The sequence below is a fragment of the Enterovibrio coralii genome, from assembly GCF_001559595.1.
Taxonomy (GTDB): Bacteria; Pseudomonadota; Gammaproteobacteria; order Enterobacterales; family Vibrionaceae; genus Enterovibrio; species Enterovibrio coralii.
In genome coordinates, this window is sequence record NZ_LNTY01000021.1 from 1 (window position 1) to 46,493 (window position 46,493).

Sequence of the window (46,493 nt, forward strand, 5' to 3'; positions counted from 1 at the left end):
CAAAGTGATTTTTCCCTCAACGAGAAACCTCAGACTGCGCGTCCCGGCAGAAATGCTGAGTTTCTTCTATCTGCGCCCCAGAAAAGCGCGGGACTCCAGCGATGTATCAATCAAAAAGCCCAGCGATTATCGCTGGGCTTTTGGTGTTTTAAATTCCTGTCGACTTACGATTGCGTGGCTAAGATCTGCTGCTTTTTAATCTCTTCCTGCTTTAGCAAGAATAGGCTCACCGCAATAATCAGCGTGATTGACTCAGCGAGAGGCAGTGCTAGCAAGAAGTGGTTCTCTTTGAAAAAGAACGCGAAGCACAAGAGCAATGCGACAGGGAGCACTAAGCCGCGGCTTAATGCGATGATCAGAGACTGAACGGGTTTCTGTAAGGCGGTGAAATAAGCCGAAATCAGAACATTGAAGCCACTGAACAACAGACATGGCCAAATCACGCTGATATAAAAGAGTGCCTGCTTTGAAGACGCAGTCACTGCATCAGTAAAGAAAAGCTGGGTGATGGCACTTGCCCCGTTTTGTGCGACATAAACGAACCCGAGACTGATTGTGAGAACCGAACTCCCTGCCATCATCATAAACTGTCGGATCCGTTGCCAGTTTCCCGCTCCAAAGTTTTGACTGATCAGTATGTGGATGGCATCCACAATGCCGTAGTAGGCCATCATGCTAAAAAACAGCATGTAGTTGGCAACAGAGAACCCTGCAACAGCAGCTTGCCCGCCTTCAAACACCAATAACCAATGAATGATTAAGATGACGATACCGACGGAAATCTCATTGATAAACTCCGAAGAGCCATTGATAAGAGAAGAGAACAAATCGCTCAACTTCATGTTGGAAATCGAAAAACACAGATTACGTCTCTTTTCGAAAAAGAAGGTCGATAGCGTCAATAGCTGAAAGGTCTGTGCGATTACCGTTGCCCAGGCCGCCCATTCAATGCCTAAACCCAAATAGCCTAAAAATACGATATCAAGGACAACGTTGGTCGCTGCGCCGACGGATAACGCCACTGTTGCCAATACAGGAAAGCCATCCGCACGAACAAAGTAGTAGAGCACAAGGGAGCTTAGCTGAATGATGAGACACAAAGAGATCACGCTAAAGTACTTCAGCATCAAAGGATGGACCTCAGTCGGTGCACCTAGCAATCCAAATAGCGTCTCACTGAAAAGCCCAGTGATAAGTGCCATGACCACAGCGAAGCCAAACACCGTTATGAGAGACTGAGTGAATACGGCATTTGCTTTGTCGTAATCATCTTCTCCAATGTATTTTCCCGCTTTAACCGTGCCGCCTATCGCAATCATCAATGAAGTGGCGAACATAAACGTCAGAAAAGGCACCAGTAGGTTGATGGCGGCAAGCGCATCCGCCCCCAGATACCGACCGACAAAGATGCCATCGACAATGCTGGCACTGGAAATAGCTAACAACCCGAGTAAAGAAGGCACAGCAAAATAGAAGAATGTAGGGATGATTGGCGACTGGGTGACGCGATTTTCAGAGCTCATAATTCAAACAGACACAATTTCAGATGGTTTCATCTTGCGGTATACAAAACGACCTTTCCAGTGCACAACTTGGATTCTGAGACCCAGCCTTGCTGGTTATGTAACAATGGTAACTTTTAGTGAAATGATAATTAATATCAATTAGGATCCTCAGCCTTGTCCGTAAAAGCGCATGGAATGCTGCGCTTGCAAAGAGTTAGGCGAGGGTATCGTGAATCTAAATGCGCAAAAAATCGCTGAAAAAGCGTCTTTCCAAGCCTTCTTTAATGGCTATCTCAAAGAGGTGGATGTTGGAGAGTGGAGAAGTACACGCCATGTGGATACTCTGATAACTGGGCATGCACTCGCCGCAAATACCACAACCGTTGAGGTTTCACTTCGCCATATTCCTCAACCTCTCGTCGCTATCGTGGATTACCGCACTCAGGTGGGTTGTCATGTTTTTAGCGAGGTTTACCTAAAGCATGAAAGCCATCTAAAGCCTCTTTCTTTTCTCGACGCTCAGTTGATGCTTATTGAATCCCTGTATTTTGAATGCAGCGACAACGCGTCTCATCACAAACATGAACTGACCGTCCGCGTACTTGAAAGTCATGCTGTGATGACCAGATACATTAATGAAAGATTGGACGATCCTTCCCGCTGCAGCATGTGCTTTATCGGTGCCGAGCAATCACTGCTGTTCGGACACTGGCAACATCCAACGCCGAAAAGCAGACAGGGGATGCTCGACTACCATCACCTGCATTATGCCCCTGAACTACAAGGACAATTCAAGCTTCATTATTTCAGTGTGGCGCAAAGCCTTGTTCGACAGCGCTCGGCATTAACGGAATCCGCCGAAGACATTATTCGCACGTCTCTGCCAGTGATCGGGCAGATACCAAATAATCATGCCGTTTTACCTATGCACCCTGTTCAGGCTCAATGGCTACTTCATCAACCGCATGTTGAAGCATTGATAGAGCGTGGAGAGATCCTGGATTTAGGCGTGCAGGGAGTGCGATTTACCGCGACATCTTCGGTACGTTCACTCTATAACCCTGACTTGGAATGGATGTACAAATTCTCTCTACCCGTAAAAATCACGAATTCACTGAGGGTGAACAAGCGGGCAGAGCTTGATGCGGGGGTGGTGATGGCAACCCTTTATAAAAAGACGGGGTTTGCAGCCTTGTATCCGTCTTTTCGGGTTATCACTGATCCTGCCTACATCACCTTATCCTTGCCCGAACTGAGCGAAAGCGGCTTTGAGGTAATCATTCGTGAGAACCCGTTCACCCCAACGGAAAGCGATAATGTTGTTACGATCGCCGCGTTGACACAGGCACCTTTGCCCGGCGAAACCTCAATGCTTGCCAAGGTGATTGGCCAACTTGCGGCATCCGATAACGCGAACATGACACGCATTGCGATCAAATGGTTTGCCAAGTATTGGGAATGTGCGATTGAACCCATGCTTCGCCTTTATGATGAGCACGGCATCGCGCTGGAAGCCCATCAGCAAAACAGTGTTATCCGACTCGAAGACGGTTATCCGTCGATATACTACTTCAGGGATAACCAAGGCTTCTACCTGTCTAAATCCTATCGCAGTTACCTTGCCGACATGGAACCAGAATCGGTGACGGTGGATTCACTCTACTTTGACGATGACATCATCTGTGACCGCTTTGCGTATTACCTGATGATCAATCACCTGTTCTCGATCGTGGGCCGCATGGGCGCAGATGGTCTGGTTGATGAAGGGATATTGATCAGTTTTGTCCAACAGCGCCTCTCTGCGATGCAACACTCTTTGTCAGGTGCCGGGAAACTGTTTGTCGACAGATTACTCAGTCGCGCGACGATTCCTGCCAAAGCAAATTTGCTCACCCGTGTTCATGATGTGGATGAACTCCTTGCTGACAACGAGCAAGCCATATATTGCGAGCTACCCAACCCGCTGATGATGACCTGTCTTGAAGAAGCTGCGGAGGTGAAATATGCCGTTGCCTAATACCCAATGTCATGAATCTCGCGTCATCAAGCAACTGCTCGAAGCGTTGCTCTTCGAAGGTATTGTGACCTCTGAGCCACAAGACACCTCAGACAGGTTTGTCTGGCGTTTGGAGAAAAATCGTTATGAGGCGAGGGGGAAAATAGGGGCGTTTGGCCGTTATCGTTTGGACATGGCGACGCTATTGATAAATGGTGCCGAGGTGAATTTTTCCCATGACTGGCAAGGCATTATTGACGACCTTCCCGCCCACATTGCGGTTAAACAGGCGTTGCTGGAGGAGCTCTCCCAAACGATCTCGTTGTGCCGTTGGAACGATCAAAACTTACTGCCTCTACCTTCGAGACGCTTGTCGTCCTACGAAGAGTTGGAAGGCTTGCTGGATGAAGGACATCCCTATCATCCTTCCTTTAAGGCGCGCACGGGATTTGATTTTTCCGATCACAGAACATTTGGCCCCGAAGCTGGCAACGCTTTCAATCTTTACTGGGTCGCAATAAAGCGCGAATTCCTTGAAGAAAACCTTCCTTGCGAACACAACACATTTTGGCAAGAAGAGCTTGGGCAAACCCAGTGGAACCGATTAAGCGGGGCGCTTCGTGCCAACGGGGCTGAGTGGGGTGAATATGGCTTGTTGCTATCCACCCTTGGCAATGGAAAAAACTTAAATCCAAGTGGATAGCCGACGAGTTGGCAAGTCAAAACCTCCTCTTTCTTGGGATTGGTTCAGACCGTTATGCCGCGACGCAATCGGTACGTACCTTACTGAATTGCTCTGACGCTCGTCGCGCAAACGTAAAGTTGCCGATGAATATGGTTAACACTTCATCTCATCGAAATCTCGCCGCTTACTCAGTGTGTCTTGCACCCATGGTGTCTTCATGGCTTGACCGCGTTATTGCCAGTGATTCAGCACTTTCTGGTCTGGGTGTTCTCAATGAATATGCTGGTGCGAGATTTCAAGCGCCGTATATGGATGTTGAAACCTCCCCAGAGGCTGGACAGCTTGCGGTGATCTTTCGAGAAAGCGTCGCCAGTCAGTTGAAAGCGGGGGAGTCTGCCGTACCTTTCAATGCGCTCATGATGGTAGAACAAGACGGGCTTCCCTTTATCGCCGGCTGGGTTGAGCAGTACGGTTTGGAGGACTGGCTAGACAGATTAATCACGGTCGCAGTGCTTCCCGTTTGGCATCTGCTAGCTAAGCATGGCATTGGGATCGAGCCCCATGGCCAGAACATGGTCTTGATCCATAAAAACGGCTGGCCGGAGCGGATCCTCATCAGAGACTTTCACGAAAGTGTGGAGTATGTGCCGAGCTTTGTTCGCGAGCCGTCATGGGTGCCAGACTTCGCGTCTTTAGAGCCTCATCTTGCTGAAGCACCGCTTGATGATTACTACGCCATGAGCTCTGTGGAACTGTTGCGTGAACTGGTGATGGACACCTTGTTTATCTACAACCTTGCAGAAGTTTCCCATCTCATTGCCAGTTTCTATTCGATGTCCGAGGCAGCGTTTTGGCAACGTGTCGCCAAACATCTGGATGACTACGCAAAACAGCATCCAGAACTCGAAAGTCGGCTAGAGGAATTGGGTTATACCCAAGCAAGTATATCTACCGAGTCCTTGATGACACGAAAACTCACGCAGAGCAAAGCCGAATGTCATCACCGTATTCCCAACCCTTTGCACGCAGGATCGCGCGGGATTAGATCCTCTCAATCAGATCTTCAACAATAAGGACGTTATGTTTTACGTAAATGACGCATTTTTCAGCAAGGAATATCTGGCTGAACAATATGAGAAATTTGAGTCAATCGCAGCACTGAGCCAGCCAGAGGGAAAGCGGTTTGCGGTTTGCTGTGATGAACCCGCTATCGTTATCGCTTTGTGCCTTTTCCTTAAGGAGAAAGGTGGGTCTTTCTATCCTATCTGGCAACGACACCTAAGTTGGCTGCGAAAAGGCTAGCGGTCAAAGCGAAATGTCATACCCTGCTTTACGGTGTAGAACTCTCTGCAATGGACTTGAAAAGAGAGGATGAAGACCAAACTGCCGTGCTTGTGCAAACAAGCTCAGGGACAACAGGTGACCCAAAGGTCATTTGCCGCGATTGGGATTCGATTGATGAAGAGCTAGAAAGCTACACCAAAAGCTTCACCTTGCCGCAAGAGATGACACCCATTATTGCCTGTCCAGTGACGCATTCATACGGTTTGATTGCCGGTGTATTGGTGGCCATGAGGCGGGGTCAGCATCCTATTATCGTCAGCAATATCAATCCCAAGTATTTGCTGAAAAAGCTCCTTACGACACCGTCTCATTTGCTGTATTCCTCACCGGCACTATTGAATTCGGTGGTTCAGCTTTATCCCAACGGACAAAAGCTTCACGCCGTGATGACCTCCGGGACGGTATTGCCACAAAGCTGGTTTGATGCGCTGAAAGCGAAAGCCCAGTTTGTGTTCCAGCAATATGGCTGCTCTGAAGCCGGTTGCATTGCCATCAACCCGCAAACAGAATCGGCCAATCAAATTGGCAAGCCACTGCCTCATCTCATGGTGACCGCAGGAGAAAACATCGATGCGCCGGCTGAGATTGTGGTGACCAAAGGTGAGTTGGTCATTTACACCCAAGACATCGGGTATGTTGACCCATCTGGACAGCTTTGTTTCGTTTCCCGCAGCGACGACATGATCAATGTGTCGGGACTTAACGTTTACCCGCAAGACGTTGAAAACGTGGTGATGGAAATTCCTGAAGTATCGGACGCCGTGGTCTTTAAGCGTGCGGATAGCCTCTCGGGAGAGCGTGTGTGTCTCCAGTTTGTCGCCGATATCAACATAGAGCCTAGCCGTATCCGTCATTGGTGCAGTACGCGTTTGGCGTCTTTCCAACTGCCTATTGATGTTGAGCAGCGAGATGCCATCGAAAAAATGCCGAATGGAAAAGTTAACCGCAAGGCACTCTCACAAAGCAAAATTTCCCTACCAGCATTGGGCTAGGAGGCCAAATGAAACAAGAAACCATGATAGAAGCCATCCGTCAGGTGCTGGAAGGCAACATGCAAAACCCGCATATGCATGCATTCAATGCGTCGGCAAGGCTCAATGAGGATCTCTATTTAGATTCCGTGCTGGTATTGCAGCTTATCCTGCATCTGGAGCTCGATTTGGGCTTGAATGTTCCAGAGCAAAATATCACGGCTGCGGATTATGCGACGGTATCGAGCTTGGCAGACTTTCTTTGCCAGATAGACAGTGATACGCCCAAGACAAGCGTTCAGCAAGATGAAGAGTTTGAGGATGTAAAAGTACACTGCTTTGTTAGCTGTGTCTGCGAGTCGCTCAAACGAAAGCACATCGACCATCGCCCGTTTTATTTCGGTGTGTGGGATGCCACGTTTTCTATCAGTGATGACTATCGGCTTCAGTACCATTCAGATGATATCGACCATAGCGATTTCAAAACCTGGTACCAGACACTTTTTGGTGTGGAGCTTGAGTCTTGGTATGACGAATCAGAATCCAAAGAAGACAATCTTTTGGCGATGACGCGCATTCTCGAGAGCAAACCGTCAGATCAGCATTTGATGGTGATGTTGGATATGTACCACTTGCCTGAGCGTGAGAATAAGTTTAACCAAAATCCTTTTCCTCACTATGTGATGCTGGAGAACACGAACGACCCAGCAACACTGATGATGTACGACCCGGACTTTCGTTGGGAAGGGGAGATGGAAGCGTCGAAGATCTATCACGCTATCTCTCAGCCCAGTGTTGCGGGTGGTTATTTGATTAATGAAGCCAAGCTAAAACATGCCGATGACCGCGATATTCAAGCGTACTTTGAGGCTTGTTTTATCCGTGAAGACAATCCCCTGACCAGTGCTATTCGCACTATCTTGAATGCACACCTTCGTAGCGTGGATGCGTTATCGATTTCTGCGCTGAATATTGCGTTAAGAGAAATTCGCGTTATTGCGGTACGCAAATATGCCTACGAACATGGCTTTGCCTTTTTCTGGCGCGCATTAGGCTTGCCGGATGATGACTTTGAGTACTGGTGTGATGTGATTGAAGATCTCATCCAAACCTACACCAAAATCCAGTATCAGGTAATGAAGCTTGCGGAAACCGGTGATGTAGAACTTCAAGTGGACATCTACGCGCTGCTTAATAAGCAAGATCAGACCGAAAACCGCATTAAGAAACGACTGTTTGAGGTTTACCGTGATTGGTGTGAACTGAACGACTTAGCACTTCCCATGCTGGCTGAGGCGGTGTGATATGCAGCTTTCGATCTGCACCATTTCTTTTCGTCATCAACTGGTCTCATTGGAAAATCTGGCTGAATGGCAAGAAGCCATGCGTTTAATGGGATAGAGCTTTGGGGCGCGCACGCGTTCGGTTTAGAGCATCAACCACAATATGATGCCAAATGGTTAAAGGAGATGGGACTCTCCATTTCGATGCTCAGCGACTATCTGCCGATTGCGGGTGATGAGCATTATGCCGACCAAAAATGCCAGCATATTTTCCGCTTGGCAAAGCATTGGGAGACCCAAAAAGTCCGCACATTTGCGGGGCATCAAGCAAGCGCAGCTGTGGGTTCAAATGAACGCGCTCGGATGACTTGTCGTCTGCGGAACATCTGTGCGTATGCCGAACAGCAAGGATTGAGTGTGCTGGTGGAAACGCATCCTGGCACCTTGGCAGACACGCCGCAATCCATTATGCAGTTGTTGGATGAGGTCAATCACCCGGCATTAAAGCTTAACTTCGACACCTTGCATGTTTGGGAAGCCGGTGAAGATCCTGTCGCGTTCCATCATGAGGTGGCGGAGCATGTCGGTCACTATCACCTTAAAAATGTGCTTTCACGCGAATTACTCAGCGTCTTCTCTCCAGACAATGTCTATTCACCTGCAGGTAGCCGCTTTGGGATGGTTCCCCTGTTTCAGGGCGTGTTGGATTACCACCGCTTTGTGCCAGAACTTCTGAAACGCAACGACGTATCTGCATCACTGGAATGGTTTGGTAATGACGTAAAACAAACCTTGCTTGCAGATAAAGCGGAACTGGACATTTTTAGGCATCGCGCGTATGCCGATGTATCGCCTTTGTAGTTGTGGTCAGTCTAGAAAAATGGACTTTTTTTTTGTGATCTGAGTCTTGTGAACGAAGAAGAGGGATTTAAATTCCGAAATTGATATTGATAATCGATCTCATTTACACCCAAGTTTGACCAACAATATAAAAACCAATAATGAATGCACAGACAACAAGAACTAAGGGAACCCTTTTAATTATTGAGCCTAGTGAAAAGTACGGTAAGAGACTGATTTCAAAATTACTCGATAATGGGTATGTCGCCAAGTGGTGCAGATCTGCCGCAGAGGCGCCTTCCTTACATTCAGGCACTGCTTTTGATTTACTGATGCTATCTTCGGCACTTCCGGAGATGGCTGGGCACGTGATTCTTAAGCAGTTTCGCAAGAAAACGCATGTGCCAATTATTCTTCTCGCGGAGCATTACTGCCATCGAGAATGTATTAATAGTTTTGCACACGGGCAGATGACTACGTCACCTGTCAGCAATCAATCAGTGAAGTAATTTGCCGAGTCAGCGCAGTTATTCGACGTGCCCAACAACTGCCGATCATTGAAACGAACTCCCAGCTTGTCATTGATAGCCTTACGATGGACAAAAAATTGCAAGAAGTAACCTATGACGGCCAATTGATTTCAGTGACACCCATCCAATTTAAACTGCTTTGGACGCTAGCGATTCAACAACACCAAATCTTAAGCAAGGATTACCTCTCCCAAACGGTGCTGTCTCGAGAGTTTCAAAAATACGACCGAAGCTTAGACATGCATTTGAGCCGAATTCGTAAAAAGCTGGTGGACGCGGGGATGGCCGCTGAGCGTCTGCAGACGGCACATGGCAAAGGTACTGTTTTTCCTAGTGGTGGAATCCAGACGAAAGGTGTTATTTCACCCGTAGTTACGTTCGAGCACTGCGACTGAAATTGCATTTGCAATATGAATGATTTCAGTCTGTTACATTAGTTGTAACAATTGTAAATTACGTTTACACCACCATACGGTAATGGATAATAACGCAAATCATTCTCATTACCATTATGGAAAGACAGTAAGATGTACCAAGGACGTAGCTTTAAAAACTCACCCCTCGCGCTCGCAATTTGTGCAGCTCTGCTCAGTCAAACTGCCATCGCTGATGACCATTCTGATGCCCATGAAACCGTCGTTGTGACTGGGAATCCTTTGGCGACGACAGATGTCTCCATTGATGCCTCACAGCTAGAGGAACGTCAGGCGAATGACTTGAACGATATTTTCCGTACCGATCCTGAAGTGGCAGTAGGCGGTGGTTCCGGTGTCTCGCAAAAGATTTATGTTCGTGGCTTGGAAAACACACTTTTGAATGTCTCCATTGATGGTGCCGTTCAGTCGGGTAACATTTATCACCACCAAGGCAGCCTCTCTATCGAGCCAGATATCTTGCAGCAAGTTGAGGTCATTGCAGGGGCTGGGCGTGCAACTGACGGGGCCGGCGCGCTGGGCGGTGCCATTCGCTTTGAAACGAAAGACGCCGAAGACATGCTAATGCCGGGCGAGCGTTTTGGTGGCTCTGTCAAAGCAGGCTACTACAGCAACACGGAAGGGTATAAGACTACCGTAAGCGGTTACGGCTTAATTACCGACAATGTCAGTGCGCTGGCTACCTTGTCCTATAGCGATCTGGATGATTACGAAGACGGTGATGGTGAAAAGCAAGACCATACGGGTGCAGAAAACAAAGTGGGTTATCTCAAAGTGGTCGGCAATATCACGGACTCACAGAAACTCTCTTTGAGCTACGACTCTCGTGAAGATGAAGCCTACCGTTATCACCGTCCACAATGGTTGAGAGCAAGAAAAACAGCCCAATCAATCAGGAAATGGATCGTCAAACCTTCACCGCAAAGTATGAGCTAAACCCAGAAGACATTAGCTGGTTGAACCTCGCCCTGACTGCCTACAACACAGAGACTTCGCTTAAGCACATCGATGGGCCGTGGGGGGATTATCTGGGTGAAGCCAAGTCATTCGGTGCCGATCTTCGCAATACCACGTCGCTTGGTAAGCATGCGCTCATCTATGGTGTTGAGTATCGTGATGATGAAGGTTATCTAACGAGCCCGACTTATGGCTCTGACAAAGACGAAGGCCAAGTCTTCGGCGTCTATCTTCAAGGTGATTTTTACGTTACTGATGCTTTGCTTTTGAGTGCAGGCGGACGATTCGACTCTTACAAGCTTGATGAGTCTGGCGGCAACAAATTCGACCATGATGGTTTCAGCCCGAATGTCAGCGTGAACTATGCAATTACCTCTAATCTTAACGTTTATGCTGGCTATGCGCAGGCTTTGCGTGGTGCCCAAGTGCGTGAAATCTTCAAGCTGGATGGCACAAAGAGTGCAGAGACCCGCAAGGAAGAAACGGCAGAAAACACAGAAGTAGGAGCGAGCTGGGTTTCAGGTGGACTGCACCTGTCTGCTACAGCATTCGTGACCAAAATTGATGATATTGTCGATGAAGAGAACAGCGAACTGACAAACGTCGGTGACTTGGAAACCAAAGGCTTCACGACCCGCGCTGCGTACTACTGGGATTCCGTGTCGGCTGGCATTAGCTACAACCAGTCACGTCCTGAGTTGGATGGTAAGCCGCTGAATGACGACACCAAAGGCATTGGTACGGCAATCGGTGATACCTGGGTAGCGGATGTGAACTATCAAATCACTGAGAGCATCCTGGTGGGCTATGTTGGTCGCTACGTGGAACGTCTGACGGATGTTGCCGATGGTTACGATGAAAAAGCGGGTTATGCCGTGCATGACATCTACAGTGAGTGGACGCCGTTCGCCAATGAAGATCTGACGGTGTCGCTGGCAGTGAAGAACCTGTTTGACAAAGCCTATCGTGACCACGCGAGCTATGGTATCTACCGCAATGATGATGGCTCACAAAGCACAATCGCGGTGGGCACACGCGAGCCGGGTCGAGACATTCGATTCAATGTGGCTTACGCATTCTAATGCAACCGAAGAGAGGCGAAAGCCTCTCTTTTTGATCTCGCCAAAAGTTTCGCATCTTGCCTTGTGACAATCCTTCTTTCGTCACTGTCATCGCCAATGTCCCAGCTAAGATATAGCTATTACTTTGTGCGTTGAGGGGCGTATGAAAAAAGACCTTTTGATGATCCTCTTTATCAGCATGTTTCTGCTCGGTGCCTATATGGCTATCGCGCAGGCTTCTCCTTGGGAGTCAGTGAAAGAGCCTTTCGCGGGACAAGAGCAGTCAATTGGTAGTTACGCCAATGGTTGCTTGAGCGGTGGAGAGGCGTTGCCCTTAAAAGGGGAGGGCTATCAGGTGATTCGGCCGTCAAGAAATCGCTACTACGGCCACCCTGACATGATTACCTACCTGACAAAGCTCGGTGCCAAAACCAAGGCGTTTGGGTTGGATGATCTGTTGATTGCGGACATCGCCATGCCGCGCGGTGGCAATTTCTCTAGTGGGCACGCTAGTCATCAAACGGGTTTGGATGCAGATATTTGGTTGAGCTTTGCACCCGATACTCTCACCAAAAAGGCCGTTGAAAATCAGACGGCAATTAGCATGGTGGATTTGAAAAACTACAAACTTCGCCGCGATAACTGGCTTGATGATCACGCAGTATTGTTTCAAGTGGCGGCGTCAGAGCCAGAAGTCGCGCGCATCTTTGTTCATCCAGTGATTAAAGAAACCTTGTGCTCGATGGAATGGGAAGACAGAAGCTGGCTGCAAAAAGTCCGGCCTTGGTGGGGACATCACTACCACATGCATGTCAGGCTCAGTTGTCCGGAAGGAAGTGCGTCTTGTGTGAATCAGAAAGCACCACCACAGGGCGATGGCTGTGGGGCTGAGCTAGTAAGTTGGCGACCTAAACCTGAAGACAGCAACAAGAAGACGGCTTCAGTGACGAAAAAGAAGAAAGTGAAGATAAAACCGGCACAGTGCACAACAGTGTTAACCCAATAAAAAAAGCGCCTATCGGCGCTTTTCTCTTTTATGCGAGTCCCTGTATTCTCACAAACTTTTCCAGCAATTCATCATTGGTTTCCTTGTGGTCAGGATCAATGATGATGCAGTTTGTAATTGGGCATACAGACTGACATGTCGGCTTTTCATAGTGACCTACGCATTCCGTGCATTTGTCTGGGTCAATCTCGTAGATCTCTGCGCCGAATGAGATAGCCTCGTTCGGACATTCAGGATCACACATGTCGCAGTTAATGCACTTCTCGGTGATCAATAATGCCATTGATTACGCACTCACTGCTTTAGGCGCGTTTGGGTTACGCGTGTTTGCACCGTCAGTCAGGTTGCGCATCAGCAGACCAAAGTTCAGGTCCATGTCTTCTGGCACTGGGATAAAGACAAAGTGACCGTTGCCTTTCGCATCGTCAATCACTTCGCTCTTGCGGTTTTCCATGGTTTCCAGCGTGAAGATCACATTGCCTTTTGGTGTCATCACTTCCAGTGAGTCACCCACAACGAATTTGTTCTTCACTTCAACTTCTGCCAGGTTGCCACGGCGTTTACCGGTGAACTCACCCACGAATTGCTGGCTGTCAGACACAGAGTAACCGTACTCGTAGTTTTGGTACTCACCATGGTTGTGACGGCGCAGGAAGCCTTCGGTGTAACCACGGTGCGCCAAGCTTTCCAGCGTGGTCATCAGGGTTTCATCAAACGGTTTACCCGCGACAGCATCGTCGATTGCTTGGCGGTATACCTGTGCGGTACGTGCACAGTAGTAGAAAGACTTGGTACGGCCTTCGATTTTAAGCGAGTGAACACCCATCTTGGTCAGACGGTCAACGTGCTGGATAGCACGCAGGTCTTTCGAGTTCATGATGTAGGTGCCGTGCTCGTCTTCAAACGCAGCCATTTTTTCGTCTGGGCGATGGGTTTCGCTCAGCAGAACCACTTCGTCAGTTGGTTTGCCTAGACCAATGGTGTTGTCTGGACGCTCTTCAGCTTCTTGGATTTGAACAGAAGCAGCAGGCTGGATCTCAACGATTTGGCCTGTTTCATCTTCAGTCGCTTTCTCTGTTTTGTATTCCCAACGACATGCGTTGGTGCAGGTGCCTTGGTTCGGGTCACGTTTGTTGATGTAACCAGACAGTAGGCAGCGGCCAGAGTAAGCCATGCAAAGTGCACCGTGAACGAAGATTTCGATCTCCATTTCAGGGACTTCTTTGCGTACTTCTTCGATTTCTTCCAAAGACAATTCACGTGACAAAATCACACGCTCAATGCCTTGGGTTTGCCAGAACTTCACGGTTGCCCAGTTCACCGCATTCGCTTGAACAGACAGGTGAATCGCCATGTCAGGAAAGGCTTCACGTACCATCATGATAAGACCAGGGTCAGACATGATCAGCGCATCTGGTCCCATATCAACAACAGGCTTCAGGTCGCGGATGAAGGTTTTCAGCTTTGAGTTGTGCGGTTGAATGTTACATACCACGTAGAACTTTTTACCCAGTGCGTGGGCTTCATCGATACCGATTTGTAGGTTCTCGTGGTTGAATTCGTTGTTACGCACACGAAGGCTGTAACGTGGTTGACCGGCGTATACTGCGTCTGCGCCGTATGCAAATGCATAGCGCATGTTTTTTAGGCTGCCCGCAGGAGACAGAAGTTCTGGTACAAACATAGTCATTGCTTCTATTTCTGAGTGTAAGTCAGGCCGCATCCAAAAATGAGGCGGAGGTGCGGGCGATTTTACTGTGATCTTGTTAACATAGCCAGTTCCATTCAGGAAACCATTCAAAGAAATTGGTGTCTTTCAACTTGTCTGCAAAATTATGGGTAATTCGCGCATAATTTGACAAAATGATGATTAGAGCTCCAAAATTCGCCTGTATGTTAGGCAAACGTTTTAAAACTCACGCAACATTGAGCAAAAAATAGATGTATGAAAAGAAAACCAAGACGATAAGCAAGCTGTCGAAATCGGTTCTTGGCCTGATGGGATTGTCGTTAGTGACGGTTGCGGTCTCGATTAACGTGATGCATTCCGACCCTATTCGTGTCGTTCCCCTCAATATTGCGGGTTCATTGCTGCCTTCAAAATTCACGTCTGACGCGGAAGTTGAGGAGGTTGTTGACCTTCCTGACTACCAATACACCATCCAGTCGGGCGATAGCCTTAGCCAAATATTCATGAAGCTTGGTATTCCTTACGGCGATTTGTTAAAGCTGATGGAAACCGACCTTAACCACTTGCGTATTGATACTTTGCAACCTGATGACGTGCTGCGTTTTTGGGTCGATCCGACGGGTAAAAAACTGCTTAAACTTGAGCTCGAATTCAATATTGCTCAAAAGGTTCAGTATTCACGTTTAGATGATGACACCTTTGAGTTTCAGGAAATCGATATTCCGGGCGATTGGGTGCAATCAGTCACCGTTGGGGATATTGAAGGCAGTTTCTCTGTGTCAGCCCGACGCGCAGGATTGAGCTACAACGATGTGCAAGTGATCACCAACCTGCTCAAAGACAAGATGAACTTCTCGCGTGACCTGCGTGCGGGTGACAAGTTTGAAGTTGTTCGTGCGGAGCAGTTTGTGGATGGTCAAGCCAGTGGTCAGCGCGAAATTCAGGCTATCCGTATTGAACGTCGTGGTGGTGCTATTACGGCATACCTGCACACGGACGGTAACTACTACGACAAAAATGGCGACAGCTTCAACGTGCTTTCCAGCGCTACCCAACTGCGCACAAAGAGCGCATCAGCTCTAACTTCAACCCACGCCGTAAGCACCCAGTGACTGGCCGTGTTTCACCGCACAACGGGACGGACTTTGCAGTAAGAACGGGTACACCTGTGTTGTCGACGGGCGACGGAGTGGTGGTGATGGTCAGAAACCACCCTTACGCCGGTAAGTACGTGGTGATTGACCACGGTAACCAGTACAAGACACGTTACCTGCACAACAGCAAGATTTTGGTGAAGAAAGGTCAGCGTGTGTCTCGCGGGCAGAAAATTGCGCTGTCAGGTCAAAGCGGACGTGTGACCGGACCGCATATTCACTATGAATTGTTGATCCGAGGACGAGCGGTGAATCCTATGACGGCAAAAATTCCGATGGCGACATCGGTGCCGAAAAAGGAAAAAACCGAGTTTAAGGATGCGGTGACAAAATACGATGACATGATGCTGAAGGCATCGGTTCAATAAAAAAACAGGGCATTGCCCTGTTTTTTTATGTCTGTGGTTTAGGCTTACTCAGCCTTATCGACGCCACCCAACTCTTCGTAAAGGTTTGGCAAGAACGCGCCAAGCTCACCACACATTAATGACAAGTCTGCATCCAGACGCTGTGCCATGTCTTCGCGGTCGATGTCTGCGTTCTGATCGCGCAGCTCTTCAGAGAACTTAATGCGTTTGATAGACATGTCGTCACACAGCATGAACTCAATACGGTCTTGCCAGTTCATCGCCAGTTTGGTGACCAGCTTTTCTGCTTCAATGTGCGCCAGAATTTCATCGCTAGACAGGTCTTGTTGCTTACAGCGAATAACGCCACCTTGCTCAAGAATGGCTTTTAGTTCGGCTTCTTCACCAATGGTGATGCCTTTCGGCGCGTGACCTGAACGTACCCATTCCGTCATAGCCAGTTCAACCGGCTTGTTGGTTTCAACAGGCACGACTGGCAGACTACCCAGAGATTTACGCAGCAGAGCCAGAATGTCTTCTGCTTTTTTCGCACTGCCAGCGTCTACTAGGATAAGTCCGGCTTTTGGCATCACAAGTGCGTAGGTTTGGCTGGTGCGGCTGAATGCGCGTGGCAGCAAATCCATTACGATGTCATCTTTGATGCTGTCTTTTTCTTTTTTCTTCAGCGGACGGCCTTGCTCACGCTCCATCGCGTCTACTTTTGCTGTCAGGGAGTCTTTGATCACTGATGCTGGCAGCATTTTTTCTTCTTTGCGTGCACATACCAGAATGTTGCCATCGCTGACGTGGGTCATCATGTCGCCATGTTTGCCTAACGCCGTGGTCCAGCCGAATTTTTGCATGTCCTGGCTGCCACATGGGGTAAAGCGAAACTCAGAAAGTTGCTTTTCCATATGCTCAGGGTCTAGGTCGATGTCTCGGGTAAGGCGGTAGGTAAAAATGTTCTTGAACCAAATCATGGCGAGGCGTTATCCATCAGGTAATGACAAAGGCCACATGGTATTGCATTCAGTGACGAATGTCGCCGCAATTGCGATACAATTTGGGACTCAGCACAAGAACGAGCGCATAAGCATTAATGAAAATACTCCACACGTCAGATTGGCATCTGGGACAAAACTTCTTTACTAAAAGCCGCAAACAAGAACATCAGGCTTTTCTGGACTGGCTGCTCGATGAGATAGACAACAACCAGATTGATGCCGTCATCGTGGCGGGAGATATTTTCGATACGGGGTCGCCGCCAAGCTATGCCCGTGAAATGTATAACCAGTTCGTGGTGTCTATCAGCCAGCGTAACTGTTCGCTGGTGGTATTGGGCGGCAATCATGACTCGGTATCCACACTCAAAGAGTCTAAATCCTTGTTGGCCTGCTTACACACGTATGTGGTGGCGAACACCAGCGACGATCTAAACGACCAACTCCTTGTGCTCAATAACCGCGACGGTTCGGTTGGGGCCATTGTGTGCGCGGTGCCGTTTGTTCGCCCACGTGATGTGCTGACCAGCCAAGCGGGTGAATCAGGCACGGAGAAACGTCAGGCATTGGGTGATGCGATAAAAGCGCATTATCACGACTTGTATCAAGCGGCAGTAAACCTTCGAAAAGACAATGGCTGGCAAGTGCCCATCATTGCCACCGGACACCTGACTGCTCTGGGTGTCAGCCCGTCGAAATCCGTGCGCGATATTTATATCGGCACCCTCGATGGATTCGCTGCAGACGGCTTTCCGCCCGCTGATTACATCGCCCTTGGACATATCCATCGTCCGCAAATTGTCGCCAAGTCTGAGCACATCCGCTACAGCGGCTCGCCGATCCCGCTGAGCTTTGATGAGCTCAAGTTCAACAAGCAAGTAGTGCTGGTGGAATTTAATGGAGAGGCACGTGTACGTATCGAACCGATCAGCATTCCGAGCTTTCAGCCTATGGGTGTCCTAAAAGGGTCTTTGGAAGAGATAGATGTACAGCTTTCCCAGTATAAAGATCATGATGATCCAAAAGCTGTTTGGCTGCACATTGAGGTCTCCGTACAAGACTATCTCTCTGATTTACAACAACGTATTCAATTGATGACCGAAGGGCTCAATGTGGAGGTGTTACAGCTTCAGCGCACCCGTGGGCCAAAAGCTCAAGCATTGACACAAGAGGCCAAAGAGACCTTGTCTGAGTTAACGCCTAACGATGTGTTCCAAAAGCGTTTGGCACTTGAAGTGTTCGAAGGTGACGAAGAAATTGCCCGTCGAGACCGCATTCAAACGCAGTTCGCCAACATTGTTGCCGAAGTGGAAAACGTGGAGGCAAGCGAATGAAAATCCTAAGCCTTCGCTTTAAAAACCTGAACTCGCTTAAAGGTGAGTGGAAAATTGATTTCACCCAAACGCCGTTTTCTGACAACGGCTTGTTTGCAATAACCGGTGCCACTGGCGCAGGTAAAACCACCTTGCTCGATGCCATTTGTTTGGCGTTGTACCATCAAACGCCACGCCTTGGACTCATCTCGACGTCCAGCAATGAAATCATGACGCGTGGCATGGCGGAGTGTTCTGCCGAAGTTGAGTTTGAGGTCAAAGGCCACCCATACCGCGCGTTTTGGAGCATGCGCCGCTCACGAGGCAAAGCGGACGGCAATTTGCAACAGGCCGATGTGGAGCTGGTGGATGCGAAAACCGACAAAGTGCTCGCCACGCAAGTGAAGCAAAAAAATGAGCTGGTCGAGAGTATTACCGGTCTCGATTTCTCGCGCTTTACCAAATCAATGATGCTTTCCCAAGGTGAGTTCGCCGCGTTTTTGAATGCCAAAGAAAACGAACGTGCAGAGCTGCTTGAAGAGCTGACCGGCACCGAAATCTATGGCCGTATTTCAGAAAAAGTGCACGAGCACTTCGCCGCAGCGAAGTTGGCATTGAGTCAAAAAGAAGCCGAAGCCAAAGGTGTGCAACTGCTCAGTGCGGAGGAACTTTCCGAGCTTGAAAGCGCGCTGACAGATGTTGATGACTTGTTGAAAACTGAGCGAGACAAACAAGCCGCACTCACTGCGCACTTGGCGTGGTGGAAAGAGCATCAAAAAAGCCACCAAGAAGAAACACAAGCGAAAGCGCAGCAAGCGGATGCTGAAACCAAGTGGCAAGATGCCAAACCTAGGCTGGATAAGCTAGAGCACAGTGAGCCCGCTGAAAAACTGCGACTGCCTTACGAGCGTTGGCAAACCGCGCTGAAAAACGTGGAAACGTCTAATCAAACTTTGCTGGCCAAACAAGCGTCACTAAAAGCGACGTCAGAGAAAAGCGTGCAGGCAGACGAAGCCTTGCAGAAAGCGTCTGACGTACTGACGCTGGCGAAAACCCAACAGCGAGAGTTGGAGACACTGGTCAGCGAGCAAGTGTTGCCGCTGGATACCGACATCAAACACCAATCGCAACGCCACCAAGAATTGAGCACTCAACGCACAGGGCTGAGTAACAAGCAAAGTGAATTGAGCGCATCGCAAGGCCAGCTTGCCGAGCAACTTGATGGGAAAAAGCGAGAGCTAGACACCGTCACTACCTATTTGTCGCAACACCAATCTGCCGCCCAACTTAAGCAGTATCTTGGTCAGTGGGCACAGATGGGACAACAGCTTTCGCAAGAGCAACTTGCGATTGTGGCATTGCAAAAGCAAGAGACCGAGCTGACGTCATCGCTTCAGGCGGAGGTCGAAAAAGCCACGACGCACGAAAAAGAGAAACAAGCGACCCAAGTTCAATGCGAACACACCAAACAAGCATGGGAAGGGCAGCAACAAGCGTTTACGAAAGCGACAGAGCGTGGCGATGTTGAATCATTGGATAAGCAGCGCGAGCAATTAAGTGCAGAGCTTTCCACGCACATGCAGTTGGGGCAATGGCAACAACAGTGGCTGGAGCTTGAAAACGACAATGCAGAGAAACGTCATGTGCTGGGCGAACAAACAGCGCAATCGAAAACGTTAGAACAAGACGTTACGGCACTTCGTCAGCAATACAAAGATAAAAAGCAACTGATTGATGCACTCTCAAAGCTGGTCAGTCAGGAAGAACATTTGGCGCAATATCGTGCGGCACTTCAACCGCACGAGGCTTGTCCGCTGTGTGGCTCGACTGAGCATCCTGCACTGACCGATGAGGCAGTGAACGTTTCTGATACCTTGCAGCAAAAAGCCGCGGCAGAAACGGCGCTTAAAGAGTTGGAAAACATCGGTAAAGAAACCGGTATGAAGCTTGAAGCGGGCAAGCGTTATATCGAGGAACTCGACAAGCACTTGGCGCGCAATCAGCAACAGCAAAAGGCATTGAGTGATAGCTGGGCTAACGCGGCATCTAGCATCAAGCTGAGTATCACTATTGATCAGCAAGACGCTTTCACGGCTTTCAGTGATGAACAGCGACAAATCCGTGATGCGTTGACCCAAACACTGACATCTTTGAAAACCCAAGAAAAAGCCCTGCAACAGTCAAAACAGCGTTGGGACGACGCTGCGCGTCTATTGGCAAGTGCCGAGCAGGCGCACTCTTTGTTATCGCTTTCTATCGAGAACAAACAGCGAGAAATACAAAAGCTCTTGGCAGACAAAAGCCAAAAGCAAGATTACCTCGAAACGCTGCAAAGCGTGTTGAGTCAGCAGATTTCTGAAAGTGGCTACATGCCACCGGAAGACAACGCACTGACTGCGTGGTTAGCGGCGAGAAAGCAAGATGCTGACGCTTGGGAACAAAACAACCTTCGAAAAGAGACCTTAGCCAAAGAGGTGGCACTTCAGGAGGTTGAACTCGCCAACTGCGTGAAAGAGATGACCGCATTGGCCGAGCAGCAGCGTGCGTTGCAATCTGATATCGATACCTTGTCTTCGACGCTTGAAGCAGCCAAAGCCAAGCGCGCAGAGATCTTTGGTGATAAATCGATTGATGCAGAAAAACGCCGCGTTGCCGAGCAGATGGAACAGACGGAAAATGCACACAAGGCCGCACAATCCTTAGCGCAACAATGTCAGGGTGACTTACGTGCCATTCAGGCAGACGTGACCAGCCAAACCCAAACGCTGGAGAGTCTGACTGCTGCGCTAAACACGCATTCCGTGCAGTGGGAAGAGAGCCTTTCTACGTCGCCGTTTGACGCGCTTGAAGCCTTTCAGGCCGCTTTGCTGCCAGAAGACGAAAAGCAGCAATTGCTGGCAGAAAAACGTGCTCTGGAAAATGCGCTGGAAGGGGCGAAAGTGTTGCAGCAAAAAGCGCAGCAACATGTTCAGGATGTCCTTGCTCACGAGCGCGCATCAGAGTGGCAATCAGTGCCGTTAGAAACGGTCGCAGCAGATGCAGAAGCCCAGGCAGAACACCTTCATCAATTGGTGAAACGCAGCGGTGAGCTGAGCCAAGCATTGGCATCGGACAAACAACGCCGCGAGAACCAACAGTCACTCTTTGCCGAGATTGAACGCCTGCGCGCGGCCTATGATGATATTCAATACCTGCACTCGCTGATCGGCTCGCAAAAAGGTGACAAGTTCAGAAAGTTTGCTCAGGGGCTGACGCTGGACAATCTGGTCTACCTTGCCAACAAGCAGCTAGACCGCATTCATGGCCGCTACCAGCTTAATCGCAAGCAAGGTGAGGGCTTAGAGCTTAGCGTGCTCGATACTTGGCAGGGCGATATTGAACGTGACACCAAAACCTTGTCCGGTGGAGAAAGCTTCTTGGTGAGCTTGGCACTTGCACTGGCCCTGTCTGATTTGGTCAGCCACAAGACCAGTATTGATTCACTGTTCTTGGATGAAGGCTTTGGTACTTTGGACAGTGAAACCTTGGACGTGGCATTGGATGCGCTGGATAACCTGAATGCGTCTGGCAAGATGATTGGTGTTATCAGCCACATTGAAGCGATGAAAGAGCGGATCCCAACGCAATTGAAAGTCACGAAGAAAACGGGATTGGGGATCAGCGAGTTAGACGATCGCTATCGTGTGGATCGCGGTTAGATTTTAGTGATCAACGAAAGAAATTTACGCGTTTGTTGAGCGAATAGATTTCGTTTTTCGGACGCGCTTCTTTCGCATTCGAAGCTTATTGCAAGGTGCCATTTGACGCGGTCTGCGAGCCATTTCATAGACTTCGGTACGCATAAATCAGCGTAAAGTATCGTTCTCTAACTGTCTGGATTGAAAGACAGTTGTGGCTATTTGAATTCGCTAACCTCGCCAAAGGTCACAAAACTGTCATAATAGAATCACATAATGACGCCCTAGAAATAATAAGTTAACTGGGTATGGAAAAATGGTAAGACGGATTCTTGTTGTCGAAGACGAAGCACCTATCCGCGAGATGTTGTGCTTTGTGCTGGAACAGAAAGGCTATCAGGCCGTAGAAGCAGAAGACTATGACAGTGCTCTGGAGAAGATCTGCGAGCCTTACCCTGAATTGATCCTGATGGACTGGATGCTGCCTGGCGGCTCTGGGATCAATTTGATCAAACACTTAAAGCGTGATGAGCTGACGCGTCAGATCCCTGTGGTGATGTTGACGGCGCGCGGTGAAGAAGAAGATAAAGTTCGCGGCCTAGAAGTCGGTGCAGATGATTACATCACTAAACCTTTTTCACCAAAAGAGCTAATGGCACGACTGAAAGCAGTAATGCGTCGTGTTTCTCCAACATCACTGGACGATGTGATTGATGTGCAAGGCTTGAAGCTCGACCCGGTTTCGCACCGTGTCACTGCAAATGAAAAGCCGCTCGAGATGGGACCGACCGAGTTTAAGATGTTGCACTTTTTTATGACCCATCAAGAGCGTGTTTACAGCCGTGAGCAACTTCTGAATAACGTTTGGGGAACCAACGTTTATGTTGAAGATCGTACGGTTGACGTGCATATTCGTCGCTTAAGAAAGGCGCTGGAAGCTGACGGTCACGATAAACTCGTGCAAACCGTTCGCGGAGCGGGCTATCGCTTCTCCACGCGCTCGTAATTAGACGAGAACCTGTTCATGTTGTTGTCCGATGGCCACCGGATGACATGATGGAGACATAGATGGTCGAAAGACTCACTTGGAAGAAGCTGGCTTTAGAGCTGGCTTTTTTTTATCTGCCTTGGTTTGTAATTGGTTGGTTCTTCGGTGGACTGCCTTGGTTATTGCTGCTCGCCACCGTTTTGGTGCTGCTTTGGAACTTCTACCATCAGTTAAAACTGTCTGATTGGTTGTGGAAAGAGCGCAGCCTCACCCCGCCTTCTGGCTCTGGTAGCTGGACGCCGCTGTTTAACGGTATCTATCGTTTGCAAAAGCGTAATCGCCGCCGCCGTAAAGAGCTGGCAAACCTTATTCGCCGTTTCCGAAATGGTGCGGAATCCTTGCCCGATGCCGTGGTGGTTTTCGAGCATGATGGTTCCATTGTTTGGTGTAACAAACTCGCCCAAGAGTTGTTGGGCTTTCGCATGCCGGACGACGCAGGCCAGTACATTGGTAACCTCATCCGTACACCAGAATTTATTGAGTACTTGAGCCGCGCAGAATTGGGCGAAGCTTTTGAGATGCGTTCAACGCTTCACGCCTCGAAAACTCTGGAATTTCGAACCATGCCGTACGCCGAAGGGGAATACCTGATGGTGGTGCGTGACATTAGCCAACTCAAGCAGCTTGAAGGCATGCGCCGCAACTTTTTTGCCAACGTTTCGCATGAACTTCGCACACCGATGACGGTACTTCGCGGCTACCTTGAGATGGCAGAAGATCCTGAGATGCTGGTGGGACCCATGTGGGATAAAGCCCACGGTGTGATGACCGAACAGCTCACGCGAATGGAAAGCTTGGTGGAACAGCTTCTGACCCTGTCGAAAATCGAGGCGAGCGTGAAGATTGCGCTTGATCAGAAAGTCGATGTGCCAGCCATGTTGGATGTATTGGAGAAAGAAGCGCAGACCCTGAGCGGCAACCATGCTCACGAGTTTGAGTTTGAAGTTGACCATTCACTGCGTGTACTGGGCGATGAAGATCAGCTTCGCAGTGCGATTTCTAACTTGGTCTACAACGCGGTGAAACACACGCCGCCAAGTGCCAAAATTAAGGTGCGTTGGTTCAGAACCGCAAAAGGTCCACGCCTTGAAGTTGTTGATAGTGGTGAAGGTATTGCGCCTCAACACATCGACAGGCTAACCGAACGTTTCTACCGCGTGGACAAAGCGCGTTCGCGCGAAACGGGCGGCAGTGGCTTGGGTCTGGCAATTGTGAAACATGCCTTGAATCATCACGAGTCCGAGCTTGAAATTAAGAGCAAGGTCGGCGAGGGTAGTGTGTTCTCCTTTACGCTGCCGGAGCGTCTCGCATGCTAAAACGGGTTATCACGCTGATTGCCTTTCTGACATTTGGGTCATCGGCGCTTGCCGATGACCACCTTCCCCTTTATCACCGTGTCGACAATATCTCTGGCAACCTGTCATCAGTAGGCTCAGACACGCTGGCGAACCTTGTCACCCAATGGGGCGTATTGTTCAAAAAGCTGTATCCGAGTGTGAATGTGCAAATTCAGACCTCGGGTTCATCGACAGCTGTTCCAGCACTGATTGAAGCGACGACGCAATTCGGCACCATGAGCCGACAGATGCGTGCGCGTGAGATTGAAATGTTTGAACGCAAATACGGGTATCCGCCGACAGCCATCAAAGTGGCCATCGACTCGATGGCCATCTTCGTTCACCAAGATAACCCAATTGATGGCATCAGCCTGACACAGGTCGATGCGCTGTTTTCAGAAACGCTTCGCTGCGGCTCCAATGAAAGGTTGGAAAAGTGGGGACAGTTGGGGCTAAAAGGCAGCTGGATCAAACGTAATGTGCAGTTGTTCGGCCGCAACTCGGTATCGGGTACGTACGGCTTTTTCAAAGATGAAGCCCTGTGCGACGGTGATTTCCGTGCCGACGTGAATGAGCAGCCAGGTTCGGCTTCTGTGGTGCAGTCGGTCAGCTCGTCACTGAACGCGATTGGTTATGCGGGCGTAGGCTATCGAACGGCTGGCGCAAAAATGTTGCCGCTGGAAGTGGACGGCGAATACATCTATGCCACCGTGGATAACGTGATTTCTGGTGAGTACCCACTTTCCCGTTATTTGTATGTCTACGTGAACAAGGTGCCAAACAAACCATTGGCTCCGATGGAAGCGGAATTTATTAAGCTCATCTTGTCGCGTCAGGGGCAAGCGTTGGTCAGTGCCGAAGGCTTTGTGCCATTGCCAGCTAGCGTGATTGAAGAGCAGCTAAGAGCCGTGGGATTGTAATCACCGCGTGCAACAAAAAAGACCGATGTTTCCATCGGTCTTTTTTTTTTTACTGCTCGATAGTCACCGTCCAGCCTACACCTTGCCAGTAGACTTGCTCGGCTTCCAAGTCGGCCGCCAGCAAGCGATTTTGCTTGAGGTAACCTTCAGGGAATGAAAGCGACCACACATCGTCTTTAACCGATACGTCAACGTCAGGCGTCGGCTCACCAGAGCGCTGAACATTCAGTACGCAAGCCAGCTTAAAGACCGAATCAATGGGAAGATGTGCTTTTGTTTGTAGATGGTGAATTCTGGCATTTCGGCGAGCTTCAGTGTTTTGCGGTGGAATCGCGTCACTGTCGCTAGCACGGTTTGCTGCTCCTGATTGAAGCCGGGCATGTTGGTATTTTGCAGAATATACGCAGAGTGCTTATGAAAGCCTGAATGTGCGATGCTCAAACCCACTTCATGAAGCAAGGCCGCCCAGCTAAGCAAAATCGCCAACTCCGCCTTTTTCGGCGTCAGTTGCGGCTCAGCTTGAAGATAGATTTTCTCTGCCACCTGCTGAACATTGTCAGCATGCTGTTTGTCGATGTGGTAGCGTTCCGCTAAATCTGCGGCAGTGCGGCTTCGAATATCACTGTGCTGGAATCGCTCTTCCATCTCATAGAGTAAGCCTTCACGCAGTGCGCCGTCCGAGTAGACCATCTTCTCGATATCCAGTGCTTGGAATACACCGGAAAGGATGGCGAGACCTGCCGCGAATACGGGGCGTCTGTCCGGAGACAGTCCCGGTAATTCGAGCATCTCTGCGGATTTGAAAGTCAGCAGGGAATCAATCAGGTTATCGAGGCGTTTACGGGTGATGATGCCATCTTCGTGTCCGCTTGCGATAAGTACTTCGCGAATGGCTTTGATAGAACCAGAAGAGCCAACGGCTTCTTCCCAACCAAATCGCTTGTACTGACGAGCCATGCTTTCAAGCTTCAACTCGGCGGCAATCTGCGCCGCAGCAAAACGCTTGGTCGAGATTTGGCCGTCTTTAAAAAATCGCTCGTTAAAGCTGACACAACCCATACGTTTGCTGTTGACCAGCGAGGCGTTGAACCCTTTGCCTATTACTAGTTCGGTACTGCCGCCACCAATGTCGACAACCAGCTTGCGCCCTTCACCCGGTTGGGTGTGGCTGACGCCCAAGTAAATCAGACGGCCTTCTTCAACGCCGGGGATCACTTCGATGGGGTAGGGAAAGACCGTGCGCGCACGCTGGAGGAAAATGTGGCTGTTTTTTGCTTCGCGTAGGGTGAAGGTGGCGGCGACACGCACGTTTTCTTCTGCGAAGCTTGGAGTCTTTCGGCAAACATACCGAGGCATTCGATGCCTCGGTTGATAGATGCGTTGTCTAAGTTAAGTTGGTCATCAAGACCTGATGCCAGTCGAACACGTTGTTTGTGGCGGCTGACTATTTGCAGGCCTTGCCCGACGACGCGGGCAACGACCATGTGAAAGCTGTTTGAGCCAAGATCTATGGCTGCGATTTCTCTTGGCTTATCAGTTTGCTTTTCATCATTCATTTTTCAACTTGTCCGCTAAACGTCTTTTTTCCGTTCTCTCTACTTGTTTAAGGTAATCGTAAATAGCAATTTGCGAACGTATTTTTTTGCGATTTCCACGTTTAACGTAGGCATTGGACATGTCTTTGTCGATCACGCGTGCTTTGGCACGGTCGGCAAACTGCAGTTCGATAATGTCCATGATACGGTCTTTTAAGCGCTCGTCTTTGATAGGCGTTGCAACTTCGATGCGGTTATCAATGTTACGTGTCATCCAGTCAGCAGAGGAAATGTACACGTCACGGTCACCACCATTTTCGAAGGCAAATACGCGTGGATGTTCGAGGAATCGGTCAACGATACTGATGGCTTTGATGTTTTGGCTAATCCCTCTGACACCCGGCACCAAGGCACACATACCGCGAATAATCATGCGGATTTTCACGCCTTCGCTGCTGGCTTTATACAAGAGGTTCACCAGCCCTTTGTCGACGAGGTTATTCACCTTCAAGGTAATGCCCGCTTTGCGTTTGGCTTTGGCATGCTCAATCTCGCGCTCAATCAAGCGATAAAGACGCGTACGTGAATTGCGCGGTGATACGATCAGATTGTTAAACTTGACCGGCTTGTAAGGATTTTCAATAAAGTTGAAGACCTTACGCACTTCAGAGGTGATGGACTTGTCCGCCGTGAATAGCGAAAAGTCAGTATAGATTCGTGCGGTTTTCTCGTGGAAGTTACCGGTACCTATATGGGCATATTCGCGCAGCCCGTCTTCTTCTCGGCGAGAAATCAGACACAGCTTAGAGTGGATCTTCAAACCCGGCGTACCGAATACCACTTTTACGCCTGCGTCTGTCAAAACGCGAGACCACTCAATATTTGCTTCTTCGTCAAATCGCGCTTGCAGTTCAACCACCACGGTCACACGCTTGCCATTGTTAGCCGCATCAATCATGGAGTTGATGATACGGCTGTTTTTCGCCACTCGATAAATATTGATGCGAATGCTGCGTACTTTCGGGTCATAAGAGGCCTGGCGCACCAATTCTGTCATATGACGGAAGGTATGGTACGGGTAGTAAAGCAGGACATCGCGCTCGCGAATGGCATCAAATGCTGTTGGGTACTGGCGAAAATCAGCGGACTCAATCGGTGGTAGCGGAGGATTCTCCAGATACTTCATGCCCACATTCGGGAAGCCGATAAAGTCTTTGAAGTTGTGGTAACGCGCGCCTGGCAACACACTGTCGTAATCAGAAATCCTCAGCATGTCGAGAATGTGTTTGACCATGTCTTCGGGCATATCACGCTGATAAACAAAGCGAACGGGCAGGGCCGTCAAACGTTGGTCGAGGCTGTCTGACATGTTCTCTAGCAAACTGTGGTCGACTTCGTTAGTCAGGTCGTACTCGGCGTCGCGGGTCATTTTCATCGCGTACGCTTCGGCAGTGTCATAGTCAAAGAAACCGCGGAAAATTTCATCCAGACACAAACGAATGATGTTATCTAACAGGATAATGGTTTTGCGACGACGCTTGCCTTTGGGCTCTGGCACTTTGATGAATCGTTCAATTTCATCGGTCGGAATTTCGATAAGTGCATAGCGGGTAGGTTGCCCTTCTTTTTTCAGCTCTACAGTCAGGTACGAGTAGGCATCTTTTAAGAAGGACAACACATCCATGTCATCGGTCAGAATAATGGGCGTGATATGTGGCAGCAGGTTGCTGACAAAGTGCTTACGTAGCCAGTTTTGCTGATACTCAGTGAGCTGACGTTCATTAACGAGAAAAATATGGCGTCGTGCCATTTCCAGCAGGATGTCGTTATACAGGTGGTCAAAGTCCTGATTAAGCTTCAGCACTTTTTCCTGAATCTTTCCGAGGAGCTCTTTGGCATTGGCATCGCCACCTTGCTCTTCGTTGATCAGGATGCGACGTTTTACGTCGGCAAACCGAACCTGATAAAACTCATCCAAGTTACTGGAGAAAATCCCTAAAAAACGTACTCGTTCAATGATGGGAACGGTTTTATCCGCTGCCTCCTGAAGTACCCTTTCATTAAACGATAGCCAACTAAGTTCTTTTTCTACGTAATGCGTATCAGCGCTCATTATTCCCTGTTCCTGCTAAGAAATATCGTTAACATCAAACTCCACGATAAGATCGTCAGATAACCCTTCGAGTGCTTCTCCAATGGCATCGAGTGAGACTGTGTTAGCAATATCCAGATCGAAATCCGCAGTGAAAATAACGCCGCCAGAATTGGCCGCGCTCTGCGCATTTGTTTCTAGGTTATTGATGTTAATGCCAAACTTGGCAATCTCTCTCGTCACCTCTTGGATAATGCCGGGGCGGTCATTGCCTGTGACGGTCAAAGTATGTGTGGTTGTATCCGGCTCTGGTTGCCGTGCAGCGTCAGCGATAAGAACATCTAAATCTGAAATGCTTTTAAGCGCGGTTGAAAGCGCTGGTGCATCTTCTTCTTTGATGTCGACTTGAATGATGCCAGCAAATTTCCCAGCGAGTTTGCTCAGGCTACTTGCTTGCCAACTTCCTTGATGTTGGAAAACTGTATCGGAAAGTGTTTCTACAAGACCGGGACGGTCGGTGCCAATCAAAGTGATTACTAACTGCTTCATGGTTGATCCTTAACGTCTACAGCGTGGAGAAGTTCCATAATGGATCTGCAGGTAGAGAGTGTCTACCTTAGACTGAAGCAGTGAGTCCGATCTGTGTTTTAAGTCAACGTTAACAAAGGCTAAATATCTTTTGTTACACTTTTATTTCAGTTGATTAACTTGGTCTGAATTTCTGTACTGTCACATTTGTGTCATCAAAAAGAAATATTATGTCTTGCTGAATCGAGTTAAAGAGGTACCAATGGCAAACGCCACCAATGCGCTGATGCAAGGAGATCCCCGCCGGCGTTTCACAGACAAGTTAGCGCGCCTATCCGTAACAGGAGGCGGTCTTGTCGTGCTGTTTGCATTGTTACTGATATTTTTCTACCTCGCTTATGTGGTGCTTCCGCTGTTCAAAAGCCCGGATGTGACCTTCAACAAAGCACTCGATCTGACCTTCCATCAAGCACCTGCACAGTTAGGTGTCGACGAAAATGACCAGCTCGGCTTTCGCTATTCGCACTCAGGTGCACTGACGGTTTTCTCCCTTGAAGGGCGAGACCAAGTCGTATTGCGCGAGCAGCTTGCAGAGAAACCAACCAGCTTTTATGCCCAGCACCCAACAGCAGGTATTACGGCCTATGGTTTGGCTGACGGTTCTGTTGAGTTTCAACGTCTGCGTTTTATATCTCATTACGCCGATGGCAAGCGCTCATTCACGCCAGATTTACAGACAATGGGCGATGTGCAGCTCTCGCTGAATGGGCAGGCTATCACTCAGCTTTCTTTTTCTGACCATGATGGCGAGCGCATTGTGGCAGGCTTGGCCGACGACCAAATTCACGTCGTTCTTGAAGATAATGGCGTAGAAAAGCTGCGCACCATCATTTTCTCCGAGCCAGATGCCAAGCTCCTCGTGACACCGAATGGCCGCAAACTGTTTGAGTTGGTGGGGAATGAACTTAATGTCTATACCGTGTCTCCGCGTGGCGTAAACCGCAGAGAGTCGGTCGATGTTGAGTTGGTGACAGGCCACAAACCCACAGAAATGACTTTGCTGGCTGGTGGACATTCTCTGCTGGTGCGATTGGAAAATGGCGACATCGGCCAATGGTTTGATGTGGTTAAAGCCAATGAGCGCAGCCTGACATTGGTTCGCGACTTTAACGTTGCAAACGGTGACCTTGCCGTTGAAGCGCACCGCAATGTGTTCGCAAACCTTGCGACCAACGGTGTGCTGTCGCTTTGGCATGCACCGAGTGATACACACGATAACTTTGAGTTTCCGCTGCTCGCCAACACCGTCGACATGATGGCATTTTCGCCCCGTGCTGACCGACTGCTGATAGAGCAAAGCGGTAAGCTTTCTGTATTGAATGTCGATAATCCGCACCCGGATGTCAGCATTGCATCGCTGTGGAAGAAGATTTGGTATGAAGGCTACGGAGAGCCTGATTATGTCTGGCAATCCACCTCTGGCAACGAGACGTTTGAAGGCAAATTGAGTGTTGTACCTGTGGTATTCGGTACCATTAAGGTAGCTGCATTCTCGCTAATTTTTGCGATTCCTTTGGCCATTGGTGGGGCTATCTACACCGCTTACTTTATGCCATCGAAACTGCGTAAAGTGGTGAAGCCAACCATCGAAATCATGGAAGCATTACCCACGGTTATTCTGGGTTTTCTTGCAGGTCTTTGGCTTGCGCCCATCATTGAAAAGAACCTACCAGCCATTTTCATTATTTTCGTGTCGCTACCCATTTCTTTCTTGGTGGTCGCGCTAGTATGGGCAGAATTACCGAAAAGGTGGCGCAGACGCATTCCCGATGGTGGACACCTGTTCTTGCTGATCCCGCTCATTTTGGTAATGGGATACATGGCATTCTTGGTTGGCCCGTATGTTGAACAGCACTTTCTGGGCGGTGACAGCCGCGTATTCGTGACTGACGTGTTAGGCGTGAACTTCGACCAGCGCAACGCGATTGTGGTGGGACTGGCGATGGGCTTTGCAGTTATCCCGACCATCTTTACTATTGCAGAAGACGCGATTTTCTCTGTGCCTAGCCACCTGACAAACGGTTCTTTGGCACTGGGCGCGACGCATTGGCAGACGTTGACGCGTGTTGTGTTACTGACCGCAAGCCCAGGTATTTTCTCTGCAATCATGATGGGCTTGGGACGCGCAGTCGGTGAAACCATGATCGTTTTGATGGCGACAGGTAACACGCCGCTGATGGAGTGGAACCCTTTCGAAGGGCTACGCACCCTTTCTGCCAACATTGCCGTTGAAATGCCGGAGTCAGAGGTGGGAAGCTCGCACTATCGCGTTCTGTTCCTGACCGCATTTATTCTGTTTAGCTTCACTTTCTTATTTAACACCGTGGCGGAATTTGTTCGTCAGCAGTTACGAGATAAATACCGTGCGTTGTAAGGTTTCCATTCTTTCCTGTTGTTCAACACCACAAAGAGGTTGCGATGTTTAAGCGATTAAACCGCAGCTCGCCGTGGGTGTGGATGAGTGCGGGTATGGTCAGCCTTTGTCTTGTGGCCGTGCTGGGTGTGATGCTGTTGATTGGCTGGAAAGGGCTTGCCTATTTCTGGCCTTCGCCTATTTATCAATTCGACATTAAAACCCCTCAAGACAGAGCGTTTCTATGGTGAGATTTATGACACCGAGACGGTGCTGTCGCGGCAGCTTCAGGAAGCGGGCACAGAATTAAAAGACCCAACCGCCAATGAGCAGGTGCGTCTTCTGATCAAAATTGCCAACCGTGAACGTGAAGCGCATGACTTCATCTCCGTATTGCAGCAAGACATCGTTTCTCAGGTTGCGGATAAAGACATTGCCGTTGTTGAACGTACTGAAAATGGCGCGTTTTTCGGTATTGCTGAAGGGTATATCCTCAACGGCAAAATGATGAACCAGCCGCTTCTTCCTGCGTTTTACCAAGAGAAGATTGCTGAAATCAATGAACGTCGTGATGAGCTTACGCGCTTTGAGCGCGTAGACATTGAGAAGGTGAATCATCAGCTCACCGAATTGAAGACAGAGCGTCAGGCATACATCAAAGCGCAGCAGCCTGTGCCTGAATTCTTGCAAGATGAAATTAAGATTTTGCAGGAACGTTATGAAGACAAAGAACAAACCTTGATGGCGATGCGCTCTGACATGGCATTAGATAGCCTGTTGATGGCTGATCGCGATGGCAAGACAGTGCGCATTCCGATGAACCACGTGATGGCGATGTGGTATCCCAACGCCATGACATGGAGTGACAAGTTCACCCACTGGCTCGATCAAATCGGCAAGTTCATTACTGAAAACCCGCGTGAAGCGAACTCGGAAGGCGGTGTTTTCCCTGCCATCTTCGGCACGGTATTGATGGTGCTTTTGATGTCAGTCATGGTCACACCGTTGGGTGTGCTGGCGGCGGTTTACCTTCATGAGTATGCAGGGAAAAGTGCCTTTACTCGCATCATTCGCATCGCTGTCGTTAACCTCGCAGGTGTGCCTTCGATTGTTTACGGCGTGTTTGGTCTGGGCTTTTTCGTTTACTTTATCGGTGGCAACATCGATGCGCTGTTTTACTCAGATACCTTGCCAAATCCGACCTTTGGTACGCCGGGGATATTGTGGTCGTCACTGACGCTGGCGATTCTGACTTTACCTGTGGTGATCGTATCTACCGAGGAAGGTTTAGCGCGTATTCCGTCTTCGGTAAGACATGGCTCCATGGCACTTGGTGCAACGCAAGCTGAAACGCTGTGGCGCATTGTGCTGCCAATGGCGAGCCCTGCAATCATGACAGGACTGATTTTGGCCATCGCTCGCGCGGCGGGCGAGGTAGCACCGCTGATGCTTGTGGGTGTGGTAAAAGTAGCACCAAGCTTGCCGCTTGATGGCAACTTCCCATACTTACATTTAGACAGAAAGTTTATGCACTTGGGTTACCATGTGTACGATGTCGGCTTCCAAAGCCCGAACATTGAGTCGGCAAGACCGCTGGTGTATGCCACGTCTTTGCTGTTGGTTACAGTTATCGTCAGCCTCAATTTGGCAGCGATTACTATCCGTAACCATTTGCGCGAAAAGTACCGTTCACTTGAACAAGACATTTGATCCTAACGAGGACATGACAAAGAAATGATATCAATAGGTGCCAACATTGGATTGCCGGGTCCAGTCGATTTGTCTTCATTACCTGATGAGCAAACCGCACTGGTGATCCGTAATCTCAACCTTCACTACGGCAATACGCAGGCGTTGTTCGACATCAACATGCGTATTCCAAAAGGGAAGGTAACGGCATTTATTGGACCATCTGGCTGCGGTAAGTCCACGCTGCTTCGCTGTATTAACCGCATGAATGACTTGGTGGATGGTTGTCGCGTTGATGGGGAAATCTCACTGCATGGCACCAATGTCTACGATGAAGATGTGGATGTACCTTCGCTGCGTCGTCGCGTGGGGATGGTGTTCCAGCGTCCGAATCCGTTTCCGAAGTCTATTTACGAGAACGTCATCTACGGTCTGCGTTTGCAGGGTGTGAAAAACGTCCGGACTTTGGACGATGCGGTCGAGCGTTCGCTGCGCTCTGCGGCACTTTGGGATGAAGTGAAAGACCGACTGCATGAGAATGCCTTTGGCCTCTCCGGTGGTCAGCAGCAACGTTTGGTGATTGCCCGTGCTATCGCGATTGAGCCTGAGGTACTGCTTCTTGATGAACCAACCTCAGCCCTTGACCCAATCTCGACGCTAACGATTGAAGAGCTTATCAACGATTTGAAGCGCAAATACACGGTCGTGATCGTTACACACAATATGCAACAAGCGGCGCGCGTGTCAGATCAGACGGCATTTATCAACCTCGGGAAGTTGGTAGAATACGCAGATACAGATACACTGTTCACCACACCAAAGAACAAGCAAACCGAAGACTATATTACTGGCCGATACGGCTAAAGGATCCCGAAGTAAATGGATAACCAAAACATCAGTCGTCATATTTCAGGCCAGTTCAACACTGAGCTTGAAGCAATCCGTACCCATGTACTTGCAATGGGTGGATTGGTTGAGCGCCAGCTAACTGATGCGCTGCGCGCAATGCATTATCAGGATGTCGACCTAGCCAAACATGTCATGCGAGAAGACCATAAAGTTAACTCGATGGAAGTGGCGATTGATGAAGCCTGTACCCGTATTATTGCCAAACGTCAGCCTACGGCAGGCGATTTACGATTGGTGATGGCAATCATCAAGACCATTACCGATCTAGAGCGTATCGGTGATGTTGCTGATAGCATTGCCCGCATGGCTCTGGATAACTTTTCAAACTCCCAACAGCCATTCCTTGTATCGCTGGAAAACCTTGGGCAGAAAGCGGCGCGCATGCTGCACGACGCACTGGACGCCTTTGCGCGTATGGATGTTGATGCGGCGATGAAGGTGTATCACAGTGATGACCAACTGGATAAAGAATACGAAGCCATTCTGCGTCAGTTAATGACCTATATGATGGAAGACCCGCGTTCGATTCCAAACGTATTGAAAGTGATGTGGTCCGCGCGTGCGATTGAGCGCGTTGGCGACCGTTGCCAGAACATTTGCGAATACATTATCTACTTCGTAAAAGGCAAAGACATTCGCCATACCAACAAAGAACAGCTCGAGAAAATGCTCAAGTAAGTTCCATGAGCATTCGACGTCAAAAAAGCAGCCACGTAGGCTGCTTTTTTTGTCTCTTTGACTAGGTGTTAAATTGCTAGCCATTCAACACCACACATGAAAAAGCCCCGCGAATGCGAGGCTTCTGTGAGATATAAATCTGCTTATTGAATTGCTTTGAAGAAGCTAGCACCTGGCGAGTAGTCGCCTTTCATGCCAACTAACTGACCATTGTTGTCAAATGACAAGATCAGCTCTTTCTGTTGGGCTTCTTCATGCCCTGGCTTCAGGTACTGAACAAAGTACCACGTGTTTGGGAAACCCGCTTCAACGAGCATTGGAGGACCAAGTAAGAATTTAACCTGCTCTTTGGTCATGCCAAATTTAAGTTCCTCGACCGCAGTTTGGTCGATGTAATTTCCCTGATTGATATCTATGCGATACACCAACTTGTCTACCAATGAACAGCCAGTCATCGTAGCAAGAACAAGTGATACCGCAGCGATGTGTTTCCAACGCATGACTTCTTACTTCATTTCCAAAATAGGGGGACGATAATAAACAAGCAATTGAAAGAAGTAAAAACCTCTTGTTTCAACTTGTCAGTTCGACCATGGAATTTGGAAAAAGTTTCTTGCGATTGAGCAAAGACTAAGCAGCAATCAACAATTCTCTCGCATTTGCCAGCGTATGTTCAGTGATTTCGCTACCGCCAAGCAAGCGTGCCAGCTCTTGAACGCGTGCGGTATCATCCAGTGCCATCATGCTGGTTGTCGTTGAGCCTTTCTCGCTCGCCTTTGCCACAAACATCTGTTGATGACCACAACCTGCCACTTGAGGAAGGTGCGTAACACACATGACTTGTGTCGACTCACCCAGTTTACGCAAAAGCTTGCCAACAATGGCTGCCGTTGGACCACTGATACCGACATCTACTTCATCGAAAATCAGGCTTGGCGTATCGACTTTTTGAGCAGTGATCACCTGAATTGCCAGCGAGATACGTGAAAGCTCACCACCTGATGCCACGCGACCAAGTGCTTGCAACGGTTGACCTGGGTTGGTCGAAACCAATAGCTCAATGCTGTCGACGCCTAGTGGAGACAGGTGTGTGTCGGGTTGGCTGTCCAAGGCGATGTGGAATTTGCCGTGTTGCATGCTTAGTTCATGCATGCTCGAAGAAATCAGTTTATCCAATTCTTTTGCATAGCGTTTACGGCTCTTACTGAGTTTTTCTGCCGCTGCCATACAGGCTTGATGCTTAAGGTCGACCTGTGCAGACAGTTGTTCGATTTGGTTATCACTGTCGTTTAGGTTTTCAAGCTCTGCATTCAGGGCTTGGTGCGCGCCGTAAAGCTCTTCTGGCAACACTTGGTGTTTGCGCGACAGGCGCATAATGGTCGCCATACGCTCGTCAAGGTAGCCAAGACGGGCTGGATCCATATCAAGGCGATCCATGTATGCCGTGATCTCGTGGGAAGTTTCTTGTACCTGAATGCATGCTTCATCCAGCATTTGCTGAAGATCGTTGAACTGGCTGTCCATTGATGCCAGTTCTGCAAGTTTCTGCTGAGCAAACTGCAGAAGCTGAAGCGCATTATTATCTTCGTCTTCACTCAGTGCTTGCAGTACGCTTTGGCTGCAAATGGCGATATCACCGCAGTTTGACAGGCGTTTGTGTTCTTCTTCCAGATCCGGATATTCAGTTTCACCCAGTGCCAGTTCATTGAGCTCATTCACTTGGTATTCGAGCAACTGTTTTTGTGCCTCAAAGGCTTCTTTGCTTTTTTCGAGTTGCTTGAGCTCATTGCGTGCTGCGCGCCAATCTTGGTAACGCTGACGCATGGTAGTGAGGAGATTTTGATGGCCCGCATATTGGTCGAGCAGAGTCAGCTGGTAGTCGTTTTTCATCAAAAGCTGGTGGGCATGCTGACCGTGAATATTGATCAAATGTTGACCCAGTGATTTTTGCTGAGATGCAGGGACAGGACTGCCATTGATAAAGGCGCGGGAGCGGCCTTCTTTGGTGATAACACGACGCAGAATACACTCATCACCATCGACCAATTCATTGTCTTCTAACCAGCGACGAGCGGCCGGGTTATTTTGAAGATGAAAGAGGGCAACGATTTCCGCTTTTTCCTCACCAGGACGAACCATGGCAGCATCGGCTCGGTCGCCAAGCAAAGTCCCAGCGCATCAATAGCAATGGATTTACCTGCACCTGTTTCACCCGTAATGGTGGTCATGCCTTTATGGAAATCGAGTTCTAACGCTTTAACAATGGCAAAGTTTTGGATCGTAATGTGCGCTAGCATGAGAATGAATACCTGTGTTTATTATCACCTGTTGATACATACAGTATATACTGTGTTTGTATACAGTAAAGGTGCTGGGTATCGATCTCTGAAAAAATTTGTGACGGGTATAACGAAAAGAGCAGGCCAAGCCTGCTCTTTATTGATGGATAGTTAGCCGATTGTCAGAACAATTTGCTGGCCCAGCCAAGTTTTGTTCGTAGTGTTTTGTAATAGCTGTAGTTTTTCGGGTGAATGAGTTTCAGCAATGATGGGCTACGGTAGATATGTACTTCATCACCCGGATTCACTGGCAAAGATACCTGACTGTCACAACTCACTTCCAAGGTGCTGCCGTTATCTGGCGAAACCACGAGCTTAATATGTCGTTTGGCATCCACCACAAGCGGTCTGCTAGAAAGCGTGTGTGGGAACATCGGCACCAGCGAAATCGCATCCAGGCTCGGTGAGAGGATAGGGCCGCCACCTGACAGGCTGTATGCGGTTGACCCTGTCGGCGTTGAAATAATGATGCCGTCAGAGCGTTGTGAGAAGGCGAAGTTATCGTCAATGTAGACTTCAAACTCAATCATGTGCGCGACTTGGCCTGGGTGAAGAACGGCTTCGTTCAATGCCGCGTTGTGGCTTTTAATTTGGCCGTGTCGGTGCACTTCCGCTTCGAGCAAGAAGCGATAATCTTCAATATATTCCCCTGCCAGTACGTCAGATAACGCTTGCTCGTAAGCGTCTGGGTCAAGGTCGGTTAGAAAGCCCAGATTGCCGCGGTTAACCCCGATGACGGAAATATCAAAGCGAGACAGCACACGGGCGGCACCAAGCATGTTGCCGTCACCACCAATGACAATCGCTAAATCTGCTTTTGCGCCCAGGGAGAGTAAGTCGTGAAAATCTTCTGCAGGGATGTTGAGATAATTATCGAGTCGGTTATCTACGAGCGTTCGGTAACCCTTTTGTGTCAACCAGTTATAGAGGCTTTCATGTGTGGCTACCGCATCGGGATTTCGAGGTTTGCCTACCAAAGCAATAGTGTTGAAACGCTTTGACATCTTATTGATCCTGCACAGATTAGTGGCTTGAGTATAAGCGAATGAGAAAAACTTGTCGTGCTTTGCGGCATAGCGCACCTTGAAACGCGGGCACACATCCCCATAATAAGCAAAACTGTCGAGATTGATGTCCCATTGCCTCACATTGTGGGACTCAACACAGAGAATTGTGTCGGAGAGAGCATGAGCAAAGAAGAAAACAAGATCCAGGAAGAAGAAGTGCTGAATGAAGCAGTAGAACAAGTGGCAGATGAAAATGCCCTGGATGCAGAAGCGGATGCAATGATCAGCCGCATCACTGAACTGGAAGCGGCGCTGGAAGAAAGCGAAGCGAAAGTAAAAGAGCAGCAAGACAGTGTTCTGCGCGCTCGTGCTGACGTTGAAAACATGCGTCGTCGTACCGAACAGGAAATCGACAAAGCGCGCAAGTTTGCTTTGGAGCGCTTTGCTAACGAACTGTTGCCAGTTATCGACAACATGGAACGCGCTGTTGAGATGGCGGAGAAAGACAACGAAGCCATCAAACCAATGCTGGAAGGTGTTGAGCTGACGCTGAAGACGATGAAAGACGCGGTTGCTAAGTTTGGTTTGAAAGAGCTGGACCCAACGGGTCAACCGTTCAACCCAGAATTCCATCAGGCGATGTCTATCCAAGAAAGTGCTGACCACGCACCAAACACTGTGATGTTCGTAATGCAAAAAGGCTACGAACTGAACGGTCGTGTGGTTCGTCCTGCGATGGTTATGGTGTCTAAAGCGGCTGCTGGTAACGTTGACGAGCAAGCGTAATTTAGTCCAATTTAAGAAAAACCCGCTTTTTGCGGGTTTTTTTCATTTTGCCCCCTTGAAAGTGGCTTTCGTGCCCTTATCTATGGTGCATCAGAAAGAAAATTAAAAATTTTTCTTGTGTAGGGTTGAACCCTTAACTGCGACCCCCATATAAGGGTTAACGCAACATAGACGTAAGACGAATTTCGGAGAAAACCAAATGGGTAAGATCATTGGTATCGACTTGGGTACTACCAACTCATGTGTAGCAGTACTAGACGGTGACAAGCCACGCGTAATCGAAAACGCGGAAGGCGATCGCACAACGCCATCAATCATCGCGTACACCCAGGACGGTGAAACTCTGGTAGGTCAGCCAGCAAAACGCCAAGCTGTAACTAACCCAGAAAACACCCTGTACGCGATCAAACGTTTGATCGGCCGTCGTTTTGAAGACGAAGAAGTACAGCGTGACATCGAAATCATGCCGTTCAAAATTGTTAAAGCTGACAACGGCGACGCTTGGGTAGAAGCGAAAGGCGAGAAAATGGCTGCGCCTCAGATTTCTGCCGAAGTCCTGAAGAAAATGAAGAAAACTGCGGAAGACTTCCTGGGTGAGGAAGTAACTGGCGCGGTTATCACAGTACCTGCGTACTTTAACGATGCACAGCGTCAAGCAACTAAAGATGCTGGCCGTATCGCGGGTCTAGAAGTTAAACGTATCATCAACGAACCAACTGCAGCTGCACTGGCTTACGGTCTGGACAAAGAAGGCGGCGATCGCACTATCGCGGTTTACGACCTGGGTGGTGGTACTTTCGATATCTCTATTATCGAAATCGACGAAGTAGAAGGCGAGAAAACCTTCGAAGTACTGGCAACCAACGGTGACACTCACCTGGGTGGTGAAGACTTCGATAACCGCATGATCAACTACTTGGTAGATGAATTCAAAAAAGACCAAGGCATCGACCTGCGTAAAGATCCACTGGCAATGCAACGTCTGAAAGAAGCGGCAGAGAAAGCGAAAATCGAGCTGTCTTCTGCACAACAAACTGACGTGAACCTGCCATACATCACTGCAGATGCGACTGGTCCTAAGCACATGAACATCAAAGTGACCCGTGCGAAGCTGGAATCACTGGTTGAAGATCTGGTTCAACGTTCACTGGAGCCTCTGAAAGTTGCTCTGGCTGATGCAGATCTGTCTGTAAGCGACATCAACGACGTAATCCTGGTTGGTGGTCAGACTCGTATGCCTATGGTTCAAGCGAAAGTTGCTGAATTCTTTGGTAAAGAAGCGCGTAAAGACGTTAACCCTGACGAAGCAGTTGCTGTAGGTGCTGCGGTTCAAGGTGGTGTACTTGCGGGTGACGTGAAAGACGTTCTTCTGCTGGACGTTACTCCTCTGTCTCTGGGTATCGAAACCATGGGCGGCGTGATGACCAAGCTGATCGAGAAGAACACCACGATCCCAACAAAAGCGAACCAAGTGTTCTCTACTGCTGAAGACAACCAAAGTGCGGTAACTATCCACGTTCTGCAAGGTGAGCGTAAGCAAGCTCTGCACAACAAGTCACTGGGTCAGTTCAACCTGGAAGGTATCAATGCAGCACCACGTGGCATGCCACAAATCGAAGTAACCTTCGACCTGGATGCTGACGGTATCTTGAACGTGTCTGCAAAAGACAAGAGCACAGGTAAAGAGCAGAAGATCACTATCCAAGCTTCTGGCGTCTGAGCGACGCAGAAATCGAGAAAATGGTTCAGGAAGCGGAAGCGAACAAAGAAGCAGATAAGAAGTTCGAAGAACTGGTAACTGCTCGCAACCAAGCTGACCAAATGGTTCACGGTACTCGCAAGCAAATCGAAGAAGCGGGCGACGCACTGCCAGCTGACGAGAAAGAGAAAATCGAAGCGGCTATCTCTGAACTGGAAGAAGCGCGTAAAGGCGAAGACAAAGACGCTATCGACGCGAAAGTTCAAGCTCTGATCGCTGCATCTCAGAAGCTGATGGAAGTTGCACAACAGCAAGCGCAAGCTGCTCAAGCGCAACAAGACGCCGGTGCACAAACTAAGCAAGACGACGACGTTGTTGATGCTGAGTTTGAAGAAGTAAAAGACGACAAAAAATAAAACCAGCGAACAAACCTGATGAGAAAGACGCCGTAAACGCGGCGTCCTATCAAAAGGAATAAGCCGATTTTATTTCGCACGGGCGTAGGAGGAATCTCCTTCGCCCGTAGTTGTATAAAGCGAAGCGGGTTTATGTTCGCTTGGTTATAAGAACAGGTGACAAGTAAAACATGTCAAAACGTGATTTTTATGAAGTACTTGGCGTAAGCGTGACGCGGAAGAACGCGAAATTAAAAAAGCGTACAAGCGTCTGGCAATGAAGTATCACCCTGATAGGAATCAAGGGGACGATACGGCTGCTGAGAAATTTAAAGAAGTTAAGCTGGCCTATGAGATCTTGACGGATTCTCAGAAGCGAGCGGCCTATGATCAATACGGTCATGCAGCCTTTGAACAAGGTGGCATGGGCGGTGGCGGCGGCTTCGGTGGCGGCGCAGACTTCAGCGATATCTTTGGTGACGTGTTTGGCGACATCTTCGGCGGTGGTCGTCGTGGTGGTCAGGCTCGCGCACAACGCGGTGCGGATCTGCGTTACAACATGGAGCTGTCTTTGGAAGACGCTGTCCGTGGTGTGACCAAAGAGATCGAAGTACCGACGTATGTTAGCTGTGATCCTTGTGGTGGCAGCGGCTCTAAGCCAGGTTCATCGCCTCAAACTTGTGGCACCTGTCATGGTCAAGGCCAAGTACAGATGCGTCAGGGCTTCTTCGCGGTTCAGCAAACCTGTCCTACCTGTCACGGTCGCGGCAAAATCATCAAAGACCCTTGTGATAGCTGTCATGGCCAAGGCCGTGTGCAGAAGACCAAGACGCTTAGCGTGAAAATTCCTGCGGGTGTTGATACGGGTGACCGTATCCGTCTGAGCGGTGAAGGTGAAGCGGGAGAGTTTGGTGCGCCAGCGGGTGATTTGTACGTGCAAGTGCATGTGCGTGATCACCATATCTTCACGCGTGACGGCAACAACTTGTTCTGCGAGGTACCGGTGAGCTTTACCATGGCGGCATTGGGCGGCGAAGTTGAAGTTCCAACGTTGGATGGCCGTGTAAGCCTGAAGGTACCTGCTGAAACCCAGACTGGTCGTATGTTCCGCATGCGCGGCAAAGGCGTCCAGTCAGTGCGCGGCGGTGGTTTGGGTGATCTGATCTGTAAGCTGGTGGTAGAAACCCCAGTGAACCTGAGCAGCAAGCAAAAAGAACTACTGCGTGAGTTTGAAGAAACGCTGGGTGGCAGTGCAGCGAAAAAGCACAAGCTAAATCAGAAGGTTTCTTTGACGGCGTGAAGAAGTTCTTTGACGACCTGACCAGCTAATGCAATCGCATTGATAAAAAAACCGGCTTTTAGCCGGTTTTTTATATCCAGCATTTGCTGCTATCTAATGCATCATCATTTTTATCTTTGTTTGACTGCTCGGTAGCAGCATTGATGATCATCGTATAGCAATCATCATCGTTTTTCTGCGTGGACGTTGATTTCGGCGTCGCTTTTAGCACGTACACATTATTTCCTGTCCCGCCAGTCGCGATGGAAAAGTCATATTCTTCTGATACCTGACAGGTTGAGCAGATCAAATTGGTGTTGCTTGGGTAACTGCCATTCTCAGTAAAGTACTGTTCGGTATACGTCTGCAACTGGTAAAGGTCGAACTGCGCGCGTTGCCGTTCCGATTTTACGAGAAAGTCGCTCAACGCAGGCACCGCAATCGCTGCGATAGCACCGACGATAGCAAGGCGATCAAAACTTCGATCATCGTCATACCGGAATGTAATGTCTTGGTTCTCAGTGTCATTTTTTGGTTCGCCATACAGTAAAACTGTTTTATTCCAAAGACCTAACTTATCCCCGTTGCTAGTATGGATACAAGTTGAGCAACTTATTGTGGGTAGCTGTTGGTGAGATATTGGAATCTACAACGCGGATTTAGTCTCATTGAAATGATTGTGGCAGTGTCGGTATTGGCAGTGGTCACAGCTGTAGCCGTCCCATCATTTGTTAATTCTCACCAAACAGCAGCAGTAGAAAGTCGTGCCTCAAAGTTACTGACCATTTTGGAAGTAGGGCAAACCGAATCCGTTAAACGGCATCGTGCAGTCTATGTCTATTACCAGCCCGCAAAAGAGGGTGTTGATGGTTGTATAGGGTTGAGTGAGAAAAGCGCGGCAACCGATTTTAGTTGCAGTAACAGCGAAGGCTTGCAGAAAGTCGCATTCACCGAGGAAGACGCCATCACGGTTCAAGATCCTTTAGTCGCAGATACCACCAAGCTTTTTCACTTCTCTTCGGTGAATGGACTGCCGTCATCCAACGAAACCGTCAAATTAACCTATGGCGATGAAACGGGTGGGGAATCCGGTGTGATGATACGTCAATACTCAGGACTTAAAGGATGCAGCAATACCGCTTATAGAGGGTGGGAGGCCTGCCCGTCATGAGTAAACTCCCGAGAGGCTATACGCTGGTCGAGTTGTTGGTGGGTATGACAATAGGCCTTGTCGTCTTGTCTTCTTCTCTGGCTCTTTTTGCCGTTAATAGCCAGTTTGGATCTCGGCAGCTTCAGTCTGACTTTCTTCGTACTCAGCTCAATATGATTGCGAACACACTGAAAGTGGAAATTTCACGCGCAGGTTTTTGTTATGACTGCACCTCAGTGAACCCATTTCTGCAAGTCGATGGGGCGGGTGATGTGTCTTCGATCTTGATTGATGATAGTGCGTCCAAATCGACGGCGGGTAGCTGTATTCGTTTTGCTTACAACCATGACAAGCGCATAGATGCGCTGGCCTTGGATAAAGATGATGCCAAGGGCTTTAGGTTGGGGAAAGACAGCGACGACAACCCTGTCATCGAAATTTATGAAAATTACAACGGACTTGCCAATTGGAACTGTTCCAGCGACAGCTCTAACGGTGGCGCGTCGGGTTATTGGCGGGATATGACTTATGAACGTTTATCGATTACTTCGCTAGCGTTCACAAGACAACACCACCAAGGTGTGGCATCAACGAATAAAAACCAAGTCGTAGAGGTGAGCGTCACCGCTGCATTAAAAGCGGATAGCTCTATTCAAGATACCATTTCGTTCTCTATTTCAGTGCCGAATGTGGATGGTTGAAGACGATGAATAAACACAAAGGCATGGCAACATTGACCGTTGTGACTGGCATTTTGCTTACCGTCGGACTTTTTTCGATTGCAGTAGTAGGGTCTGGCTTCTCGGATATAAAGAAAACCCAAAACTATGTGACAGACGCAAGCCAAAGGGCTTCAGCGCAGGCTGGGCTGGATTGTGCGGCCGCGATTTACGAACAAAAGGAGCTGAATCCGAAAGCAGCGGGTTTCAGTGCTGCAGAATTTAGTGAATGTGAAATCGCAGGCGTGACGATCACGATCCAAAGTGTGGGGGATTATTGGGAGCTCGCGTCTTCATCTAGATATGCGATATCCAAAGCCATCATCCGTGAGCATGAAGGGAGTGTAAGCTCGTTTAAAACCTCTGGCGGACTTGTCATTGATGGGGGCAATGCTTGGACGCCAGCAAAAGGTGACTTAATTGAAACAAAGGATGGCGTCGATTATTACGAATGCACGGCGATTGTGGCGGGTGGTGATGTAACGATTGATGTCGGAAACAGCAATGCTGAGTTCACCTCTGAATTGACATCTGCAGCAACAGAGACACAGGAAAAATGTGCAACGAACTACAGCACACATGTTCCAGCTAAATCAGACCCTATTACCAACGCCTTTGAGAATGACATTCTTCACAATCAACCTAACATTGATGTGTTTGAAGATACGTTTAAAAAGCCTAAGGATAAGTGGCAAGAGGTGAAGGATGGATTCGAAATAAAGCTGACGACTGGCTCTGCCATCTCAAACAGTGAAGTAGTGAAGAATTGTGGAACCACGATAAAAGAATATATAGATAAAGGAAAAACGAAAATTTGGGTTGAAGGCGATTGCCTGCTTTCAGGTATGTCTGGAGCGGGTAGCGAGGCGTCACCACCTATGGTGGTGATTAAAAATGGCATTGCAGGATCCAACGGTGGATTTACGTTTAACGGAACAATCTTCCAATTTACGGTGGATTACCCCGCACAAAGCATAGCGGATTCTTGGGGGGCCTATAAAAATACCGATGGTACAGGACACATTCTTTGTAAAGACGGGGCGATGTCTCTTCTTTGTGCGCAGCTTTTGAATGAATTCAAAGATGATATGAGCCTATGGGGAGCAACCCCATTCTTCTTTAACGGTTCTTATGAAAGTAAGGGGGCTTACTTAGTTGATGTGCCGGATTCAAAATCTATCGTCCGAGGTGCGTTCAAACCCGGTTATCTTGATGACGACGAATCAAGCGGTGGTGGTTCGACAGGAGGAACCCCAAAACTAGTAAAAGGAAGCTTCCATGATTTTTAAAGTGCGAGGCTTCTCTTTGGTCGAAGTATTGGTGTCAATGACCGTCATTATATTGTCTGCAGTGTCTGTCTTGAAACTATATAGCTATTTAGAAGTAGAGAAAGCTAACACGTCCCTCTATATAGAAGCGAAGCGAATCGCCGAATCACAGGTATCGCTGATGCAGACCATCAACACAGAAGGCTCCGCGTGTGAGGGAAAAACGCTGGCAACCATAAATGAATGCAAACTGATCTTAGACGCTGATAGCATTTTTACTATCGCTGTGACGACGCTAAAGACGCTAGAACACACACCAGCGTCAGGAACGGCAGAAACGTATGCAAAAGTATTCAGCGTAAATGTGTCTTGGGATGACCGCAGTGGGGATGAACAAAGTCTGATCTTGCCTGTTTCTGTATCTAAATTCACCAATCTGTACGAATAGCGCTCGAACAAACTCGTTTTGTGATGTTTTTCGCAAATTGCCCTTGCCAATGTGTTTTTGCTCCCTATAATGCCGCTTCACCGACACGGAGAGCGGCACCTAACAAGGAATGCCAATCGAATCGGTAAGATGAAAACTTCAAGGTTACCAAATGAAAGGGTAACGCTGAGGTTGGTCAACAAGGTGTTTTGGGGGTTGCGAAAGCAACGCTGAAAAATCTCAAAATTTCTTCTTGACTTCATCGCCCGGCAGCGTAAAATTCGCAGCCCTGACGGTGAGAAGCAAACGCTTCTTAAGTCAACGTTCTTTAACAATTTGACCTATGCAATCTGTGTGGGCACTCGTCATTGATAGACAAAAGAATTATCAACGAACTGAGTGACCAAACGAAATAACTTCGGTTATTCGGCACAGTCAATTCGTTCTGCTCTTTCTGCTTTATGTAGAGAGGGACTAGAAC

At 48.8% G+C, this 46,493-nt stretch carries 34 protein-coding genes and 7 pseudogenes; 29 read left to right on the forward strand and 12 right to left on the reverse strand.

All coding sequences use genetic code 11. The features are described 5' to 3' along the window. A partial coding sequence (locus ATN88_RS26860; RefSeq protein WP_232312867.1) for a hypothetical protein occupies positions 1-199 on the forward strand: 199 nt, incomplete at its 5' end. On the opposite strand, the gene ATN88_RS06435 is transcribed toward ATN88_RS26860, so the two are convergent. After that, on the reverse strand, positions 165-1,523 hold the full coding sequence (locus ATN88_RS06435; protein WP_067413120.1) for an MATE family efflux transporter: 1,359 nt from the start codon (positions 1,521-1,523) through the stop codon (positions 165-167). The genes ATN88_RS26860 and ATN88_RS06435 overlap by 35 nt on opposite strands. A 211-nt stretch (positions 1,524-1,734) precedes the next feature. On the opposite strand from ATN88_RS06435, the gene ATN88_RS06440 reads away from it, so the two are divergent. The 11 genes and pseudogenes from ATN88_RS06440 (at position 1,735) to mepA (ending at position 12,612) form a co-directional block, all read left to right on the forward strand. Beyond that, positions 1,735-3,522 carry an IucA/IucC family protein gene (locus ATN88_RS06440; protein WP_232312869.1) on the forward strand — a complete coding sequence of 596 codons (1,788 nt, stop codon included), beginning with the start codon at positions 1,735-1,737 and terminating at the stop codon, positions 3,520-3,522. A gap of 172 nt (positions 3,523-3,694) precedes the next feature. Next, positions 3,695-4,545: pseudogene (locus ATN88_RS26865) on the forward strand (IucA/IucC family protein); the annotation flags it as partial. Positions 4,546-4,605: 60 nt separating this feature from the next. Continuing rightward, positions 4,606-5,259, forward strand: a complete 654-nt coding sequence (locus tag ATN88_RS26870) for an IucA/IucC family C-terminal-domain containing protein (RefSeq protein WP_232312885.1) — start codon at positions 4,606-4,608, stop codon at positions 5,257-5,259. Between the two features lie 7 nt (positions 5,260-5,266). Then, positions 5,267-5,488, forward strand: coding sequence for a hypothetical protein (locus tag ATN88_RS26875; protein ID WP_232312871.1), 222 nt, complete (start codon positions 5,267-5,269; stop codon positions 5,486-5,488). After that, positions 5,470-6,522, forward strand: a complete 1,053-nt coding sequence (locus ATN88_RS06450) for an AMP-binding protein (RefSeq protein WP_232312873.1) — start codon at positions 5,470-5,472, stop codon at positions 6,520-6,522. The genes ATN88_RS26875 and ATN88_RS06450 overlap by 19 nt, the downstream gene beginning before the upstream one ends. An 8-nt stretch (positions 6,523-6,530) precedes the next feature. Further along, positions 6,531-7,805: a DUF6005 family protein gene (locus tag ATN88_RS06455; RefSeq protein WP_067413128.1), complete on the forward strand. Its 1,275-nt coding sequence runs from the start codon at positions 6,531-6,533 to the stop codon at positions 7,803-7,805. Between the two features lie 66 nt (positions 7,806-7,871). After that, positions 7,872-8,645 carry a sugar phosphate isomerase/epimerase family protein gene (locus tag ATN88_RS06460; protein WP_232312875.1) on the forward strand — a complete coding sequence of 258 codons (774 nt, stop codon included), beginning with the start codon at positions 7,872-7,874 and terminating at the stop codon, positions 8,643-8,645. A 586-nt stretch (positions 8,646-9,231) separates the two neighbouring features. After that, positions 9,232-9,549 (forward strand): winged helix-turn-helix domain-containing protein, encoded by a 318-nt coding sequence (locus tag ATN88_RS26880; RefSeq protein WP_232312877.1) that lies wholly within the window; start codon positions 9,232-9,234, stop codon positions 9,547-9,549. Positions 9,550-9,681: 132 nt separating this feature from the next. Continuing rightward, complete coding sequence (locus ATN88_RS26885; protein WP_232312878.1) at positions 9,682-10,524, forward strand: TonB-dependent receptor plug domain-containing protein; 843 nt, start codon at positions 9,682-9,684, stop codon at positions 10,522-10,524. Continuing rightward, positions 10,488-11,627: a TonB-dependent receptor plug domain-containing protein gene (locus tag ATN88_RS26890; protein WP_232312880.1), complete on the forward strand. Its 1,140-nt coding sequence runs from the start codon at positions 10,488-10,490 to the stop codon at positions 11,625-11,627. The genes ATN88_RS26885 and ATN88_RS26890 overlap by 37 nt, the downstream gene beginning before the upstream one ends. 142 nt (positions 11,628-11,769) lie before the next feature. Then, the gene (mepA, locus tag ATN88_RS06475; protein WP_083539432.1) at positions 11,770-12,612 is read left to right on the forward strand and encodes a penicillin-insensitive murein endopeptidase; all 843 of its coding nucleotides are present in this window, start codon (positions 11,770-11,772) and stop codon (positions 12,610-12,612) included. Between the two features lie 28 nt (positions 12,613-12,640). Here the strand turns inward: mepA and ATN88_RS06480 are convergent, their stop codons facing one another. Both ATN88_RS06480 and trhP read right to left on the reverse strand, forming a co-directional pair. Then, positions 12,641-12,895: a YfhL family 4Fe-4S dicluster ferredoxin gene (locus ATN88_RS06480; RefSeq protein WP_067413132.1), complete on the reverse strand. Its 255-nt coding sequence runs from the start codon at positions 12,893-12,895 to the stop codon at positions 12,641-12,643. A gap of 3 nt (positions 12,896-12,898) precedes the next feature. Beyond that, the gene (trhP, locus tag ATN88_RS06485; RefSeq protein ID WP_067413135.1) at positions 12,899-14,296 is read right to left on the reverse strand and encodes a prephenate-dependent tRNA uridine(34) hydroxylase TrhP; all 1,398 of its coding nucleotides are present in this window, start codon (positions 14,294-14,296) and stop codon (positions 12,899-12,901) included. A gap of 257 nt (positions 14,297-14,553) precedes the next feature. Here trhP and ATN88_RS06490 point away from each other — a divergent pair. Further along, positions 14,554-15,824 (forward strand): annotated as a pseudogene (locus tag ATN88_RS06490) (peptidoglycan DD-metalloendopeptidase family protein). Positions 15,825-15,868: 44 nt separating this feature from the next. Here the strand turns inward: ATN88_RS06490 and rdgC are convergent. Beyond that, positions 15,869-16,780 carry a recombination-associated protein RdgC gene (rdgC, locus tag ATN88_RS06495; RefSeq protein WP_198158339.1) on the reverse strand — a complete coding sequence of 304 codons (912 nt, stop codon included), beginning with the start codon at positions 16,778-16,780 and terminating at the stop codon, positions 15,869-15,871. Positions 16,781-16,902: 122 nt separating this feature from the next. On the opposite strand from rdgC, the gene sbcD reads away from it, so the two are divergent. From sbcD to ATN88_RS06520, 5 genes are all read left to right on the forward strand, one after another. Next, positions 16,903-18,138, forward strand: coding sequence for an exonuclease subunit SbcD (sbcD, locus tag ATN88_RS06500; RefSeq protein ID WP_067413140.1), 1,236 nt, complete (start codon positions 16,903-16,905; stop codon positions 18,136-18,138). After that, positions 18,135-21,815, forward strand: coding sequence for an AAA family ATPase (locus tag ATN88_RS06505; RefSeq protein ID WP_067413143.1), 3,681 nt, complete (start codon positions 18,135-18,137; stop codon positions 21,813-21,815). Before sbcD ends, ATN88_RS06505 begins: the two co-directional genes overlap by 4 nt. 295 nt (positions 21,816-22,110) lie before the next feature. Beyond that, positions 22,111-22,800 carry a phosphate regulon transcriptional regulator PhoB gene (gene phoB, locus ATN88_RS06510; RefSeq protein ID WP_067413147.1) on the forward strand — a complete coding sequence of 230 codons (690 nt, stop codon included), beginning with the start codon at positions 22,111-22,113 and terminating at the stop codon, positions 22,798-22,800. Positions 22,801-22,862: 62 nt separating this feature from the next. Next, positions 22,863-24,158 (forward strand): phosphate regulon sensor histidine kinase PhoR, encoded by a 1,296-nt coding sequence (phoR, locus tag ATN88_RS06515; RefSeq protein WP_067413149.1) that lies wholly within the window; start codon positions 22,863-22,865, stop codon positions 24,156-24,158. After that, positions 24,152-25,099 (forward strand): PstS family phosphate ABC transporter substrate-binding protein, encoded by a 948-nt coding sequence (locus ATN88_RS06520; RefSeq protein WP_067413152.1) that lies wholly within the window; start codon positions 24,152-24,154, stop codon positions 25,097-25,099. Before phoR ends, ATN88_RS06520 begins: the two co-directional genes overlap by 7 nt. Before the next feature lie 49 nt (positions 25,100-25,148). Here the strand turns inward: ATN88_RS06520 and ppx are convergent. The 3 genes and pseudogenes from ppx to ATN88_RS06535 all read right to left on the reverse strand — a co-directional run bounded on the left by ppx (position 25,149) and on the right by ATN88_RS06535 (position 29,275). Further along, positions 25,149-26,655: pseudogene (ppx, locus tag ATN88_RS06525) on the reverse strand (exopolyphosphatase). Then, entirely contained in the window at positions 26,648-28,747 is a 2,100-nt protein-coding gene (gene ppk1 / locus ATN88_RS06530; RefSeq protein ID WP_067413156.1) for a polyphosphate kinase 1, read from the reverse strand. Before ppk1 ends, ppx begins: the two are co-directional and overlap by 8 nt. Positions 28,748-28,762: 15 nt before the next feature. Further along, complete coding sequence (locus ATN88_RS06535) at positions 28,763-29,275, reverse strand: glycine cleavage system protein R (protein ID WP_067413159.1); 513 nt, start codon at positions 29,273-29,275, stop codon at positions 28,763-28,765. A 241-nt stretch (positions 29,276-29,516) separates the two neighbouring features. Between ATN88_RS06535 and ATN88_RS06540 the strand changes: the two genes are divergently transcribed. The 4 genes and pseudogenes from ATN88_RS06540 to phoU all read left to right on the forward strand — a co-directional run bounded on the left by ATN88_RS06540 (position 29,517) and on the right by phoU (position 34,943). After that, the gene (locus tag ATN88_RS06540; protein WP_067413164.1) at positions 29,517-31,688 is read left to right on the forward strand and encodes an ABC transporter permease subunit; all 2,172 of its coding nucleotides are present in this window, start codon (positions 29,517-29,519) and stop codon (positions 31,686-31,688) included. 44 nt (positions 31,689-31,732) lie between these two features. Beyond that, positions 31,733-33,377: pseudogene (gene pstA / locus ATN88_RS06545) on the forward strand (phosphate ABC transporter permease PstA). 24 nt (positions 33,378-33,401) lie between these two features. Further along, positions 33,402-34,220, forward strand: a complete 819-nt coding sequence (gene pstB / locus ATN88_RS06550) for a phosphate ABC transporter ATP-binding protein PstB (RefSeq protein ID WP_067413168.1) — start codon at positions 33,402-33,404, stop codon at positions 34,218-34,220. 15 nt (positions 34,221-34,235) lie between these two features. Then, on the forward strand, positions 34,236-34,943 hold the full coding sequence (gene phoU / locus ATN88_RS06555; RefSeq protein WP_067413171.1) for a phosphate signaling complex protein PhoU: 708 nt from the start codon (positions 34,236-34,238) through the stop codon (positions 34,941-34,943). Between the two features lie 143 nt (positions 34,944-35,086). Here phoU and bamE read toward each other — a convergent pair whose 3' ends face one another. The 3 genes and pseudogenes from bamE to nadK form a co-directional block, all read right to left on the reverse strand. Next, complete coding sequence (gene bamE, locus ATN88_RS06560; protein WP_067413175.1) at positions 35,087-35,443, reverse strand: outer membrane protein assembly factor BamE; 357 nt, start codon at positions 35,441-35,443, stop codon at positions 35,087-35,089. A 130-nt stretch (positions 35,444-35,573) separates the two neighbouring features. Continuing rightward, positions 35,574-37,240, reverse strand: a pseudogene (gene recN / locus ATN88_RS06565) (DNA repair protein RecN). Positions 37,241-37,404: 164 nt separating this feature from the next. Then, positions 37,405-38,286, reverse strand: coding sequence for an NAD(+) kinase (nadK, locus tag ATN88_RS06570; protein ID WP_067413178.1), 882 nt, complete (start codon positions 38,284-38,286; stop codon positions 37,405-37,407). Between the two features lie 183 nt (positions 38,287-38,469). Between nadK and grpE the strand changes: the two genes are divergently transcribed. From grpE to dnaJ, 3 genes and pseudogenes are all read left to right on the forward strand, one after another. Continuing rightward, a complete protein-coding gene (gene grpE / locus ATN88_RS06575; protein ID WP_067413180.1) occupies positions 38,470-39,075 on the forward strand; it encodes a nucleotide exchange factor GrpE in 606 nt (201 codons plus the stop codon). 199 nt (positions 39,076-39,274) lie between these two features. After that, a pseudogene (gene dnaK / locus ATN88_RS06580) lies at positions 39,275-41,190 on the forward strand (molecular chaperone DnaK). 170 nt (positions 41,191-41,360) lie between these two features. Continuing rightward, positions 41,361-42,498: pseudogene (gene dnaJ / locus ATN88_RS06585) on the forward strand (molecular chaperone DnaJ). A 41-nt stretch (positions 42,499-42,539) separates the two neighbouring features. On the opposite strand, the gene ATN88_RS06590 reads toward dnaJ, so the two are convergent. Both ATN88_RS06590 and ATN88_RS28550 read right to left on the reverse strand, forming a co-directional pair. Next, positions 42,540-42,875 carry a type IV pilin protein gene (locus ATN88_RS06590; RefSeq protein ID WP_232312881.1) on the reverse strand — a complete coding sequence of 112 codons (336 nt, stop codon included), beginning with the start codon at positions 42,873-42,875 and terminating at the stop codon, positions 42,540-42,542. Beyond that, a complete protein-coding gene (locus tag ATN88_RS28550; RefSeq protein WP_332308870.1) occupies positions 42,872-42,991 on the reverse strand; it encodes a prepilin-type N-terminal cleavage/methylation domain-containing protein in 120 nt (39 codons plus the stop codon). The genes ATN88_RS06590 and ATN88_RS28550 overlap by 4 nt, the downstream gene beginning before the upstream one ends. Before the next feature lie 88 nt (positions 42,992-43,079). Here ATN88_RS28550 and ATN88_RS06595 point away from each other — a divergent pair, with 88 nt between their 5' ends. From ATN88_RS06595 to ATN88_RS06610, 4 genes are read left to right on the forward strand one after another with little or no spacing between them, the layout of a single operon-like run. Continuing rightward, positions 43,080-43,619 carry a pilus assembly FimT family protein gene (locus tag ATN88_RS06595; RefSeq protein ID WP_232312883.1) on the forward strand — a complete coding sequence of 180 codons (540 nt, stop codon included), beginning with the start codon at positions 43,080-43,082 and terminating at the stop codon, positions 43,617-43,619. Beyond that, on the forward strand, positions 43,616-44,299 hold the full coding sequence (locus tag ATN88_RS06600) for a PilW family protein (protein ID WP_067413186.1): 684 nt from the start codon (positions 43,616-43,618) through the stop codon (positions 44,297-44,299). Before ATN88_RS06595 ends, ATN88_RS06600 begins: the two co-directional genes overlap by 4 nt. A 5-nt stretch (positions 44,300-44,304) precedes the next feature. Next, entirely contained in the window at positions 44,305-45,606 is a 1,302-nt protein-coding gene (locus tag ATN88_RS06605) for a hypothetical protein (protein WP_067413188.1), read from the forward strand. Beyond that, entirely contained in the window at positions 45,596-46,033 is a 438-nt protein-coding gene (locus ATN88_RS06610) for a type IV pilus modification PilV family protein (RefSeq protein WP_067413191.1), read from the forward strand. Before ATN88_RS06605 ends, ATN88_RS06610 begins: the two co-directional genes overlap by 11 nt. The last annotated feature ends 460 nt before the right edge of the window (positions 46,034-46,493 follow it).

Excerpts from the sequence above, each read along its gene's own strand:
- ppk1 (WP_067413156.1), bottom strand. The coding sequence starts at position 28,747 with ATGAGCGCTGATACGCATTACGTAGAAAAAGAACTTAGTTGGCTATCG.
- ATN88_RS06520 (WP_067413152.1), top strand. The coding sequence starts at position 24,152 with ATGCTAAAACGGGTTATCACGCTGATTGCCTTTCTGACATTTGGGTCA.
- ATN88_RS06455 (WP_067413128.1), top strand. The coding sequence starts at position 6,531 with ATGAAACAAGAAACCATGATAGAAGCCATCCGTCAGGTGCTGGAAGGC.
- ATN88_RS28550 (WP_332308870.1), bottom strand. The coding sequence starts at position 42,991 with ATGGCGAACCAAAAAATGACACTGAGAACCAAGACATTACATTCCGGT.
- mepA (WP_083539432.1), top strand. The coding sequence starts at position 11,770 with ATGAAAAAAGACCTTTTGATGATCCTCTTTATCAGCATGTTTCTGCTC.
- ATN88_RS26870 (WP_232312885.1), top strand. The coding sequence starts at position 4,606 with ATGGTAGAACAAGACGGGCTTCCCTTTATCGCCGGCTGGGTTGAGCAG.
- ATN88_RS06505 (WP_067413143.1), top strand. The coding sequence starts at position 18,135 with ATGAAAATCCTAAGCCTTCGCTTTAAAAACCTGAACTCGCTTAAAGGT.
- ATN88_RS06605 (WP_067413188.1), top strand. The coding sequence starts at position 44,305 with ATGAATAAACACAAAGGCATGGCAACATTGACCGTTGTGACTGGCATT.
- ATN88_RS06610 (WP_067413191.1), top strand. The coding sequence starts at position 45,596 with ATGATTTTTAAAGTGCGAGGCTTCTCTTTGGTCGAAGTATTGGTGTCA.
- sbcD (WP_067413140.1), top strand. The coding sequence starts at position 16,903 with ATGAAAATACTCCACACGTCAGATTGGCATCTGGGACAAAACTTCTTT.
- ATN88_RS06540 (WP_067413164.1), top strand. The coding sequence starts at position 29,517 with ATGGCAAACGCCACCAATGCGCTGATGCAAGGAGATCCCCGCCGGCGT.
- trhP (WP_067413135.1), bottom strand. The coding sequence starts at position 14,296 with ATGTTTGTACCAGAACTTCTGTCTCCTGCGGGCAGCCTAAAAAACATG.
- ATN88_RS26890 (WP_232312880.1), top strand. The coding sequence starts at position 10,488 with ATGGATCGTCAAACCTTCACCGCAAAGTATGAGCTAAACCCAGAAGAC.
- bamE (WP_067413175.1), bottom strand. The coding sequence starts at position 35,443 with ATGCGTTGGAAACACATCGCTGCGGTATCACTTGTTCTTGCTACGATG.
- phoB (WP_067413147.1), top strand. The coding sequence starts at position 22,111 with ATGGTAAGACGGATTCTTGTTGTCGAAGACGAAGCACCTATCCGCGAG.
- ATN88_RS06480 (WP_067413132.1), bottom strand. The coding sequence starts at position 12,895 with ATGGCATTATTGATCACCGAGAAGTGCATTAACTGCGACATGTGTGAT.
- phoU (WP_067413171.1), top strand. The coding sequence starts at position 34,236 with ATGGATAACCAAAACATCAGTCGTCATATTTCAGGCCAGTTCAACACT.
- ATN88_RS26885 (WP_232312878.1), top strand. The coding sequence starts at position 9,682 with ATGTACCAAGGACGTAGCTTTAAAAACTCACCCCTCGCGCTCGCAATT.
- pstB (WP_067413168.1), top strand. The coding sequence starts at position 33,402 with ATGATATCAATAGGTGCCAACATTGGATTGCCGGGTCCAGTCGATTTG.
- ATN88_RS06600 (WP_067413186.1), top strand. The coding sequence starts at position 43,616 with ATGAGTAAACTCCCGAGAGGCTATACGCTGGTCGAGTTGTTGGTGGGT.
- grpE (WP_067413180.1), top strand. The coding sequence starts at position 38,470 with ATGAGCAAAGAAGAAAACAAGATCCAGGAAGAAGAAGTGCTGAATGAA.
- phoR (WP_067413149.1), top strand. The coding sequence starts at position 22,863 with ATGGTCGAAAGACTCACTTGGAAGAAGCTGGCTTTAGAGCTGGCTTTT.
- ATN88_RS06535 (WP_067413159.1), bottom strand. The coding sequence starts at position 29,275 with ATGAAGCAGTTAGTAATCACTTTGATTGGCACCGACCGTCCCGGTCTT.
- ATN88_RS06460 (WP_232312875.1), top strand. The coding sequence starts at position 7,872 with ATGGCAAGAAGCCATGCGTTTAATGGGATAGAGCTTTGGGGCGCGCAC.
- ATN88_RS06435 (WP_067413120.1), bottom strand. The coding sequence starts at position 1,523 with ATGAGCTCTGAAAATCGCGTCACCCAGTCGCCAATCATCCCTACATTC.
- ATN88_RS26875 (WP_232312871.1), top strand. The coding sequence starts at position 5,267 with ATGTTTTACGTAAATGACGCATTTTTCAGCAAGGAATATCTGGCTGAA.
- nadK (WP_067413178.1), bottom strand. The coding sequence starts at position 38,286 with ATGTCAAAGCGTTTCAACACTATTGCTTTGGTAGGCAAACCTCGAAAT.